This is a genomic window from Kitasatospora sp. NPDC101801 (assembly GCF_044766665.1).
In the GTDB taxonomy this organism is placed as follows: Bacteria; Actinomycetota; Actinomycetes; order Streptomycetales; family Streptomycetaceae; genus Kitasatospora.
In genome coordinates, this window is record NZ_JBIWML010000042.1 from 1 (window position 1) to 57,671 (window position 57,671).

44 protein-coding genes, 2 pseudogenes and 1 riboswitch (1 of these 47 running past the window's edge) are annotated in these 57,671 nt (G+C 72.1%); of the genes and pseudogenes, 9 read left to right on the plus strand and 37 right to left on the minus strand.

Annotated elements, in window-relative coordinates; all coding sequences use genetic code 11:
* Positions 1–102: pseudogene (locus ACIRPK_RS31085) on the plus strand (ATP-binding protein); the annotation flags it as partial.
* 57 nt (positions 103–159) lie between these two features.
* Here ACIRPK_RS31085 and cimA read toward each other — a convergent pair.
* The 4 genes from cimA to ACIRPK_RS31105 all read right to left on the minus strand — a co-directional run bounded on the left by cimA (position 160) and on the right by ACIRPK_RS31105 (position 5,099).
* Entirely contained in the window at positions 160–1,776 is a 1,617-nt protein-coding gene (gene cimA, locus ACIRPK_RS31090; protein WP_403044629.1) for a citramalate synthase, read from the minus strand.
* A 330-nt stretch (positions 1,777–2,106) separates the two neighbouring features.
* Positions 2,107–2,673, minus strand: a complete 567-nt coding sequence (locus ACIRPK_RS31095) for a Uma2 family endonuclease (protein ID WP_403044632.1) — start codon at positions 2,671–2,673, stop codon at positions 2,107–2,109.
* A 94-nt stretch (positions 2,674–2,767) separates the two neighbouring features.
* Positions 2,768–3,880, minus strand: a complete 1,113-nt coding sequence (locus ACIRPK_RS31100) for a branched-chain amino acid aminotransferase (RefSeq protein WP_403044635.1) — start codon at positions 3,878–3,880, stop codon at positions 2,768–2,770.
* Positions 3,881–4,061: 181 nt separating this feature from the next.
* A complete protein-coding gene (locus ACIRPK_RS31105; RefSeq protein ID WP_403044637.1) occupies positions 4,062–5,099 on the minus strand; it encodes a 3-isopropylmalate dehydrogenase in 1,038 nt (345 codons plus the stop codon).
* Positions 5,100–5,289: 190 nt separating this feature from the next.
* Here ACIRPK_RS31105 and ACIRPK_RS31110 point away from each other — a divergent pair, with 190 nt between their 5' ends.
* Together ACIRPK_RS31110 and ACIRPK_RS31115 are read left to right on the plus strand one after the other, a co-directional pair.
* Positions 5,290–7,770 carry a YfhO family protein gene (locus ACIRPK_RS31110; protein ID WP_403044640.1) on the plus strand — a complete coding sequence of 827 codons (2,481 nt, stop codon included), beginning with the start codon at positions 5,290–5,292 and terminating at the stop codon, positions 7,768–7,770.
* Positions 7,771–7,807: 37 nt separating this feature from the next.
* Positions 7,808–8,239 (plus strand): GtrA family protein, encoded by a 432-nt coding sequence (locus ACIRPK_RS31115; RefSeq protein WP_403044642.1) that lies wholly within the window; start codon positions 7,808–7,810, stop codon positions 8,237–8,239.
* Here the strand turns inward: ACIRPK_RS31115 and ACIRPK_RS31120 are convergent.
* The 20 genes and pseudogenes from ACIRPK_RS31120 to ACIRPK_RS31215 form a co-directional block, all read right to left on the minus strand.
* On the minus strand, positions 8,180–11,449 hold the full coding sequence (locus ACIRPK_RS31120) for a S8 family serine peptidase (protein WP_403044644.1): 3,270 nt from the start codon (positions 11,447–11,449) through the stop codon (positions 8,180–8,182). The genes ACIRPK_RS31115 and ACIRPK_RS31120 overlap by 60 nt on opposite strands.
* A 195-nt stretch (positions 11,450–11,644) precedes the next feature.
* Entirely contained in the window at positions 11,645–11,797 is a 153-nt protein-coding gene (locus ACIRPK_RS31125; protein ID WP_403044646.1) for a hypothetical protein, read from the minus strand.
* A 261-nt stretch (positions 11,798–12,058) separates the two neighbouring features.
* Complete coding sequence (gene serA, locus ACIRPK_RS31130) at positions 12,059–13,639, minus strand: phosphoglycerate dehydrogenase (RefSeq protein ID WP_403044648.1); 1,581 nt, start codon at positions 13,637–13,639, stop codon at positions 12,059–12,061.
* A gap of 250 nt (positions 13,640–13,889) precedes the next feature.
* Positions 13,890–14,888 (minus strand): ketol-acid reductoisomerase, encoded by a 999-nt coding sequence (ilvC, locus tag ACIRPK_RS31135; RefSeq protein WP_403044649.1) that lies wholly within the window; start codon positions 14,886–14,888, stop codon positions 13,890–13,892.
* A 127-nt stretch (positions 14,889–15,015) separates the two neighbouring features.
* The gene (gene ilvN / locus ACIRPK_RS31140) at positions 15,016–15,540 is read right to left on the minus strand and encodes an acetolactate synthase small subunit (protein ID WP_403044650.1); all 525 of its coding nucleotides are present in this window, start codon (positions 15,538–15,540) and stop codon (positions 15,016–15,018) included.
* A gap of 80 nt (positions 15,541–15,620) precedes the next feature.
* Complete coding sequence (locus tag ACIRPK_RS31145; protein WP_403044651.1) at positions 15,621–17,471, minus strand: acetolactate synthase large subunit; 1,851 nt, start codon at positions 17,469–17,471, stop codon at positions 15,621–15,623.
* Positions 17,472–17,770: 299 nt separating this feature from the next.
* Complete coding sequence (locus ACIRPK_RS31150; protein WP_403044653.1) at positions 17,771–20,698, minus strand: putative bifunctional diguanylate cyclase/phosphodiesterase; 2,928 nt, start codon at positions 20,696–20,698, stop codon at positions 17,771–17,773.
* Between the two features lie 251 nt (positions 20,699–20,949).
* Positions 20,950–23,982 (minus strand): AAA family ATPase, encoded by a 3,033-nt coding sequence (locus tag ACIRPK_RS31155; protein ID WP_403044654.1) that lies wholly within the window; start codon positions 23,980–23,982, stop codon positions 20,950–20,952.
* A gap of 106 nt (positions 23,983–24,088) precedes the next feature.
* Complete coding sequence (locus tag ACIRPK_RS31160) at positions 24,089–24,283, minus strand: hypothetical protein (protein WP_403044655.1); 195 nt, start codon at positions 24,281–24,283, stop codon at positions 24,089–24,091.
* 193 nt (positions 24,284–24,476) lie between these two features.
* Positions 24,477–25,988, minus strand: a complete 1,512-nt coding sequence (gene gatB / locus ACIRPK_RS31165; protein WP_403044658.1) for an Asp-tRNA(Asn)/Glu-tRNA(Gln) amidotransferase subunit GatB — start codon at positions 25,986–25,988, stop codon at positions 24,477–24,479.
* A gap of 32 nt (positions 25,989–26,020) precedes the next feature.
* On the minus strand, positions 26,021–26,260 hold the full coding sequence (locus ACIRPK_RS31170; RefSeq protein ID WP_403044661.1) for a hypothetical protein: 240 nt from the start codon (positions 26,258–26,260) through the stop codon (positions 26,021–26,023).
* Positions 26,257–27,750 carry an Asp-tRNA(Asn)/Glu-tRNA(Gln) amidotransferase subunit GatA gene (gatA, locus tag ACIRPK_RS31175; protein ID WP_403044664.1) on the minus strand — a complete coding sequence of 498 codons (1,494 nt, stop codon included), beginning with the start codon at positions 27,748–27,750 and terminating at the stop codon, positions 26,257–26,259. Before gatA ends, ACIRPK_RS31170 begins: the two co-directional genes overlap by 4 nt.
* A gap of 5 nt (positions 27,751–27,755) precedes the next feature.
* Entirely contained in the window at positions 27,756–28,052 is a 297-nt protein-coding gene (gene gatC / locus ACIRPK_RS31180) for an Asp-tRNA(Asn)/Glu-tRNA(Gln) amidotransferase subunit GatC (protein WP_403044667.1), read from the minus strand.
* A 253-nt stretch (positions 28,053–28,305) separates the two neighbouring features.
* Positions 28,306–29,865, minus strand: a pseudogene (locus tag ACIRPK_RS31185) (putative bifunctional diguanylate cyclase/phosphodiesterase); the annotation flags it as partial.
* Positions 29,866–30,231: 366 nt separating this feature from the next.
* The gene (gene ligA, locus ACIRPK_RS31190) at positions 30,232–32,520 is read right to left on the minus strand and encodes an NAD-dependent DNA ligase LigA (RefSeq protein WP_403044670.1); all 2,289 of its coding nucleotides are present in this window, start codon (positions 32,518–32,520) and stop codon (positions 30,232–30,234) included.
* Between the two features lie 30 nt (positions 32,521–32,550).
* A complete protein-coding gene (locus ACIRPK_RS31195; RefSeq protein WP_403044671.1) occupies positions 32,551–33,561 on the minus strand; it encodes a methionine synthase in 1,011 nt (336 codons plus the stop codon).
* A gap of 170 nt (positions 33,562–33,731) precedes the next feature.
* Positions 33,732–34,421 carry an SDR family oxidoreductase gene (locus ACIRPK_RS31200; RefSeq protein WP_403044674.1) on the minus strand — a complete coding sequence of 230 codons (690 nt, stop codon included), beginning with the start codon at positions 34,419–34,421 and terminating at the stop codon, positions 33,732–33,734.
* Positions 34,421–34,951 carry a TIGR00730 family Rossman fold protein gene (locus ACIRPK_RS31205; RefSeq protein ID WP_403044675.1) on the minus strand — a complete coding sequence of 177 codons (531 nt, stop codon included), beginning with the start codon at positions 34,949–34,951 and terminating at the stop codon, positions 34,421–34,423. The genes ACIRPK_RS31200 and ACIRPK_RS31205 overlap by 1 nt, the downstream gene beginning before the upstream one ends.
* 44 nt (positions 34,952–34,995) lie before the next feature.
* Positions 34,996–36,132 carry a tRNA 2-thiouridine(34) synthase MnmA gene (gene mnmA, locus ACIRPK_RS31210; protein ID WP_403044677.1) on the minus strand — a complete coding sequence of 379 codons (1,137 nt, stop codon included), beginning with the start codon at positions 36,130–36,132 and terminating at the stop codon, positions 34,996–34,998.
* Between the two features lie 21 nt (positions 36,133–36,153).
* On the minus strand, positions 36,154–37,338 hold the full coding sequence (locus tag ACIRPK_RS31215) for a cysteine desulfurase family protein (protein ID WP_403044680.1): 1,185 nt from the start codon (positions 37,336–37,338) through the stop codon (positions 36,154–36,156).
* 108 nt (positions 37,339–37,446) lie between these two features.
* Between ACIRPK_RS31215 and ACIRPK_RS31220 the strand changes: the two genes are divergently transcribed.
* The gene (locus ACIRPK_RS31220; RefSeq protein WP_403044682.1) at positions 37,447–38,268 is read left to right on the plus strand and encodes an IclR family transcriptional regulator; all 822 of its coding nucleotides are present in this window, start codon (positions 37,447–37,449) and stop codon (positions 38,266–38,268) included.
* Here ACIRPK_RS31220 and ACIRPK_RS31225 read toward each other — a convergent pair.
* From ACIRPK_RS31225 to ACIRPK_RS31265, 9 genes are all read right to left on the minus strand, one after another.
* Positions 38,204–38,863 carry a trimeric intracellular cation channel family protein gene (locus ACIRPK_RS31225; protein ID WP_403044685.1) on the minus strand — a complete coding sequence of 220 codons (660 nt, stop codon included), beginning with the start codon at positions 38,861–38,863 and terminating at the stop codon, positions 38,204–38,206. The two genes, ACIRPK_RS31220 and ACIRPK_RS31225, sit on opposite strands and share 65 nt — an antisense overlap.
* Positions 38,864–38,865: 2 nt before the next feature.
* Positions 38,866–39,729 (minus strand): class I SAM-dependent methyltransferase, encoded by an 864-nt coding sequence (locus ACIRPK_RS31230; RefSeq protein WP_403044688.1) that lies wholly within the window; start codon positions 39,727–39,729, stop codon positions 38,866–38,868.
* A gap of 586 nt (positions 39,730–40,315) precedes the next feature.
* Complete coding sequence (locus ACIRPK_RS31235; RefSeq protein ID WP_403044690.1) at positions 40,316–41,347, minus strand: ABC transporter ATP-binding protein; 1,032 nt, start codon at positions 41,345–41,347, stop codon at positions 40,316–40,318.
* Positions 41,348–41,376: 29 nt separating this feature from the next.
* The gene (locus ACIRPK_RS31240) at positions 41,377–42,456 is read right to left on the minus strand and encodes an ABC transporter ATP-binding protein (protein ID WP_403044693.1); all 1,080 of its coding nucleotides are present in this window, start codon (positions 42,454–42,456) and stop codon (positions 41,377–41,379) included.
* A complete protein-coding gene (locus ACIRPK_RS31245; RefSeq protein WP_403044695.1) occupies positions 42,453–43,451 on the minus strand; it encodes an ABC transporter permease in 999 nt (332 codons plus the stop codon). The genes ACIRPK_RS31240 and ACIRPK_RS31245 overlap by 4 nt, the downstream gene beginning before the upstream one ends.
* A 121-nt stretch (positions 43,452–43,572) precedes the next feature.
* A complete protein-coding gene (locus ACIRPK_RS31250; RefSeq protein ID WP_403044698.1) occupies positions 43,573–45,345 on the minus strand; it encodes an ABC transporter substrate-binding protein in 1,773 nt (590 codons plus the stop codon).
* A gap of 146 nt (positions 45,346–45,491) precedes the next feature.
* Entirely contained in the window at positions 45,492–46,472 is a 981-nt protein-coding gene (locus ACIRPK_RS31255; RefSeq protein ID WP_403044700.1) for an ABC transporter permease, read from the minus strand.
* A 419-nt stretch (positions 46,473–46,891) separates the two neighbouring features.
* Positions 46,892–47,659, minus strand: a complete 768-nt coding sequence (locus tag ACIRPK_RS31260; protein WP_403044703.1) for an enhanced serine sensitivity protein SseB C-terminal domain-containing protein — start codon at positions 47,657–47,659, stop codon at positions 46,892–46,894.
* Positions 47,660–47,773: 114 nt separating this feature from the next.
* Positions 47,774–48,589 carry an enhanced serine sensitivity protein SseB gene (locus ACIRPK_RS31265; protein ID WP_403044706.1) on the minus strand — a complete coding sequence of 272 codons (816 nt, stop codon included), beginning with the start codon at positions 48,587–48,589 and terminating at the stop codon, positions 47,774–47,776.
* Positions 48,590–48,710: 121 nt separating this feature from the next.
* Positions 48,711–48,813, plus strand: a riboswitch (glycine riboswitch).
* A 151-nt stretch (positions 48,814–48,964) separates the two neighbouring features.
* Here ACIRPK_RS31265 and gcvT point away from each other — a divergent pair.
* The 4 genes from gcvT to ACIRPK_RS31285 all read left to right on the plus strand — a co-directional run bounded on the left by gcvT (position 48,965) and on the right by ACIRPK_RS31285 (position 53,493).
* Positions 48,965–50,083 (plus strand): glycine cleavage system aminomethyltransferase GcvT, encoded by a 1,119-nt coding sequence (gene gcvT, locus ACIRPK_RS31270; protein ID WP_403044708.1) that lies wholly within the window; start codon positions 48,965–48,967, stop codon positions 50,081–50,083.
* A gap of 94 nt (positions 50,084–50,177) precedes the next feature.
* Positions 50,178–50,552, plus strand: coding sequence for a glycine cleavage system protein GcvH (gene gcvH / locus ACIRPK_RS31275; protein ID WP_403044711.1), 375 nt, complete (start codon positions 50,178–50,180; stop codon positions 50,550–50,552).
* Positions 50,553–50,692: 140 nt separating this feature from the next.
* Positions 50,693–51,958, plus strand: a complete 1,266-nt coding sequence (gene glyA / locus ACIRPK_RS31280) for a serine hydroxymethyltransferase (RefSeq protein ID WP_403044713.1) — start codon at positions 50,693–50,695, stop codon at positions 51,956–51,958.
* Between the two features lie 167 nt (positions 51,959–52,125).
* The gene (locus tag ACIRPK_RS31285) at positions 52,126–53,493 is read left to right on the plus strand and encodes an L-serine ammonia-lyase (RefSeq protein WP_403044716.1); all 1,368 of its coding nucleotides are present in this window, start codon (positions 52,126–52,128) and stop codon (positions 53,491–53,493) included.
* A 73-nt stretch (positions 53,494–53,566) separates the two neighbouring features.
* Here the strand turns inward: ACIRPK_RS31285 and ACIRPK_RS31290 are convergent, their stop codons facing one another.
* Entirely contained in the window at positions 53,567–54,097 is a 531-nt protein-coding gene (locus ACIRPK_RS31290; RefSeq protein WP_403044719.1) for an NADPH-dependent FMN reductase, read from the minus strand.
* An 88-nt stretch (positions 54,098–54,185) separates the two neighbouring features.
* Here ACIRPK_RS31290 and ACIRPK_RS31295 point away from each other — a divergent pair, with 88 nt between their 5' ends.
* A complete protein-coding gene (locus ACIRPK_RS31295) occupies positions 54,186–55,058 on the plus strand; it encodes an MBL fold metallo-hydrolase (protein ID WP_403044721.1) in 873 nt (290 codons plus the stop codon).
* A gap of 7 nt (positions 55,059–55,065) precedes the next feature.
* Here the strand turns inward: ACIRPK_RS31295 and ACIRPK_RS31300 are convergent, their stop codons facing one another.
* From ACIRPK_RS31300 to ACIRPK_RS31310, 3 genes are all read right to left on the minus strand, one after another.
* Positions 55,066–55,569 carry a DinB family protein gene (locus ACIRPK_RS31300; RefSeq protein ID WP_403044724.1) on the minus strand — a complete coding sequence of 168 codons (504 nt, stop codon included), beginning with the start codon at positions 55,567–55,569 and terminating at the stop codon, positions 55,066–55,068.
* A gap of 348 nt (positions 55,570–55,917) precedes the next feature.
* Entirely contained in the window at positions 55,918–56,388 is a 471-nt protein-coding gene (locus tag ACIRPK_RS31305; RefSeq protein ID WP_403044727.1) for an ATP-binding protein, read from the minus strand.
* Between the two features lie 262 nt (positions 56,389–56,650).
* Positions 56,651–57,671 carry the 3' portion of an Ig-like domain-containing protein gene (locus tag ACIRPK_RS31310; RefSeq protein WP_403044730.1) on the minus strand. 257 nt of this gene lie beyond the right edge of the window, so only the last 1,021 of its 1,278 coding nucleotides appear in the window; its start codon lies beyond the right edge, outside the window; it ends in the stop codon at positions 56,651–56,653.

A 57,671-nucleotide genomic window follows, 5' to 3' on the forward strand; every position in this document is an offset into this window, starting at 1 on the left:
CCCGACACCCCCGTCATCACCCTCGACGCCCGCCGCCGCGACAGCGCCAAAAGCGCCCTCATCACCCTCGTCGAACACGCCCTCCTCGCCCGACTCCGGTGATACCAGAACATCGAAAAGGGCCCGCCGTAGGTACGGCGGGTCCTTTCTGACGGCTGCTCAGTCCGTGTCGGCGGCCGGGTCGAGCCCGGCGCGGATCAGGCCGTAGGTGTAGGCGTCCTCGAGGGCCAGCCAGGAGGCCCCGATCACGTTGTCGGCCACCCCGACCGTGGACCAGGTGGCCACCCCGTCGGTGGACTCGATCAGCACCCGGGTCTTGGAGCTGGTGCCGTGCGCGCCCTCCATGATCCGGACCTTGTAGTCCACCAGCTCCAGCTGGGCCAGCTGCGGGTAGATGTGCTCCAGCGCGCTCCGCAGTGCCTGGTCCAGCGCGTGCACCGGGCCGTTGCCCTCGCCGGTGGCGATCCGGCGCTCGCCCTTGGCCCACAGCTTCACGGTCGCCTCGTTGCCCGGACTCCCGTCCGCCAGCTGCTCGCTGATGGTCCGCCAGGACTCCAGCGTGAAGAACCGCTGCCGACTGCCCCGCACCTCGTCCCGGAGCAGCAGCTCGAACGAGGCGTCGGCCGCCTCGTAGGTGAAGCCGAGGTTCTCCTGCTCCTTGACCTTGGCCACCACCCGGCCGACCAGGTCGCGGTCGGCGGAGAGGTCGTAGCCGAGCTCCTTGCCCTTGAGCTCGATCGAGGCCCGGCCGGCCATGTCGGAGACCAGCATCCGCATGGTGTTGCCGACCCGCTCGGGGTCGATGTGCTGGTACAGGTCCGGGTCGACCTTGATCGCGGAGGCGTGCAGCCCGGCCTTGTGCGCGAAGGCGGAGAAGCCCACGTACGGCTGGTGGGTGGAGGGGGCCAGGTTGACCACCTCGGCGATCGCGTGCGAGATCCGGGTCATCTCGGGCAGCTTCCCGGCGGGCAGCACCCGGCGGTCGTACTTCAGTTCCAGCGCGCCGACCACCGGGAACAGGTTGGCGTTGCCGACCCGCTCGCCGTAGCCGTTCGCGGTGCACTGCACATGGGTGGCCCCGGCGTCCACGGCGGCCAGCGTGTTGGCCACCGCGCAGCCGGTGTCGTCCTGGGCGTGGATGCCGATCCGGGCCCCGGTCTCGGCGATCACGTCGGCGACGATCTCGCGCACCCCGAGCGGGAGCATCCCGCCGTTGGTGTCGCAGAGCACCACCACGTCGGCACCCGCCCGGTGGGCGGTGGCGACCACCGCGAGGGCGTACGCGCGGTTCGCCCGGTAGCCGTCGAAGAAGTGCTCGCAGTCGATGAAGACCCGGCGGTCCTGCGAGCGCAGGTACTCGACGCTGTCCCGGACCATCTCCAGGTTCTCGTCCAGCGTGGTGCGCAGGGCCAGTTCGACGTGCCGGTCGTGCGACTTGGCGACCAGGGTGACCACCGGCGCGCCCGAGGTGACCAGCGCGGCGAGCTGCGGGTCCTCGGCGGCCTTGCCGCCGGCCCGCCGGGTGGCGCCGAAGGCGACCAGCTGGGCGTGCTTGAACTCCAGCTCGGCGGCGGCCCGGGCGAAGAACTCGGTGTCCCGCGGGTTGGCCCCCGGCCAGCCGCCCTCGATGAAGCCGACGCCGAACTCGTCCAGGTGCCGGGCGATGGTCAGCTTGTCGGCCACGCTGAGGTTGATGCCCTCGCGCTGGGCGCCGTCGCGCAGCGTGGTGTCGAAGACGTGGAAGCTGTCGTTGGGTCGGCTACTGGCCTCGGTCATGACCCTGGGTTCTCCGTTCGGGGAGGTACTGCTGCTGTTGCCGGGATACCTGATCCGGCTCCACTGTCCAGCATCCCGCGCGCTCCCGGTGTCCCCGGACCCCCTCGTGAGGGGCCGGTGGCCGGTCCGGGCAAAACAAAAAACCCCTCGCGGATGCGAGAGGTCTGCGCGCGGGTCTGGACGCTGGTGGTCGTCCCGCGAGATGGGTTACTCGGGGACGGTCACTGCGGACCGGCGCGCCTGCTGCTAATAATCAGCGAAAGCGAGGACACCCTCGGAGTCTGGCACACCATCCGCGATGCGGCCCGCCCGTCTCGCGATCCGGGACGGTCAGGTCAGCCGCCCGGTCGCCAGCTCGAACCCGAACGGCTCGGGCAGCGGCAGCGGGTCACCCACCGGCACCCGTGTCGTCGTCCGGTAGTCGCCACGGTGGGGCTCGCTGTGCAGGACGATCTCGTTGCGCTGACGGTCCACCAGGAGGTAGAGCGGGATGGCCGCAGCGGCGTAGCCCTGCCGCTTGGCCTCACGATCCTTCTCCGGTCGCGAGGAAGTGACCTCAAGGACCATGAGAACCCCTGAGGGGATCCACCACGATTCCTGCCCGGTCATCGCGTCGGTCCGAGTGAAGGTGGCGTCCGGGATGTAGCGGCCGTTCGGGACCGTCAATCCCTTTCCCGGGGCGTAGTCGACACCCTCGGGGCACTGTCGGGCGATCTGCCAGACAATCCGGCCAATCGCGGTCTCGTGGTCGCCATCCGGCGGTGGGGTCACGACGATCTCCCCGTCGATGAGCTCGGCCTTGAAACCCTCGGGGGTCTCCAGCGCCAGGAAGGCTTCGAGGAGGTCGTCGTCCGAGTAGTGCCAGGTCTCGGCGAAGTCGTGCGTCGCAGCGCTCATGGCCCCTCCTTCCGGTCCGCAAGGCTCAACGAGCGGGGTGGTTCGAGGTTACCCGTGCCGGGCGTCCCGGTCAGCGGGACGCCCGGACGGGGCGTCAGACGATCTTGTGCAGCCAGCCGTGGGTGTCCTCGGCCTGGCCGCCCTGGAGGGCGAGCAGGGCCTTGCGGAGCTCCATGGTGATCGGTCCGGGCTCGCCGGCGCCGACCGTCCAGTCCGCGCGGGCGGACTTGACCGAGCCGACCGGGGTGATCACGGCGGCGGTGCCGCAGGCGAACACCTCGGTGAGGGTGCCGTCGGCGTTCCCCTGCTTCCACTCGTCGGTGGAGATCTTCCGCTCCTGGACCGCGTAGCCGCGGTCGGCGGCCAGCGAGAGCAGCGAGTCGCGGGTGATGCCGGGCAGCAGCGCGCCGGAGAGCTCGGGGGTGACGATGGTGGCGTCCGCGCCCTCGCCGAAGACGAAGTACAGGTTCATCCCGCCCATCTCCTCGATCCACCGGTGCTCGGCCGCGTCCAGCCAGACCACCTGGTCGCAGCCCTTCTCGGCGGCCTGGGCCTGGGCGACCAGCGAAGCGGCGTAGTTGCCGGCGCACTTGGCGGTGCCGGTGCCGCCGGGCGCGGCCCGGACGTACTCCTCGGAGAGCCAGACCGAGACCGGCTTCACGCCGCCGGGGAAGTACGCACCGGCCGGCGAGGCGATGATCATGAAGAGGTACTCGTTGGCCGGGCGGACGCCCAGGCCGACCTCGGTGGCGAACATGAACGGACGCAGGTAGAGGCTCTGCTCCGGCTCGTTCGGCACCCAGGACTGGTCCTGCCGGACCAGCAGCTCGACCGCCTCGACGAAGGTCTCGGTCGGCAGCTCGGGCATCGCCAGCCGGCGCGCCGACGCCTGGAAGCGCTCGGCGTTGGCGGTCGGGCGGAAGGTGGCGATCGAGCCGTCCGCCTGACGGTAGGCCTTCAGGCCCTCGAAGATCGCCTGACCGTAGTGCAGGGTCATGTTCGCCGGGTCGATCTCCAGCGGGGCGTACGGGGCGAGCTGCGCGTCGTGCCAACCCCGGCCCTCGGTCCACCGGATGGTGACCATGTGGTCGGTGAAGACCCGTCCGAAGCCGGGATTGGCCAGCCGGGCCGCGCGCTCGCCGTCCGCCAGCGGGTGCGCGGAGGGCTTGAGGTCGAACGTGATGGGCGCCTGGGTGGGCGTACTCATGACTGTCTGTCCTTCACCGTGGGGTTGGTCCGGGCCGCCACCCTCGATGAGGAAAGAACGCACGAAGGCACGGCCCACTGTCGATACTCGCATCCAGAGGGCCGTGCCGAACAGCCGGTCGGCTGCTACGTGGGGAAATGCCGGCCCGTCAGCCGGATCCCCGATGCTTGGTTCCGGCCCGTCAGCCGGATACTCGGGCGGCGAGCGCGTCGCCGACCTCGGAGGTGGAACGGGTGCCGGAGCGGGCCAGCAGGTCGGCCGCGACGGCCGCCTCGACCTTGGCGGCCTCCTCGGCGAAGCCGAGGTGGTCCAGCAGCATGGCGACCGACAGCACGGTGGCGGTCGGGTCGGCCTTGCCCTGGCCGGCGATGTCCGGCGCCGAGCCGTGCACCGGCTCGAACATCGACGGGAAGGCGCCGCTCGGGTTGATGTTGCCGGAGGCGGCCAGGCCGATGCCGCCGGTGACGGCCGCGGCCAGGTCGGTGAGGATGTCGCCGAACAGGTTGTCGGTGACGATCACGTCGAAGCGCTCGGGCTGGGTGACGAAGAAGATGGTCGCCGCGTCCACGTGCAGGTAGTCGGTGCTGACCTCGGGGAACTCCCGGCCGACCTCGGCGAAGATCCGCGACCACAGGTGGCCGGCGTGCACCAGCACGTTGTTCTTGTGCACCAGGGTGAGCTTCTTGCGCGGCCGGGCGGCGGCGCGCTTGTACGCGTCCCGGACCACCCGCTCGATGCCGAACGCGGTGTTCAGGCTGACCTCGGTGGCCACCTCGTGCTCGGTGCCGGTGCGCAGCGAGCCGCCGTTGCCGACGTACGGGCCCTCGGTGCCCTCGCGGACCACCACGAAGTCGATCTTGGGGTCGCCGCCGAGCGGGGACTGCACGCCGGGGAGCAGCTTGCCCGGGCGGAGGTTGATGTGGTGGTCGAAGGCGAACCGCAGCTTGAGCAGCAGCCCGCGCTCCAGCACGCCGGACGGCACGCTCGGGTCGCCGATGGCGCCGAGCAGGATCGCGTCCTGGGTCTTCAGCTCCTCCAGCACGGCGTCCGGCAGGGTCTCGCCGGTGCGGTGGTAGAGGCGGGCACCGAGGTCGTACTCGGTGGTCTCCACCTTGACGTCGGCGGGGAGGACGGCGGCGAGCACCTTGAGGCCCTCGGCCACCACTTCCTGGCCGATACCGTCACCGGGGACAACTGCGAGACGAAGGCTGCGAGACATGCACGCGACCCTACTCCGGCGTCCCAGGGGCTGACACCTGATGTCCGCCATTCGGACATCAGGCACCGTTTCGGACACCACTCCGGAGCGGACCGGCGGATCGCCCGGCGAGTGGGTCAGGCTCTCCTGACGGTCCGCCACCTATGCTCGGAAACGGACAATCGGGACAGACCGTCAGGAGCGGCCGCACGTGAGCGAATCCAGCCGCCGGGCCGAGGCGGCGGCGGCCGCGCTCGCGGCCGGGATCTCGATGGGCGCGTACTGCCTGGGGACGGCGCTGCGCGGGAGCCGCCCGTTCGGCGACCGCTCGCGGGCGGCGGGCGACCTGGGCGACCGGTTCGTCCCGTTCCACGCCCACCTGTGGGACCTGATGCACGGCGACACCACCGGTGACCTGCTGTTCAACTGGAACAGCGGGTACGGCGCGCCCTTCCTGCCCGACTTCTTCGGCTACCTGATGAACCCGTTCTCCTGGCTGGTCGGCCTGTTCCCCCGGTCCGCGGTGAACGTCCCGGTCTTCCTGGTCACCCTGTTCGGCATCGGCCTCGGTGCGGCGCTGATGACCCGCTTCCTCGGCCGGCTGCACCCCGGCTCCGGCCTGCTGCGGGCGCTGCTCGCGGTCGGCTACGGACTCTGCGCCTGGGTGCTCGACGACGGCTCGCCCGCCCCGATGTGGATGTGGGGCCTGGTCTCGCTGCCGCTGCTCTGCCTGGTCGGCGACTGGTGCCTGCGCGGCCGGCACCGGGTGCTCGGCAGCCTCGCGGTCGCGGCGGCCTGGGCCGGCAACCTCCCCACCGGCGCGACGGCCACCCTCGGCGCCGGACTGGTCCTGCTGCTCCGGGTGCTGCTGCTGACCGACCGTCCGGTGCTCGCCCGGCTGCGGGTGCTGGTGCGGGCCGCCGGCACGGCCGTGCTCGGGGTGCTGCTGGCCGCTCCCGTCCTGACGGTGGGTCTGAAGGCGGACAAGGCGGCCCAGCCGGCCCCGCCCGGCAGCTACGACGGGCCGCCCGGGCTGACCGACTACCTGGCCCAGCTGCTGCCCGGCGGCCGCCCGGACCACGTCCTGCCGAACGTCTCGGTCGGCCTGCTCGGCCTGCTGCTGGTGGCCGGCCTGCCGTTCAACCGCCGGGTGCCGGTCCGCGAGCGGATCGGCTGGTACGCGCTGCTGCTGCTGGTCGGCGCGAGCTTCGTGTGGGAGCCGACCGTCCTGCTCTGGCACGGTCTGAGCCTCCCGACCGGCACCCCCTACCGGGCCGCCTTCGTGCTGAGCGGGCTGCTGGTGACGGCTGCCTGGGTCTCGCTGGCCCGCCGCCCCGACCTGGTCACGCTGCTCGGCGGCGCCGCGGTGGTGGCGCTGATCGCCCTGCTCGGCCACGGGCAGAGCTCGGTCCGCACCGCGACCTGGGTGCTGCTGTCGGCGGGCGGCGTGCTGGTGCTCGGCGCGCTCCGGCTGTGGGAGCGCGGGACGGCGCGGCGGACGGTCGGCGCGGTGCTGACGCTCGGCGTGCTGGCCGGGGCGGTCCACTCGGCGTACGCCGTCACCCGGCTGCCGTCCGTCCAGCCCCGGGAGACGGTCAGCGCCCGGACGCTGACCGCCCACCGGCTGATCCGGCAGGCGGAGGACTGGCCGCACAGCCGGACCGACCCAGGACCGCACGAGTTCACCGCCAACGACCCGCTGCTGCTCGGCGGCGAGGGCGGGGCGTACGCCGCCGACCGGCTGCCCCGGACCACCGCGGAGCTGCTGCACGACCTGGGCGCGGGCTGGTACGACCAGGGCCGGCAGACCCTCGGCCCGGCCGACCCGGTCGGCCGGGCGCTGTTCGGGGTGACCACCTACCTGGACGAAGGACCGGCCCCGGACGGCTTCACCGTCGGGCACTCCCCCGCCGCCCCGCTGGTCACCCTGCGGCCGGCCGGGCCCGCCCCCGACACCTCCTCGGTCTGGGGCAGGCAGCAGTCGCTGCTCGGCGCCACCGTCTACCGGGTGCCGCAGCTCACCCCGGTCGCGGGCCCCGCCCCGACCTTGCACGGGAGCAGCGGCTGGTCGGTCCCGGCCACCCCGGCCGGCAGTGCCTGGACCACCTTCGAGGGCAGTTGCCTCCCCGGTGAGCAGGTGTTCTTCCACGGCCCGTGGTTCGAGGGCACGGTGCAGGGCCTGGGCACCACGTACCTCAGCCGGGGACGGCAGCCGATGACCGCGATGCCGATCCGGCTGCTCGGCGACGCCCCCGCCGACGGCGTGGTCAGGGTGGCGCTGCGGACCGACGCCGCCGCCCAGGTCCCGGCCCAGCCGGTCGGCTGCCTGGACCGGGCCGCACTCGGCCGGGCCCTGGCCCGGCCGAACGGCGCGACCGCCGTGCACAGCACCGGACACTCCGTCAGCGCCGAACTGTCGCCCGGCTCCACCGGGACGGCGCTGATCTCCGTCCCGGCCGTCACCGGCTGGGAGTGCGCGGTGGACGACGGGCCCGAGCGGCCGGCCGGCTCGGTGCTCGGCATGATCGGCATCCCGCTCGGTGCCGGGGCCGCCCGGCTGAGCTGCGTCTACCGGCCGCCGGGCCTGATGCCGGGGGTCGCGCTGAGCGGGGCGGCGCTGGCGGTGCTGGTCGGTGTCGCGCTGGTCCCGCTGCTGCGCCGGAGGGCCCGGGCCGAGCGGGTTCCCGGTTGAGTACAGTGACCCGACCACTTCGAGATCGGGGCGCCCGGTGCAGGCTCAGCTCTGGCAGCTCGTCAGGTTCGCCCTGGTCGGGCTGGTGAACACCGGCACCTTCTATCTGCTCTACCGGGCGCTGCACCCCTTCCTGCCGTACTTCGCGGCGTTCACGGCGGCCTTCCTGCTCAGCATGGTCGGCTCGTTCTTCCTGCACACCCGCTTCACCTACCGGACCCGGCCGAGCTGGCGGAAGTTCCTGCTCTTCCCGCTGCCGAACCTCGTCAACTACCTGGTGCAGAGCGTCGGTGTGCTTGCCCTGGTGCAGTGGTTCGGGCTGGACTCGCGGATCGCGCCGCTGCCGGCTGCCGCGGTCGCGATCCCGGTCACCTTCCTGCTCTCCCGGCTGGTGCTGACCGGCCGGGCCTCAGCGGAGCCTGACCAGTTGGGCCCGGCGGCCGTCCGGGTTGAAGTGGTGGACCAGTAGCAGCCGGTCCGCCCCGGCCCCGCGCCGCCTGATCTCCAGGACGGTCCCGGGCTGCTCCGGCACCGTGACGGCGGTCGGGCCGCCCGCTCCGGCCCGGACGTCCAGTGCCGGGGCGAGCACGTCGACGGTCAGCGTGGGCCGGTCGCCCTGCAGGCCGATCGAGGAGAGCGCCGCCGCCGGGTCGGGGGTGCCGGGTGCGGCGAACGCGGTCCACAGGCCGTACCGGATCTTCGAGGTGCTCTGCCGGAGGCCCGGCAGCTTGGCCAGCCGGACCGGCAGCACCAGGGTGTCGCTGTCCAGCAGGCCGGTGTCGGTGTCGCCCCACCGGGCGTTCAGGGGCTGGACGTCGAGCTCCTCACCGGTCCTGGCGTCCAGCGTCCTGGCCACCAGCACGTCGCTGCCCTTGCGCCGGTCGGCGGTCACCACCACGTCGGTGACCTGGTCCCCGTCGGTGTCCAGCGAGGCCCGGACGGTGACGCCGCCCGCCGGGGTGGCGGCCGGTGCCCACAGGCTCGCGGCCAGGTAGAGGGTGCCGTTCTCCAGCGGCTCGCCGCCGACCGCCGGGGCGTCACTGGCGGCGCCCACCGCCCGCAGGTTGGCGGCCCGGTCGCCCGGCGCGGTCACGCAGACGCCGGCCGCCTTCTCCTCCTCGCCGGCCCCGGCCGGGCAGTCCGGCCAGCGGGCCGCCTCGCCGCCCAGCGCGAAGGCGCTGACCAGCGCCCCGTGCGCGGTCGGCGCACCGGTGCCGGTGATGCTCAGCAGGGTGGTCCCGGCGGCCCGGGCCTGCGGACCCGCCGTCAGCTCCGAGGCGGCGTGCGGCGCGGCGAACAGCGGCACCCGGAGCGCGGGCGCCCCGGTCTCGGCCGGGGTCAGCAGCAGCCGGCCCGACAGCTCGCCCCGGTAGCTCCTGGCCTTGCCGCCCTGCACCAGGTCGAGGGTCGGATCGGGGGCCCGGTCCAGCTGTCCGGGCACCCGCAGGGTGACGGTCACCCGGGCGGTGCCGCCGGGCGGCACGGTGACCCGGTCCGGCGTCAGCTCGAAGGAGGCGCCGGGGAGTTCGGTGGCCGCCAGGTACCCGGTGCGGTACTCCAGCGGGCGGTCGGCGAAGTTGCGCAGCTCGACCTCCCGGCTCTGCGCGAGCGGCCCGGTGACCGGCACCGGACCGAACGAGAGCCCGACCGCGCCGTCCACCTCGGGCCCGGCCGCGTACGCGACCACCGGGGTGGCCACCGCGAGGTCGACCCTGGCCCGCCCGGCACCGGTCCGCTCGGGCCCGTACACCGGACCCGACCGGTCGTCACCGGCCCAGGTGTCACCGGTGGTGTTCATCAGCGCGGCCTTCAGCTGGGCCACCGTCCAGTCGGGGTGCGCGGCCCGGACCAGCGCGGCCAGCCCGGCCACGTGCGGGGCGGCCATCGAGGTGCCGTCCTCGCGCATCCCGCCGGAGCCCGCGCCCGCCTTGGCGGACCAGATGGTCTCGCCCGGCGCGGCCAGGTCCGGCTTGACCATCCCGGGCAGCCCGACCCCGCGCGAGGTGAAGCTGGTCAGGGTGTCCGTCCGCTGCGGCTGGTCCTGGGCCACCGCGCCGTGCAACGGGTTGCCGGGGGTGGCGAGTTGGACGGTGACCGGGCCGGCCTCGACCGCCCGGAACAGCCGCTCGCCGTCCGCCTTCGCCAGGATCGCCACCGGCACCCGGTCGTTGCCCGCCAGCTCGCCGAGGTGGTCGCCGTCGGCGGCGAACAGCGCGCCGAGCGCGCCGGCCTCGGCCGCGTGGTCGGCCCGGGCCGCCGAGCCGCAGGCCCGGTCCGGGTCCTTGGTCCGCCAGGAGAGCAGGGCGATCCGGTCCTTGAGCCGGGCCGCGTCGGCGGCCGAGAAGGGCGTGCAGCCGTCCGACTGGTCGACCGGCAGCGCGAGCCGCCCCTGCACCTCACGATCCGCCCAGTGCTGGTACTTGGCGCTCCAGTGCGCCGGGACCAGCCCGGCCAGCGGCTCGGGGGCCAGCACCCGCAGGCCGTCCGCGTCGCCGTGCGGGTCGACCGAGGCGGCCACCGTGAGCACCCGGGGCGCGGTGCCCGGGCTGCCGCCGACCGCGTACACGTCGCCCTCGTTGCCCGCCGCCGCGACCACCACGGTGCCCAGCGCGGCCAGCCGGTCGGCGGCGATCGCGTCCGCGTCGTCCGGGCCGCCGAACGGGCTGCCGAGCGAGAGGTTGACCACGTCCAGACGGTCCGTCAGATCACCGTCGCCGTCCGGGTCGGCGGCCAGGTCGAGCGCCTGGGTGAGCTGGTCGGTGGAGCCGTCGCAGCCGAACACCCGGATCGCGAACAGCCGCGCCTCCGGCGCCGCGCCGGGGCCGACCTTGAAGCCGGCCGGGTCCAGGCCGCCGGTGTACGGACCCCGGTAGGTCTGGCCGGCCGCCGTGACGCCGTACCCGGCGGCGGTGCCCGCGACGTGCGTGCCGTGGCCGTTCAGCGCGCAGTCGATCGGGTTGTCGTCCGGCTTCGGGACGCCGCCCTCGGGCGTGGCCGGGTCGTAGGCGTCGCCGACCAGGTCCCGCCCGCCGTACACCTTCTCGGTCGGGTACAGGCCCTTGGGTGCGGGCTTGGCGCCGTCCACGTCCTTGAAGCTCTGCTCGGTGCCCGGCCCGCCGAAGTCGGCGTGGGTGTAGTCGATGCCGGAGTCGATGATGCCGACGCTGACGCCCCGGCCGGTGTTGCCGGCCGGACCGGACCAGACGGCGGGGGCGCCGAGCAGCGGCACGGAGTACCCGTTGACCCGGCTCTTCAGCGCGATCGGGTGCACCGCGCGCACCCCGGGCAGCCGGCCCAGCGCGGGCAGCGCGGCGGCCGGGGCGCTGACCGCCACCCCGGTCAGCAGCGTGCCGGTGCGGTACAGCTCGCGCGCGCCGGGGGCGGATCGCCGTACCGCTCCCGCGAGTTGGTCCACCGCCCGGGTGGCGGCCCGGCGCTGTTCGGCCCCGGCGGCCGAGGCCGCCCGGCGGACCGCGTCCGGTGACCGGCGTTCGCCCCTGGCCTGGTCGGCGGCGCGTTGCCAGGCCGGGGCGGCGGCCTCGGTGTCGAGTTCGAGCAGGACGCTGCGGCGGACGTCAGGACCGCGCTCGGCCGCCGCACCCACGGGTGGTACGGCGGCGAGCGCGAGCGAGCCGGTCAGCAGCGCGATGCCGAAGCGGAGTGCTGAGCTGGTGCGCACGGGGCTGTCTCCCCCGGCAGGGGCTCTGGCGGGTCCGCGCCGTGCGGAGCCCGATCACCCTTCCGGAGGCACCAAATTACGATCATCGCGCCGGGCAGGGCGAGCATCGTCCCTCGTCCGGGGGTGCACTGCACTCCTGTGGGTGACGGATCGTCAGGCGTTCGGCGCAATGCCCGTGACCCGCCGGCGGACGGCTCAGTGGCCGGTGGCGCCACCGTTGTCGCGGCGGTCCAGCGCACGCTGCAGGGCGGCGGCTGCGTCGGGGTGCGGCTCGGCCCGGCGACGGCGGCGGGGGGCCACGGCCTGGGCGGCGGAAGCGGCGGCGTGGCGGTCTGCGATGGGGGGCATACCGAACTCCTTGAGGTCGTACGGGGAGAGGGTTTCGGGTACGCCGGCCAGGGGTCGCCTGCCCGAACTGCGTACGCGCACATCCGGGCCTGGCTCCCTCCAGTGGGAGGGGCGGCTCGCCGGGTGGCTCCTTCACGGTACGACCTGGAACGGGTGCTGTCTGCACGGATAGTTGGATTTCCTAGTATCTGAGACAGGACCCGCCCGGAAGCCGGAAAAGGGCCCGGCCCGCCGGAGCGGACCGGGCCCTCCGACGGGCGATCAGCCCAGGTTGACGGAGCGGGCGAACCGCGCCCCGATCGCGCCGGAGATCTCGGTCAGGACCTCCTGGGACACCTCGCTGTCGACGGTGATCGAGGCCAGCGCCTCGGAGCCGTCCCGGGCCACCTGCATGCCCGCGATGTTGATGCCCGCGTCGCCGAGGATGCGGCCGAGGGTGCCGACCACGCCGGGGCGGTCCTCGTACTTGAAGAACGCCATGTGGTCGGTGAGCGCCACGTCCACGTCGAAGGCGTCCACGCCGACGATCTTCTGGATCTGCTTCGGGCCGGACAGCGTCCCGGAGATGGCGATCTCGCCGCCGGCCGCCAGGGTGCCGCGCACGGTGATCACGTTGCGGTGCTCGGGCGACTCGCTGGAGGTGGTGAGGCGGACCTCGACGCCACGCTCCTGGGCGAACAGCGGGGCGTTGACGTAGGACACCGTCTCCGCCACGACGTCCTCGAACACGCCCTTGAGCGCGGAGAGTTCGAGCACCTTCACGTCGTGCTGGGTGATCTCGCCGCGGACCTCGACGTCGAGCCGGACGGCGACCTCGCCGGCCAGCGCGGTGAAGATCCGGCCGAGCTTCTCGGCCAGCGGCAGGCCAGGGCGGACGTCCTCGGCGATCACGCCGCCCTGGACGTTGACCGCGTCCGGCACCAGCTCGCCCGCGAGGGCGAGGCGGACCGACCTGGCGACCGCGATGCCGGCCTTCTCCTGCGCCTCGTCGGTGGAGGCGCCCAGGTGCGGGGTGGCCACCACGTTGTCGAAGGCGAACAGCGGGGAGTCGGTGCACGGCTCCTTGGCGTAGACGTCCAGGCCGGCGCCGGCCACCCGGCCGTCGCGCAGCGCGGAGGCCAGCGCGGCCTCGTCCACGATGCCGCCGCGGGCCGCGTTGACGATCCGCACGGTCGGCTTGACCTTGTGCAGCGCCTCGTCGCCGATCAGGCCGATCGTCTCGGGGGTCTTCGGAAGGTGCACCGTGATGAAGTCCGAGACCTCGAGCAGCTCCTCCAGCGAGAGCAGCTTGACGCCCATCTGGGCCGCGCGGGCGGCCTGGATGTAGGGGTCGTACGCCACGATCTTCATGCCGAAGGCGGACATCCGCTGGGCGACCAGCACGCCGATCCGGCCCAGGCCGACCACGCCGAGGGTCTTCTCGGAGAGCTCGACGCCGGTGTACTTGTTGCGCTTCCACTCGCCCTGCTTGAGCGCGGCGCTGGCCGGGGCGATGTTGCGGGCCGAGGCGATCAGCAGGCCGCAGGCCAGCTCGGCGGCGGTGACGATGTTCGAGGTCGGCGCGTTGACGACCATCACGCCGGCCTTGGTGGAGGCGGCCACGTCCACGTTGTCCAGGCCGACGCCCGCGCGGGCGACCACCTTGAGCTTCTTCGCGGCGGCCAGCGCCTCCGCGTCCACCTTGGTGGCGGAGCGGATCAGGATGGCGTCCACGTCCGCGATCGCGGTCAGCAGCTCGGTGCGGTCCGCACCGTTGCAGTGCCGGATCTCGAAGTCCGGGCCGAGCGCGTCGACGGTGGCGGGGGACAGCTCTTCGGCGATCAGTACTACGGATTTGCTCACGACAGTGTGTCCTTAACTGTCCGGTTCTCCCCGCGCACGATGGTGGCGTGGAAAGCGGGGGAAGGTGGCATGCCGCGTAGATAGACGCACGACGCTGTGGGCCTGACGCGCACTCGGAAGTGTATCGACGGGCTGGCGGCCGGGCTGCTCCCGTCCGGCGAAATCACCCGGACGGGAGCAGCCTGGTTGTACAAAGGAATTCGTCGCCCGCAGCGCGTCCCGAGCAGGGCGGCGGCGGGCGACGGGCGGGCTACGCCTTCTCGTCGACCCAGCTCATCAGACCGCGGAGCTTCTTGCCCGTGGTCTCCAGCAGGTGGTCGGCGTCGGCGCTCTTGTACTCGTTGTACTTCGGCAGCCCGGCCTTGTACTCGGCGATCCAGGTGTTGGCGAAGGTGCCGTCCTGGATCTCGGCGAGGACCTGCTTCATGGCGGCCTTGGTGTCGGCCGTGATGATGCGCGGGCCGGTCACGTAGTCGCCCCACTCGGCGGTCTCCGAGATGGACCAGCGCATCTTCTCCAGGCCGCCCTCGTACATCAGGTCGACGATGAGCTTCAGCTCGTGCAGGCACTCGAAGTAGGCGATCTCCGGCTGGTAGCCGGCCTCGACCAGGGTCTCGAAACCGGCCTTGACCAGGGCGGCGGTGCCACCGCAGAGGACGGCCTGCTCACCGAACAGGTCGGTCTCGGTCTCCTCGGTGAAGGTGGTCTTGATGACGCCGGCCTTGGTGGCGCCGATGCCCTTGGCGTAGGACAGCGCCAGCTCGAAGGCCTTGCCGGTGGCGTCCTGCTCGACGGCCACGATGGCGGGAACGCCGCGGCCCTCCTGGTACTGACGGCGCACCAGGTGACCCGGGCCCTTGGGGGCGACCATGCAGACGTCGACGTCGGCCGGGGGCTTGATGAAGCCGAAGCGGATGTTCAGGCCGTGGCCGAAGAACAGGGCGTCGCCCGCCTTCAGGTTCGGCGCGATGTCCGCCTCGTAGACGTCGGACTGGATCGGGTCCGGCACCAGGATCATGATGACGTCGGCCTCGGCGGCGGCCTCGGCGGCGGTGACGACCCGCAGGCCCTCCTCCTCGGCCTTGGCACGGGAGGACGAGCCCTCCTTGAGGCCGACCCGGACGTCCACGCCCGAGTCGCGCAGCGACAGCGCGTGGGCGTGGCCCTGGCTGCCGTAGCCGATGACCGCGACCTTGCGGCCCTGGATGATGGACAGGTCAGCGTCGTCTTCGTAGAACAGCTCGGCCACGGGGGCACATCTCCTTGCGTGGTGGTGGTGCCGGTGCGTACCTACCGTACGTGGACCCGGCGATGGTGTGGGGCGGTGCTTCAGGGTGTGAGACGAGGTCAGACCGTGCGCAGCGGTCGGGACACCGTCAGGCGCTGCGGTCGAGGGCCCGGAGCGAGCGGTCGGTGATCGAGCGGGCGCCCCGGCCGATGGCGACCAGGCCGGACTGGACCAGCTCCTTGATGCCGTAGGGCTCCAGCATCCGGAGCATCGCCTCCAGCTTGTCCGAACTGCCGGTGGCCTCGATGGTCACCGCGTCGGGCGAGACGTCGACCGTCTTGGCCCGGAACAGCTGGACGATCTCGACGATCTGCGAGCGCGTCTCGGCGTCGGCCCGGACCTTGACCAGGACCAACTCCCGCTGGATCGCGGCGGTCTGGTCGAGTTCGACGATCTTTATCACGTTGACCAGCTTGTTCAGCTGCTTGGTGACCTGCTCCAGCGGGAGGTCCTCCACGTTGACCACGATGGTCATCCGGGAGATGTCCGGGTGCTCGGTCGGGCCGACGGCCAACGAGTCGATGTTGAAGCCCCGACGGGAGAACAGCGCGGCGATCCGGGCGAGCACGCCGGGCTTGTTCTCGACCAGGACGGAGAGGGTGTGCTTGGACATAGTCATGACTCTCTATCGGTACGAGAGGGGCTCCGGCGAAGCCGGAACGAGCAAGGGTGGCGGTGGGCGACGGGCGGGCGTCAGTCGAGGTCGTCGCCGAAGTCCGGGCGGACGTCCCGGGCGGCGAGGATCTCGTCGTTGCTGGTGCCTGCGGCCACCATCGGCCAGACCATGGCGTCCTGGTGGACGATGAAGTCGATGACCACCGGGCGGTCGTTGATCTCCATCGCCTGCTTGATCACCGCGTCCAGGTCCTCGGGGCGCTCGCAGCGCAGGCCGACGCAGCCCATCGCCTCGGAGAGCAGCACGAAGTCCGGGATGCGGGTGCCCTGGGCCGGGGCGGCGATGCCGTCGTGCTCCGGGCCAGCGTGCAGCACGGTGTTCGAGTAGCGCTGGTTGTAGAACAGGGTCTGCCACTGGCGGACCATGCCCAGCGAACCGTTGTTGATCACCGCGACCTTGATCGGGAGGTTGTTCAGCGCGCAGGTGACCAGTTCCTGATTGGTCATCTGGAAACAGCCGTCGCCGTCGATCGCCCAGACCGCGGTGTCCGGCATGCCCGCCTTGGCGCCCATCGCGGCCGGCACCGCGTAGCCCATGGTGCCCGCGCCGCCGGAGTTCAGCCAGGTGGCCGGCTTCTCGTAGTTGATGAACTGCGAGGCCCACATCTGGTGCTGGCCGACGCCCGCCGCGTAGATCGCGTCCGGGCCGACCAGCTGCCCGATCCGCTCGATCACCTGCTGCGGCGACAACTCGCCGTTCGGGGCGGGCTCGTAGCCCAGCGGGTAGGTGGTCTTCCACTGGTTGAGCTTGACCCACCAGTCCGCGTAGTCCCCCTGGTGGCCGGCGTCGAACTCGGCCTGCACCGCGACGATCAGGTCCGCCAGCACCTCGCGGGCGTCACCGACGATCGGGACGTCGACCGGGCGGTTCTTGCCGATCTCGGCCGGGTCGATGTCCGCGTGCACGACCTTGGCGTACGGGGCGAAGCTGTCCAGCTTGCCGGTCACCCGGTCGTCGAACCGGGCGCCGAGGGTGAACAGCAGGTCCGCCTTCTGCAGCGCGGTGACCGCCGGGACGGAGCCGTGCATGCCCGGCATGCCCAGGTGCTGCGGGTGGCTGTCCGGGAAGACGCCGAGCGCCATCAGGGTGGTGACCACCGGGGCGCCGGTCAGCTCGGCCAGGATCCGCAGCTCGGTGCTGGCCTGCGCCTTGTGCACGCCGCCGCCGACGTAGAGCACCGGGCGCTTGGCGGCGACCAGCATCTTCGCGGCCTCGCGGATCTGCTTGGCGTGCGGCTTGGTCACCGGGCGGTAGCCGGGCAGCGAGGTCTCCACCGGCCAGCGGAAGGTGGTGGTGGCCTGCAGCGCGTCCTTGGCGATGTCGACCAGCACCGGGCCCGGCCGGCCGGTGGCGGCGATGTGGAACGCCTCGGCGATCACCCGGGGGATCTCGGCCGGGTCGGTGACCAGGAAGTTGTGCTTGGTGATCGGCATCGTGATGCCGCAGATGTCCGCCTCCTGGAAGGCGTCGGTGCCGATCGCCTTGGAGGCGACCTGACCGGTGATCGCGACCATCGGCACGGAGTCCATGTACGCGTCGGCGATCGGGGTGACCAGGTTGGTCGCGCCCGGGCCCGAGGTGGCCATGCAGACCCCGACCCGGCCGGTGGCCTGGGCGTAGCCGGTGGCCGCGTGGCCCGCGCCCTGCTCGTGCCTGACCAGGATGTGACGGACCTTCTGCGAGTCCATCAGCGGGTCGTAGGCCGGGAGGATGGCGCCGCCGGGGATGCCGAAGACGGTGTCCGCGCCCACTGCCTCAAGGGAGCGGATGAGCGACTGCGCACCGGTCATCGTCTCCACGACGACGGCGGGCGCAGGAGCGTGGGTGGCCGGGGTGTCCCCGCGGCGGGGGGCGGCGTGCTCGGTCATCTGCCTGTCTCTTCTCGGGTTCTGCCGTCCCCGTCAGGTGAGGGTCCTGGGGTCGGGGGCCGGTCGCCGGTCCTGCCTCCATCGTCCACCCGGACGGTTGGGTACCGGGGCCGATTCGGCTGGGGTCTTGCGGTGTCAGACGGTTCCAGTGCAACAAAAAACCCCTCGTGCCAAGGGCATGCGAGGGGTGGCGCGTCGGTCTCTTCGTGCGGGGGGTGGCCCGCTCAGCCGACGCGCCCGCCAAGTACGAGGATTCGGGTGCGCATGGCACCGACCTTCCTCCCCGGCGGTGGGGCGTGTCAAGCAGGTGGGACGGCCGTCTCGCTATGCGGACCCCCACCCGGACCCCAGGACGGACCGTGGGTCGGTCTGCGTTCGGCCAGGTCGGGGGCGTTCTGATGGTGCACCACCCGGCCGCCGCCGGGCTCCGGGCGGCCACCCGATCGGGCGTCCGCCGCCAGGTAGGCCCGGCGCGCGGAGAGCCCGTTCGCCTGCTTCGGCAACGGGTAGACCCGGCGCAGCAGGGCGCGCCGCAGCCGGTGCTCGTCCAGCGGCTGGGCGAAGGCCAGACCCTGCCCCTGCCGGCACCCCAGCTCCTGCAGGGCGGTCACCTGCCGGGGCTGGTCGACCCCCTCGGCGCCGGTCACCAGCCCGAGGTCGCGGGCCAGCCGGAGGGCGTGCCCGGCCAGCGACCGGGTCAGCCGGGAGTCGGCCACGTCCTGCACCAGACTGCGGTCCAGCTTGAGCGCGTCGAACGGGAGCCGGGCCAGCGCGCCGAGCGATCCGCCGCCCGCGCCGAAGCCCGCCACCGCCGTGGAGACGCCGTGCCGGCGGAGCGCGGCGAGCCGGCGGCCGAGTTCGTCGGCGTGCTCGTCCGGGCCCGTCCTGGCCAGCTCGATCACCAGCAGCTCGGCGGGCAGCCCGCTCTCCCTGAGCACCGCGACCACCGCCTCGTACATACCGGGGGCGCACAGCCGCTGGGCCGACAGCCGGATCGAGACCGGGACCGGCACCAGCCGGGGGCCGACCCGGCGGGCGGCCGCGGTGACCGTCTCCTGGAGCATCCAGCGGGCGAACCTGGTGGCCGCGTCGCCGTGGTCGGCGGTGCGCAGGAACTCGGCCGGGGTGAGCAGCAGCCCCTGCGCCGAACGCCAGCGGGCCTGCGCCTCGACGCCGGTCACGGCACCGGTGGCCAAGTCCACCACCGGCTGGTGCAGCAGGGTGAACGAGCCCTCCTGGACGGCCACCCTGAGCCGCTCCTCCAGCTCCGTCCGGCGGTCCAACTCGGCTCGCATCGCCGGGTGGTAGAGCACCACCCGGCCCTTGCCCTCGGACTTCGCCCGGTACATCGCCAGGTCGGCGTTGCGCATCAGCTCGTCCGCCGCGGCCTGCGCGTCCGCCCCGGGGTCGGGGTCGCAGCCCGCGAAGGCGATGCCGATGCTGGCCGCCACTCCGAGCTCGGCCCCGCCGATCCAGTACGGCTCGGAGAGCGCCGAGCGCAGCCGCTCGGCCAGCTCGTGCACCTGGGCCCGGCCGAGCCGGCCCCGGACCAGGGCGGCGAACTCGTCGCCGCCGAACCTGGCCACGGTGTCCCCGGACCGGACCGCGTGCTGCAGCCGGCGGGCGGCCTGCACCAGCAGCTCGTCGCCGACCTGGTGGCCCGCGCTGTCGTTGACCGCCTTGAAGCCGTCCAGGTCGAGGAAGAGCACCGCCACGGTGGCCTTCTCGGCATCCGGATACCCCCGGTGCCCCTCGGCCGGGCTGAGCGAGGTGCGCAGGCGCTGGGTGAAGAGCGCCCGGTTCGGCAGGTCGGTCAGCGGGTCGTGGAACGCGTTGTGCTGCAACTGCGCCTGCAGTATGACCCGTTCGGTGACGTCGCGGCTGTTCAGGATCAGCCCGTCCCGGTACCGGTTGACCGTCGACTCGACGTGCAGCCACTCGTCGTTGCCGGACCGGACCCGGCACTCCACCCGGGCCGAGGGCTCGGCCCCGCCGTCCCGGCGGACCGGCCGGTCCGCCATCAGCCGCCGGACCTCGCCCAGCACCCGGTCGACGTCCTCGGGGTGCACCAGGTTGAGCAGGTTCCCGCCGACCAGCTCCTCCGGATCGCGGCCGTACACGCCGATCGAGGCGGGGCTGACGTAGGAGAGCAGGCCGCTGCCGCCGGCGATCATGATCACGTCGCTGGAGCCCTGCACCAGGGAGCGGAAGTGCGCCTCCTTGTGGGCGAGTTCCTGGGCCAGCGAGAGGTTGTCGAGGAGTATCACGCCCTGCCGGACGATCAGCGCCAGACCGACCGTGCAGGCCGCGGCCACCACCACCCGGTCCAGCGCGTGGCCGCCGAGCGCGTTGTAGAGGATCCCCGCGGTGCAGACCGCCGCCGCGACGTACGGGGTGAGCGCGCTGAAGGTGGAGGAGACCCGACGGCGCGGGGCACCGCCGACCGAGGGGTGCTCCCGGCTCGGGGCGAACCGGCCGCGGGTGGCCCAGGGCGCCCAGGCCAGCAGCACGCTGCCGGCGAACCAGCCCGCGTCCAGCAGCTCGCCGGAGTGGTAACTGCTGCGCAGCTCGGGCGAGGTGAACAGGGCGTCGCAGACCACGGTGACGGCCAGGCCGACCATCGCGGTGTGCACGGCGGCCCGGTTGCCGTCCCGGCTCCGGAACCGCAGCCCGACCACCAGGCTGACCAGCAGGATGTCCAGCACCGGGTAGGCCAGGTTGAGCGCCATCCGGAGCGGATCCTGCCCCTCCCCCGCCGCGACCCGGCCGAGCGCCAGGCTCCAGCTCAGGGTGAACAGCGAACCGGCGACCAGCCAGCCGTCCAGCAGCAGGCAGAGCCAGCCGGCCGCCGTCCGGGGCCGCTGGGCCAGCACGGTCAGCCCGATGATGGCGAGCGGGGCGAACAGCAGGAAGGCGTACTCGGCGGGCGAACGCTCCGGCAGCGTGGTGCCGAGCACCACCTCGTACCAGCCCCAGGTGCCGTTGCCGACCGCCACCATCAGGGAGGACAGGCCGAACAGCAGCCAGGCCGGCCGGGCCGGGCCACCGGCCGCGCAGGCGTGCAGCAGACAGGACAGTGCGGCCGCCAGGGCCGCCCCGGCCAGGCCGAAGTCGCCCATGAACAGCGCGAGTTCCGGCGACCCCCAGCCGACGGCGGCGCCCAGGGCGTACCCGAGGCAGAGCAGCACCAACAGCAGGCCGGGGAGGCGGCTCGGGTGGAAGTTCACTCGACCTCTCCCCCACGCCTTGCCGGTGTTCCCTCTCGGGACCTTACACCACTTCCGTCACTCAATGACACGCACACTCAACTTAGAGTAATGGGGCTCGGGTGGCGTTGTGCCCCACTCTTGACGGGATCGCCCCGGTTGGCCGCAGCGCACGACGGGGGCGCGCGGGGCTCGGGGCGGCTCGGCCGGGCCCGTCGGAGCAGCCCGGAGCTGCCCCGACAAGCCCGCACCGCAGGGCAGTTGACGCCCGTTCAGGCGCCGAGCAGGTGCAGTCGGTGGGCCAGCGCGGCGGCCTCGCCCCGGCTGCCGACCGAGAGCTTGGCCAGGATGTTGGAGACGTGCACGCTGGCGGTCTTCGGGGAGATGTAGAGCTCCTCGGCGATCTGCCGGTTGGTCCGCCCCTGGGCCAGCCGGTGCAGCACGTCCCGCTCGCGCGGGGTGAGGCCGAACTGGTCGGCGGGCTCGGCAGGTTGGGCCGGACGGGCGGCTGACACCGGTTGGGCGGCCAGCGACAGCCCGGACCTGGCGGTCAGCCGGCCGATGTCCTGGCGCAGGTACCGGCCCGCGGTCGCCAGGGCCTGGACCTCGCGCAGCGGCTCGACCGCCGCCTCCCGGCGGCCGGCCGTCAGCAGCGCCTCGGCCTGCCGGTAGAGCGCCTGCCCGAGCGGGCAGCCGAGACCGGTGTCGCGCAACTGCCGCACCACTGCGGCCCACTGCTCCGGGGTGTCCGTCTCCTCGGCCCGGGCCAGCTCGGCCGCCAGCAGCGCGGCCCAGCCCCGGTGCAGCGCCGTCCGGGGACGCAGCTGGGCCGCCACCTCGGCGACCCGCCGCAGCACCACCGGGCGCCCGAGATCGGCGGCCGCCGAGCCCCGCGAGTCGGCCTCTCCCGCCGCGCCCTCCACCAGCACCGGGAGCAGCCCGTACAGGCAGCCGTCGGAGAGGCCCCGGTCGGTCGGGCGGTCGGCCAGGTGGTCGAGGACCGCGAGCAGTTCGGCCCTGGCCTGCAGCGGCCGGCCGGCCCTGGTCGCGACCCGCATCGCCAGCCGGGCCAGCGGCAGGTCGTGCTGGGCCTGCCGGACCTGCCGCCCGGCCACCCTGGCCCGCTCCAGGTACTCCTCGGCGGCGGCCAGATCCCCCTGGTCCAGCCGGAGTTCGGCTCGCAGCCGGTCCAGGAACGGGTGGTACGCGCGGGCCGTCGGGTCGTCCTCCAGCTCGGCCAGCAGCTGTTCGGCCTCGGCCGGGTGGCCGAGGGCGAGCAGCGACTCGACCAGATTCCCGGTCAGCAGGGCGCCGATGTTGGCGAGCAGCCCGTTCCCCCGGGCGACGGCCAGGCCCTCCCGGGCCAGCGCCTCGGCCTCGGCCGCCCGGCCGAGACCGAGCAGCAGGCTGGAGAGGTTGTTGAGCCCCCGGCAGAGCACGTCCACCGGGCCGGTGCGCCGGCTCCGCTCGACCGCGTCGGTGAGCAGCGCGAGCCCGGCCTCCGGCTCGCCGAAGTAGGCGGACAGGTTGCCCAGGGTCATCCGGGCGTGCTGCTCGACCGCGTCGGCACCGACCTCGCGGGCGATCGCGACGGCCCGCTCGGCCAGCTCCCGGTCGGCCTCGACCGGGTCACCGAGCATCGCGTGCCCTGCGGCCAGCGCGAACACCTCGGCCTGCACCGGCGACGCCGGCAGACCGGCCACCAGCTGCTGGGCCCGCTCGATCTCCTCGTCGCTGCCGCTGCGCCGGAGGTGACCGAGCATCAGCGCGCGCTGCATCCGGAACCAGGCGGCGCGCTCCGGCTCGGCCTCCTCGTCCAGCAGCTTGAAGGCCCGCTTGGCCAGGCTGAGGCCGCGGTCCCGGTCCCCGGCCCGGCGGGCCGCCAGCACCGCCTCCGCCAGTACGTCGACCAGGTGCAGCAGCCGGCAGGCTCCGCCCGCGTGGCCGCACGGCGGGTACGTCCCGGCCCAGTCGGCGGGGCGCAGGTTCTCCGCCCTGACCTCGTCGGAGACCTCGTCCCAGAGCTCCAACGCCCGCTCCAGCATGCCCAGTTGCTCGGCGAAGGCATTCCGCCGCCGGGCCACCCGGGCGGCCTCCAGCGCGGTCGGCAGCGCCCGGCCGGGGTCGTGCGCGTGGTACCAGTAGTTGGCCAGCCGGGCGGGCAGGCCGTTGTTGCAGGCCAGCGAGCCGTCCTGCTCCAGAGCGGTGGCGTACCTGCGGTTGATCCGGTACCGCTCGCCGGGCAGCAGGTCGTCCGAGATCGCCTCGCGCACCAGCGCGTGCCGGAACCGGTACCCCTCGCCGTCGGTGTCCGGGCGCAGCACGTTGACCCCGACGGCATTGCGCAGCGCGTCGATCAGGACGTCCTCGCTCTCGTCCAGCACCGCCTCCAGCAGGGCGTGTTCGACGTACGAGCCGCCCTCGGCGGCGATCCGCAGCATCCGCTGGGTCTGGTCCGGGAGCGCCTCGACCCGGACCAGCAGCAGGTCGCGGAGCGAGTCGGTGAGGCCGGTGTCGCAGCCGTCCCGGTGGGCGCCGGCCAGCTCCTCGACGAAGAACGGATTGCCCTCCGAGCGCCGGTGGATCCGGTCCACCAGCTGCCGGTCGAGGGTGTCGGTGCCGAGGATGCCCGCGAGCTGGGCCGCCACCTCGCCGCGTTCGAACCGGTAGAGCTCCACCCGCTGCACGGTGCGCAGCCGGTCCAGCTCGGCCAGGAACGGGCGCAGCGGGTGCCTGCGGTGCAGGTCGTCGGAGCGGTAGGTGGCGACGATCAGCACCCGGGCCCGGTGCAGGGTGCGGATCAGGTAGGCGAGCAGCTCCCGGGTGGACCGGTCGGACCAGTGCAGGTCCTCGACCACCAGCACGATCGTCCGATCGACGGAGAGCCGCTCGAACAGCCGGGCGGTGTGCTCGAACAGCTGGGCCCGGCTGAACTCGTCGTTGGGCTCGGTGTCGTCGGCGCCGAACTCCGGCAGCAGGCGGGTGAGGTGCCCCTCCATGCCCTGCGCGGCCCGCTCCAGCTCGACCCCCAGGCTGCGGTGCAGCCGGCGCAGCGCGGTGGCCAGCGGTGCGTACGGCAGGCCCTCGGCGCCCACCTCCAGGCAGCCGCCCAGCGTGGTGACCACGCCGGGCCCGCAGGCGGCGGTCAGGAACTCCTCGACCAGCCTGGTCTTGCCCACCCCGGCCTCGCCACCGACCAGCACCGCCTGCGGCTGACCGGCCGCCGCCCGGCGCAGCGCAGCGTTCAGGGTGCCGATCTCGGTGCCGCGTCCGACGAAGACCGGGCTCACCGATATCTGCTCCATGGCGCTGAGCATGCCACAGGCCGCCGACACCGTCCGAGCGGATACCGCGCCGCTCGGACGGGTGGCGGTCGGGCTGTGAGGGTCTGTCAGCATTCGTACCCTCAGCTCAGCCCCGGTGGAGCTGCGGGCGCGGACTCAGGGCCCGTACCCGGCGGTTTTCCAGCGCTCTGCGCAGGCCGCTGCGCAGGCTCGGGCGGTCCTCGCGGGCCACCGCGCCCAGCGCCTCCCGGACCAGCGCGTCGTGCCTGGCCAGCCGCTGCAGCTCCTGCGACCGGGCCTGGATCAGCTCGTACTCGATCATGGTGATGCCCCTCCTCGGCGGACCGTCCCGGCCTCGGTCGGCCGGTCCTTCGTCCTGCTACGAGCTTCCTCCGCTGAGGGGGGTCACCACATCGGGAGCATGCCGCATGTTCCCGGCCGTCAGGTCCTTAGACGAGGACCGCCCGCCCCGTGAGTACGGAGCGGGCGGTCCCGAACGGCCTAGGTACCCCTGCTTACTCGGGGGTGACCCCCAGCTTCTCGAAGATCATGTCCTTGACCTTCGCGGCGTCGGCCTGACCGCGGGTGGTCTTCATGACCGCCCCGACCAGGGCGCCGACGGCGGCGATCTTGCCGTCCCGGATCTTGTCGGCGATCGCGCCGTTCTCGGCGATCGCCTGGTCGACCGCCGCGCCGAGCGCGGAGTCGTCCGAGACCACGGCCAGGCCGCGGGCCTCGACCACCGCGTCCGGCTCGCCCTCACCGGCCAGCACGGCCTCGATGACCTGCCGGGCCAGCTTGTCGTTCAGCTTGCCCTCGGCCACCAGCGCGCAGACCCGGGCCACCTGGGCCGGGGTGATCGGCTGGTCGGTGAGCTCGATGCCGGTCTCGTTGGCCCGGCGGGCCAGCTCGCCCAGCCACCACTTGCGGGCCTGGTCGGCCGGCGCACCGGCCGCGATGGTCTCCAGGATCGGCTCCACCGCACCGGCGTTGAGGATGGACTGCATGTCCTGGTCCGTCACGCCCCACTCGGCCTGCAGCCGGGCCCGGCGGACCCGGGGCAGCTCGGGCAGCCCGGCCCGCAGTTCCTCGACCCAGTCGCGCGCGGGCGCGATCGGGACCAGGTCGGGCTCCGGGAAGTACCGGTAGTCCTCGGCGTTGTCCTTGATCCGGCCGGCCGTGGTGGAGCCGTCCTCCTCGTGGAAGTGCCGGGTCTCCTGGACGATGGTGCCGCCGTCGTCGAGCACCGTGGCGTGCCGGCGGATCTCGAACCGGGCCGCCCGCTCCACGCTGCGCAGCGAGTTGACGTTCTTGGTCTCCGAGCGGGTGCCGAACTTCTCCCGGCCGTGCGGACGCAGCGACAGGTTCACGTCGCAGCGCATCTGGCCCTTGTCCATCCGGGCCTCGGAGACGTCCAGCGCCTTGATCAGCTCACGCAGCTCGGCCACGTACGCCTTCGCCACCTCCGGAGCCCGGTCGCCCGCGCCCTCGATCGGCTTGGTGACGATCTCGATCAGCGGGATGCCGGCCCGGTTGTAGTCCAGCAGCGAGTGCGAGGCGCCGTGGATCCGGCCGGTCGCGCCACCGATGTGCGAGGACTTGCCGGTGTCCTCCTCCATGTGGGCACGCTCGATCTCGACCCGGAAGGTCGAGCCGTCCTCCAACTGCACGTCGAGGTAGCCGTTGAAGGCGATCGGCTCGTCGTACTGCGAGGTCTGGAAGTTCTTCGGCATGTCCGGGTAGAAGTAGTTCTTCCGGGCGAACCGGCACCACTCCGCGATCTCGCAGTTCAGCGCGAGGCCGATCTTGATCGCCGACTCCACACCGATCGCGTTGACCACCGGCAGCGAGCCGGGCAGGCCGAGGCAGGTCGGGCAGGTCTGCGAGTTGGGCTCGGCGCCCAGCTCGGTCGAGCAGCCGCAGAACATCTTGGTCTTGGTACCCAGCTCGACATGGACCTCAAGGCCCATCACCGGGTCGTACGAGGTGAGTGCGTCCTCGTACGAGACCAGGCTAATGACGCTCACAGCGTCCCCTTCAGTTGAGTCTTGGAGGTCCGTCAGCCCAGCAGCACGTCGTCGTCACCGAGCCGCTTGAGCTCACGGACGAGAAGTGCGGTGCCGGTGATCAGCGCGGCGGCGCCGACCAGGGCGTTGATCAGCTTGAGGGTGTCGTTCTCGCCACGGGCCTTCTTGACGTCCTTGACGATCGAGACCGCGCCGAAGGCGCTGGTGCCGATGGACAGCCACAGGCCCGGCTTGGACTTCTTGAACCCCTTGGCCTTCTCGATGCTGCTCACAGTGCCGGTGCCTCCTCCAGCAGGGGGTGTCCCCACTTGTCGTTGAGTGCGGCCTCGACGGCGCCGCCCACGCGGTACAGGCGGTCGTCCGCCATCGCGGGGGCGATGATCTGCAGGCCAACCGGGAGATTGTCCTCCGGCGCGAGGCCGCAGGGCAGCGACATGGCCGCGTTGCCCGCGAGGTTCGACGGGATGGTGCACAGGTCGGCCAGGTACATCGCCATCGGGTCGTCGGCACGCTCGCCGATCGGGAAGGCGGTGGTCGGGGTGGTCGGCGAGATCAGCACGTCGACACCGGCGAAGGCCGCGTCGAAGTCGCGCGAGATCAGGGTGCGGACCTTCTGGGCCGAGCCGTAGTAGGCGTCGTAGTAGCCCGAGGAGAGGGCGTAGGTGCCGAGGATGATCCGGCGCTTGACCTCGGCGCCGAAGCCCGCCTCACGGGTGAGGGCGGTGACGTCCTCGGCCGAGCGGGTGCCGTCGTCGCCGACCCGCAGGCCGTACCGCATCGCGTCGAAGCGGGCCAGGTTGGAGCTGGCCTCGCTGGGCGCGATCAGGTAGTAGGCGGGCAGCGCCAGGGTGAAGGACGGGCAGGAGACCTCGACGATCTCGGCGCCCAGCTCGCGGAGCAGCTCGACGCTCTCGTTGAACCGCTGCATCACGCCGGGCTGGTAGCCCTCGCCGGCGAACTCCTTGACCACACCGATCCGCATGCCGCGGACCTCGCCGCGCTTGGCGGCCTCGACCACGGCCGGGACCGGCGCGTCGATCGAGGTGGAGTCCAGCGGGTCGTGACCGGCGATCGCCTCGTGCAGCAGCGCGGTGTCCAGCACCGTACGGGCGCACGGACCGCCCTGGTCCAGCGAGGAGGAGAACGCGACCAGGCCGTAGCGGGAGACCGAACCGTAGGTCGGCTTCACGCCCACGGTGCCGGTGACGGCGCCGGGCTGACGGATCGAGCCGCCGGTGTCGGTGCCGATCGCCAGCGGGGCCTGGTACGCGGCCAGCGCCGCCGCCGAGCCGCCGCCGGAGCCGCCGGGGATCCGGGAGAGGTCCCACGGGTTGCCGGTCGGCCCGTAGGCCGAGTTCTCGGTGGAGGAGCCCATCGCGAACTCGTCCATGTTGGTCTTGCCCAGGATCACCACGCCCGCGTCCTTCAGACGGGTCGTCAGGGTGGCGTCGTACGGCGGGACCCAGCCTTCGAGGATCTTGGAGCCGCAGGTGGTGGGCACGCCCTTGGTGGTGAAGACGTCCTTCAGCGCGAGCGGCACACCGGCCAGCGGGCCGAGCTGCTCGCCGCGGGCGCGCTTCTCGTCCACCGCGCGGGCGGCGCTCAGCGCACCCTCGGTGTCCACGTGCAGGAAGGCGTTGACCTTCTTGTCGACGGCGTCGATCCGGTCCAGGTGCGCCTGGGCGACATCGACGGCGGAGACCTCGCCGGAGGCGATGGCGGCTGCGGTCTCGGCGGCCGTCCGCTTGATCAGTTCGGTCATGGTGATCAGTCCTCCCCGAGGATCTGCGGCACGCGGAAACGCTGCTCCTCGACGGCGGGGGCGCCGGACAGCGCCTGCTCCGGAGTGAGCGACGGCCGCACCACGTCGGCGCGCATGACGTTGGTCAGCGGCAGCGGGTGGGAGGTCGGCGGGACGTCCTGTCCGGCGACCTCGGAAACGCGGGCGACCGCGCCGATGATCACGTCGAGCTGCTCGGCGAAGTGGTCCAGCTCTTCGGCCTGCAGCTCCAGACGCGACAGCCGGGCGAGGTGGGCGACCTCCTCGCGCGTGATGCCAGGCATGCAGCGATCCTCAAGGTGAGTTCCGGTCGGACCGGGCGCTTGGTGACCTGCCCGGCCTCTTTCTTGGGGCCCATCCTATGGGCAATCGCGAACCCGCCATCGAGCCCCGCAGGGGCTCGGGGAACGGCGACGCCGACCTCGGGGGCGTGATCGCCGCAGGAAACGGTCATGTTCGAGCCTGTTCTGACGTTCAGACACGCTCGAACGTGACCCGCTCCTGTTCAGGTCACGCTCCTGAGGCCGGCGGGGCTGGTTACTGCGGTACCGGCGGCAGGGCCGGCGGGGCGAGCAGCTCGACCGCCGGGGCACCGGTGCGGTGCACCATCAGCCAGGCGGTGGCCTGGTCGGCCGGGAGTGCGGCGGAGACCAGCCAGCCCTGGACCGCGTCCACGCCCATGCTGTGCAGCTGCTCCCAGGTCTCGTCGTCCTCGACGCCCTCGGCGACCACGGTCAGGCCGAGCGAGTGGGCCAGCTCCACCGAGCAGCGGACCACCGCCGCGTCGTGGTCGTCGGCCACCATCCGGGAGACGAAGGACCGGTCGATCTTCAGCTCGCCGACCGGCAGCGAGCGCAGCCGTACCAGCGAGGAGTGCCCGGTCCCGAAGTCGTCCAGCGACATGCCGACCCCGTACCGCCGCAGCTCGGCCAGGGTGTCGGCGGCCAGCCGGGAGTCGTCGAGCAGCAGCCGCTCGGTGATCTCCAGCTGGAGTGCGGCGGCGGGCACCTGATGCCGGGTGAGGTGCCCGGCCACCCGGTCGGCGAAGCCGGGGTTGAGCACGTCCCGGGGCGAGACGTTGACCGCGACCTGGACCTCCAGGCCCTGCGAGCGCCAGATCGCCAGCTGGCCGACCGCCGTCTCCAGCACGTAGTCGGTCAGCCGGGGCATCAGACCGCTGGACTCGGCCAGGCCGATGAACTCGTCCGGCGCCACCCGCCCCTGGCCGGGCCGCTCCCAGCGGAGCAGCGCCTCCAGGCCGACCACCCGCCCGTCGAAGGCGACCTTCGGCTGGTAGTGCAGCTGCACCTCGTTGGTCTCCAGGGCCCGCCGCAGGTCGCCCAGCAGGCCGATCCGGTACGGCGTGTCAAGGTCCCGGGTCTCGTCGTACTGCTCGACCCCGGTCCGGCGGCGCTGGGCGTGCGCCATCGCCACGTCGGCCCGGCGGAGCAGCGCCTCGGCGTCCTGGGCGTGCGCCGGGTAGACGCAGACCCCGGCACTGGCCTCCAGCACCAGCAGCAGCCCGTCGAGGCGGATCGGCGCGGCGAGTTCGGCGATCAGCGCCTTGGCGACCCGCTCCAGGGTGTCGGGACGGCCGACCCCGGGGAGCAGGACGGCGAACTCGTCGCCGCCCATCCGGGCCACCACCGGGCGCAGGCTGTGCTGCACCGGCGGCGGCAGGCTGGAGAACACGTCGTCCGGATCGTCCCGGCCGGGGTTGTGGGTGCCCGAGCGCAGCGCCCGGTGCAGGCGGCGGGCGATGTGCACCAGCAGCCGGTCACCGGCGGTGTGGCCGAGCGCGTCGTTGAGGGACCTGAACCGGTCCAGGTCGAGCAGGATCAGGCCGACGTTCCAGTCCTGGTCGCCGCCGTGCTCGGCGATCGCCTCCTGGGCGGCCAGCAGCAGGGCATGACGGTTCGGCAGATCGGTCAGCGGGTCCGTGAGCTGGTCCCGGGCCCGGTCCCGGGCGATCCGCCAGGCCGCCACCAGCACCGCCACCGGCACCGCGAAGAGCGGCAGCAGCTCGGGCTCGTGCCGGTAGACCAGGACGGCGAGCGGGATCAGCGGTGCCGCACCGGCCAACAGCACGCCGAGCAGCAGGACCGCACCCGCCACCCCCTGCGGCGGGCGTGTGGGCGCGCCGCCGGTCGTACGATCCATAAGACCTGTCCTCCGTCGGGCCCGCCCCGTTCAGGCCGCCTTTCGGTGCGACACCCGGAGAGCCGGCAGGCGCCAGTCATCGGACGGCCCCCAGTGGTACCGGCTGCAACCCCGGTGCCGACCGCCCCTGCTGACACAGTGTCGCTCTAAGGGTAAGCCGGTGTCCGACCGGTAAGGCGGACTTTCGGACAACCCTGGACACGCGGAAGCCGGAACGCCCCCTCGGGATGCCGCACACTGACAGAATGCCCGGTTTCTTTCGGACAGACCCCGCTGACGAGGCATCAGGAAGGTAACGGCGCCTCAGCCCTCGGCCGGGGTCTCCGCGGCCTCCTCGGCCGGGCCGGGCCCGTCCGGTTCGATGCCCAGATGGGCCCGGGCCGCCTCCGGACCGGCCGTCAGCAGGACGGCGAACCCGGCGTCGTCCAGCACCGCGAGCCCGAGCTGTACCGCCTTGTCGTACTTCGACCCGGGGTTGTCACCGGCCACCACGAAGTCGGTCTTCTTCGACACCGACCCGGTCACCTTGGCCCCGCGCGAGGTGAGGGCCTCCTTGGCGCCGTCCCTGGTGTGCCCGGCCAGCGTGCCGGTGACCACCACGGTCAGCCCCTCCAGCGGGCGGGGGCCCTCGTCCTCGGTGCTCTCCTCGACGAACCGGACCCCGGCCTCCCGCCACTTCCGGAGGATCTCCAGGTGCCAGTCCTCCTCGTACCACTCCTTGATCGCCTTGGCGATGATCGGGCCGACCCCCTCGGCGGCGGCCAGCTCCTCCTCGGTCGCCGCGAAGATCCGGTCCAGGTCGCGGAACTCCCTGGCCAGCGCCTGAGCGGCGACCGGGCCGACATGACGGATCGACAGACCGTTCAGAAAACGCCAGAGCGGACGGTCCTTGGCCTTCTCCAGGTTGTCCAGCAGCACGGTGGCGGACTTCTTCGGCTCGCCCTTGAGATTGGCGAAGAAGGGAACCACCTTCTCCTGGCCCGTCCGGTCGTCCAGCTTGGGCATGCCGGTCTTCGGCTCCAGCACCCGGACCTTGATCGGCAGCAGCTGCTCCATGGTCAGGCCGAAGATGTCGCCCTCGTTGGTGACCGGGGGCTCCTTGGGCTCCAGCGGCTGGGTCAGCGCGGTGGCGGCGACGTACCCGAGCCCCTCGACATCCAGCGACTCGCGGCCGCCCAGGTAGGCGATCCGCTCCCGGATCTGGGCCGGGCAGCCCTGCGCGTTCGGGCAGCGCAGGTCGATGTCACCCTCGCTCATCGGGCGCAGCCCGGAGCCGCACTCGGGGCAGTGCGTCGGCATCTCGAACGGCTGCTCGGAGCCGTCCCGCAGGTCCTCGACCGGGCCGAGGATCTCCGGGATCACGTCCCCGGCCTTGCGCAGCACGATGGTGTCGCCGATCAGCACGCCCTTGGCCTTGACCACGTCCTGGTTGTGCAGGGTGGCGTACTGCACCATCGAGCCCGCGACCTTGACCGGCTCGGCCAGCACCGCGTACGGGGTGGCCCGGCCGGTGCGGCCGATGCCGACCTCGATCTTGGCGAGCCGGCCGTTGACCTCCTCCGGCGGGTACTTCCAGGCGATCGCCCAGCGCGGCGACTTGGAGGTGGCACCGAGCCTGCCCTGCAGCGGGATCTCGTCCACCTTGACGACCACGCCGTCGATCTCGTGCTCCACCGAGTGCCGCTGCTCGCCGAACTGCGCGATGAAGGCGCGCACCTCGTCCAGCGTGCCCACCACCCGGTTGTGCCGGGCGGTCGGCAGACCCCAGTCGTGCAGCAGCTGGTAGGCGTGCGACTGGCAGTCGATGTCGAAGCCCTCCCGGGCGCCGATGCCGTGCACCACCATGTGCAGCGGGCGGGAGGCGGTGACCAGCGGGTCCTTCTGGCGGAGCGAACCGGCCGCCGCGTTCCGGGGGTTGGCGAACAGTCTGAGCAGCGCACCGGGGCGCTTGCCCTCGCGCTCGCGCTGCTCGTTGACCGCCTGCCGGCGCTCGTTCTCCGCCGCCAGCGAGGCGTTCAGCTCGGCGAACGCCTCGGTCGGCAGGTAGACCTCGCCGCGGATCTCCACCAGGGCGGGGAGGTGCTCGCCCTTGAGCTGGTGCGGGATCTCCTTGATGGTGCGGACGTTGGCGGTGATGTCCTCGCCGACCCGGCCGGTGCCCCGGGTGGCGGCCTGCACCAGCCGGCCGTGCTCGTAGGTGAGGTTGACGGCCAGGCCGTCCACCTTGAGCTCGCACAGGTAGTGGTACTCGAGGCCGTCCAGCTCGCGGGCCACCCGGTCGGCCCAGGCGGCCAGCTCCTCGTCGTCCATCGCGTTGTCCAGGCTGAGCAGCCGCTCGCGGTGCTCCACCTCGGCGAACTGCTCGGTGGGCGCTCCGCCGACCTTCTGGGTCGGCGAGTCGGGCGTGACCAGCACCGGGTGCTCGGCCTCGATCGCCTCCAACTCCCGCATCAGGCGGTCGAAGTCGGCGTCGGTGACGGTCGGCGCGTCCTGCTCGTAGTACCGGACGCGGTGCCCCTCGACCTCGGCCGCCAGCTCCGCGTGGCGCTTGCGCACCTCCGCCGGAACGTCCTCCCAGCCCTCGACCGCCACCGCGTCCTCCAGATGAAAAATTGGCGGGTGCTACTCCGGGTTGTCGACCAGGCTCTGCGCCGCCCTAGCGCTGAGTGACAGCGCCGTCCGCGCGTACGCGGGCGAAGCCCCCGCCAACCCGCAGGTCGGTGTCACCAGCACCCGGCGGCCCAGCAGCTCCGGGGACAGCCCCAACCTGCGCCACAACGTCCTGACCCCCTGGACACTACCGGCCGGATCCGACATTCCCTGGTCGGTGGAGGGCACCACACCGGCCAGGATCACCGTGCCGGCCTCGACCGCCTCGCCCAGGTCGTCGTCATCACGCTCCGTCAGCAGGCCGAAGTCCAGCGAGATCCCGGCCACCCCGGCCCGGCGCAGCAGCGGGATCGGCACGCCCGGTGCGCAGCTGTGCACCACGACCGGCGCGTCCAGCCCCGAGACCACGCTCCGCAGCACCTCCTCGGCGACCTGCCGGTCCACCGACCGCAGCCGCTGGAAGCCGCTGGCCGTCTTCACGTCACCGGCCAGCACGGCGGGCAGCGAGGGCTCGTCCAGCTGGAGCACCACCTGCGCGCCGGGGATCCGCCGCCGGACGTCCTCCAGGTGCCGGCGCAGTCCCTCGGTGAGCGACTCGGCGATCCCCAGGCAGGCGCCCCGGTCGCGCAACGCCTTCTCGCCGTTGCGCAGTTCGATCGAGGCGGCCAGCGTCCACGGCCCGACCGCCTGCACCTTCAGCGCACCCCGGTACCCCTGGGTGAACTCCTCCAGCGCGTCCAGGTCCTCGCCCAGCCAGGAGTGCGCCCGCTTGGTGTCCCGCCCGGGCCGGTCGGCGAACCGCCAGCCGCTCGGCTCGGTCTGCGCGAACAGCTCGACCAGCAGGCCGGCCCCGCGTCCGATCATGTCCGCCCCGGGCCCCCGGGCGGGCAGCTCGGGCAGCTGCGGCAGGAACTCCAACGCACCGACGACGGTCCGCGCCGCCTCCCGCGCATCCGTACCCGGCAGCGAACCGATCCCGGTCGCCGCACCGACCAACTCGGGGAAACCCACTTGAGTGCTCACCCGGCCGAGCCTATGGCACCGGGTGCACCGCCAGGGGCTCGGGGAACCGCGACGCCGACCCGTGCAGGGTGATCGTCGGGTGGATGGTCAGGCACTTTCGCAGTGACACCTGCCGGCCACGAACCGTCGCCGATCCCCGAGCCCCCGGACCGGAGACCCGAAGCACCTGCCTAGGTGCCAGGACGGACCGTGAGATCGGTGATCTCGGCGTCCCGGGGCAGGTCCAGCGCGGTGAGGATCGCCGTCGCCACCGACTCGGGCGCGATCCAGCGGGCCGGGTCGTACTCCTTGCCCTCCTGCTGGTGCACCTTCAGCTGCATCGCGGTGGCCGTCCGCCCCGGGTAGACCGAGGTGACCCGGACGCCGTACCCGTGCTCCTCGACCCGCAGCGAGTCCGCCAGCGCCCGCAGCCCGAACTTGCTGGCCGCGTACGCCCCCCAGGTGGCGTCGGCCCGCAGGCCGGCCCCGGAGTTGACGAAGACCACGTGGCCCCGGGCCTGCCGGAGCGACGGCAGCAGCAGCCGGGTGAGCTCGGCCGGGGCGACCAGGTTGACGTTCAGCTGCTCCTGCCAGGCCTTGACCGGCAGATCGCCGACCTCGCCGAGCTGGACCACGCCCGCGATGTGCAGGATCGAGTCCAGCTCGATCGGCAGCTCCTGCTGCCCGAGCGCCCAGGACAGCTTCGCCGGGTCGGCCAGGTTGCCGACCAGGGTCCGGCTGCCGGGGAAGCGGGCCCGCAGCTCCGCCCCGCGCCGGGCGTCCCGGGCCACCAGCCAGAGCTGCTCGCCGCGCTCGGCCAGCCGCTCGGCGACGACCGCGCCGATGCCCGAACCGGCTCCGGTGATCAGGTGCGCACCCATCAGTTCTTCTCCTCCAGCAGGGCCAGCGCCTCGGCCGGCTCGGCCGCGAAGCTGATCAGTTCGGCCAGCGGGCGGGGCAGGAAGCCCTCGGCGTCCATCCGGTCCAGCTGGGTGCGCAGACCGCCGTAGAAGCCCTCGGTGTCGAGCACCACCACCGGCTTGTCGTGCAGCGCGTGCTTCTTCAGCTCCAGCACCTCGGTGATCTCGTCCAGCGTCCCCAGCCCGCCGACCAGCACCACCAGCGCGTCCGCCCGGGACAGCAAGTGCGCCTTCCGCTCGGCCAGGTCACGCGTCATCACCAGCTCGTCGGCGCCCTCGTAGGTCTTGTGCGCCAGGAACTCCACCGAGATCCCGACCAGCCGCCCGCCGGCCTCCTTGACCCCGTCGGCCAGCAACCCCATCAGCCCGGCGTGCGAGCCGCCCCAGACCAGGGTGTGGCCACCGGCACCGAGCAGCCGGGCGAACTCGGCCGCGGGGGCGGTGTACTTCTCGTCGAGCGAGTACGCGGAACAGAAAACAGTGATGTTCATAGTGCCCCAGGTCTACCAGGTGGACCTGGGCGCGGCCCATCCGGTCACGCGCTGACCGGGCGCCGTTCGGTGCTCGCGATGGTGGCCGAGCCGAGCACCCGGGTGCCGTCGTAGAGGACCACGGCCTGGCCGGGGGCGATCCCCCGGGCCGGGGTGGCGAGCCGGACGTGCAGCTCGCCGTCGGTCAGCGTGGCGGTGACCGGGACCTCGTCGCCGTGGGCGCGGAGCTGGGCGGTGTAGGAGCCCTCGCCGGCCGGCGCCTCGCCGCACCAGCGCGGGCGGATCGCGGTCAGGCCGAACACGTCGAGACCCTCGGCCGGGCCGACCGTCACGGTGTTGTTCACCGGCGAGATGTCCAGCACGTACCGGGGCTTGCCGTCGGCGGCCGGGGTGCCGATCCGCAGGCCCTTGCGCTGGCCGATGGTGAAGCCGTACGCCCCGTCGTGCTCGCCGAGCTTGCTGCCGTCGGCGTCGACGATGTCGCCGGTGGCGGTGCCGAGGTGCTTGGCCAGGAAGCCCTGGGTGTCACCGTCGGCGATGAAGCAGATGTCGTGGCTGTCCGGCTTCTTGGCGACGGCCAGGCCGCGCTGCTCGGCCTCCACCCGGATCAGGTCCTTGGTGGTGTCACCGAGTGGGAAGAGCGAGTGCGCGAGCTGGTCCGCGTCGAGCACCCCGAGCACGTAGGACTGGTCCTTGGCCATGTCCACCGCGCGGTGCAACTGCCGCTCCCCGGACGGGAGATCGACGATCCGGGCGTAGTGCCCGGTGCACACCGCGTCGAAGCCGAGCGCGATCGCCTTGTCCAGCAGCGCGGCGAACTTGATCTTCTCGTTGCAGCGCAGGCAGGGGTTCGGGGTCCGCCCGGCCGCGTACTCCGCGACGAAGTCGTCGATCACGTCCTCGCGGAACCGCTCGGCCAGGTCCCAGACGTAGAACGGGATGCCGATCACGTCGGCGGCCCGCCGGGCGTCCCGGGAGTCCTCGATGGTGCAGCAGCCCCGGGCGCCGGTCCGGAAGGACTGCGGGTTCGAGGACAGCGCCAGGTGCACGCCGGTCACCTCGTGCCCGGCCGCCACCGCCCGCGCGGCGGCCACCGCCGAGTCGACGCCGCCGGACATCGCCGCGAGCACGCGGAGCCGGCCATTGCCAGGGGACACGGGAGCACCGGGGAAGTCAGTCATGATGCCGTCCAGGGTACGTGTTCAGCGCCGGGCCGCGGCTGCCAGTCCGGCGTTCCGGGCCCGCAGCACGGCGGGGCCGATCGCGGCGGCCAGCGCCGCGACGTCCGCCCGGGTCGAGGTGTGGCCCAGCGAGAACCGGAGGGAGGCCCTGGCCAGCAGCGGGTCGGCGCCCAGCGCCAGCAGGACGTGGCTGGGCTGCGGCACGCCGGCCGAGCAGGCCGAGCCGGTGGAGCACTCGATGCCCTGGGCGTCCAGCAGCATCAGCAGCGCGTCGCCCTCGCAGCCGGGGAAGGAGAAGTGCGCGTTGGCGGGCAGCCGGCCGGCCGCCGCCGGGTCGCCGTTCAGCACCGCGTCCGGGACCACCCGGAGCACCTCGGCGACCAGCTCGTCCCGGAGCGCGGCGACCGCCACGGCGTGCTCGGCCCGGCGGGCGACCGCGAGCTCGGCGGCGGCGGCGAAGCCGGCGGCGGCGGGCACGTCCAACGTCCCGGACCGCACGTCGCGCTCCTGGCCGCCGCCGTGCAGCAGCGGCACCGGGGTGACGCCCCGGCCGAGCAGCAGCGCGCCGACCCCGTACGGACCGCCGACCTTGTGCCCGGTGACGGTCAGCGCGTCGAGGCCGGACTCGGCGAACGAGACCGGCACCTGACCCAGCGCCTGCACCGCGTCGGCGTGCATCGGGATGCCGAACTCCTGCGCCACCGCGACGAGTTCGTGGATCGGCTGGAGGGTGCCGACCTCGTTGTTGGCCCACATCACGGTGATCAGCGCGACCGAGGCCGGATCCCGCTCGACCGCATCCCGGAGCGCCTCGGGGTGCACCCTGCCGTAGCCGTCCACCGGGAGGTACTCGACCCGGGCGCCCTCGTGCTCGGAGAGCCAGTGCACCGCGTCCAGCACCGCGTGGTGCTCGACCGGGCTGCACAGCACCCGGCGGCGGGCCGGGTCGGCGTCCCGCCGGGCCCAGTACAGGCCCTTCACCGCGAGGTTGTCGGACTCGGTGCCGCCGCCGGTCAGCACGATCTCACTGGGCCGGGCGCCGAGCGACCCGGCCAGCGACTCGCGGGACTCCTCCACCACCCGGCGGGCCCGACGGCCGGCCGCGTGCAGCGAGGAGGCATTGCCGACCACCCCGAGGTGCGCGCTCATGGCGGCGATCGCCTCGGGCAGCATCGGAGTGGTGGCCGCGTGGTCGAGATATGGCATAGCGGCACAAGTGTAGGGGCCCGGCCGGTCACGATTTGGCCATTGCACCCTCTGCAACGCGCCGTTAGCCTCCTGGCTCAACTCAACCGGTGAAGGGGGCGGGGCGGAATGTCGCAGACGGTGGACCGGGCGCTGACCATCCTGGCCTCGCTCGGCGACGGTCCGGCCTCGCTGGAGCAGGCCGCCGCCCGGATCGGCGTGCACAAGTCCACCGCCCTCCGACTGCTCCGCACGCTGCAGGAACACGGTCTGGTGGACCGCCAGTCCGACCAGCGCTACCGGCTCGGCGGCCGGCTGTTCTCCCTGGCCCAGCAGGCCCTGGCGGGCATCGACATCCGCCAGGTCGCCGCCCCCTACCTGGCCTCGCTGAACGACCGGTACGGGCACACCGTGCAACTCGCGGTGCTGGACGCCGGCGAGGTGCTCTACCTGGACAAGGTGCAGAGCCGCTACCCCGACCGGCCCGGCACCTGGTCCGACCCGGCCGCCCGGATCGGACAGCGCGTCCCCGCCGTCGCCACCGCGGTCGGCAAGGTGCTGCTGGCGGATCTGCCGGAGGATCAGCTGACCGCCTTCCTGGACCTCCAGGAGTTCCCGGCCAGGACCCGCACCAGCATCCGCAGCGCGGCGGAGTTCCGCACCGAGCTGACCGGCGTGCAGCGCCAGGGCTGGGCGGTGGACCAGGCCGAGTACCAGGAGACGGTGAACTGCATCGCCGCCCCGGTGGTCGGCCCCGAGGGCACCGCGATCGCGGCCTGCTCGCTGTCCGCCCCGGTCGGGGTGGCACCGATCGCCGAGCTCAGCCGGCTGCTGCCCGAGCTGCTCTGCACCGTCGAGGCGATCTCGCTGGCCTACGGCGGTTCCCCTACTCCTCGCTGGTGCGAGAACCGTTGCGGTGCCAAGCACGCGGTGCCCGCCACCCGTACCTGAGCGCCAGCATCCGCAGCACGAACGCGGTCAGCGCCGAGGCCGTCCCGGTCGCGGTGGTGAGCTGTCCGGCGCCGATCAGCACCACCACCATCGCCGAACCGACCAGTGCGGGCACCGCGTAGATCTCCCGGTCCCAGCGCAGCAGCGCGGGCATCTCGTGCGCCAGCACGTCCCGGATCACCCCGCCGCCGGCCGCGGTCAGCATGCCGAGCGCCATCGCGGAGACCGCGCCGAGGCCGTAGTCGTGCGCCTTGGCGGTCCCGGTGACACAGAACAGGCCGAGGCCGAGCGCGTCCAGGGTCTGCACCGCACGGTTGATCCGCTCCACCTCGGGGTGCAGGAAGAACACCACCACGGCGGCCAGCAGCGGGGTGACGAAGTACCCGAGGTTGGTGAAGGCCACCACCGGGGTGGCCCCGATCACCAGGTCGCGCATCACCCCGCCGCCCAGCGCGGTCGCCTCGGCGAGCACACAGATGCCGAAGATGTCCATGTTCTTGCGGACCGCCAGCAGACCGCCGGACAGGGCGAACACGAAGATGCCGACCAGGTCCAGGGTCTGCTGCACATCAGGGGGGAAGAGCTGCGAAGTCACCGTCAATTCTTACCCCGCCGGTCACCCGTACGAGTACCAGCCGCCCCGGTAGGGGCCGCCGGGCCCACCGCCCGGCCCACCGCGAGCAGGGCGGCCACCGGCAGCGCGACCGTCCCGTCCGGCTCGGCCCAGCGGGCCGTCAGCGCGTCGTAGCGGGCCCTGATCCGCCGTACCGTGGCCGGGTCCTGACCCTCGATCAGCGAGGAGGTGAGCACCGTGCCGGTCAGCACCGCCCGCCACCAGTGGTCCGGCCCGACCCGGTGGGTCCAGCCGACCCGGTGCACCTCGACCTCGGCCAGCCCGCCGGTCCGCAGCAGTCCGGCGAACCGCTCGGGGGTCGCGTACGGCCCGAACGGCGCCCGGTCCGGCAGCCCGGCCGGGCGGCTCGCGCCGGTCTCGGCGACCGCCTGGAAGAAGACCCCCTGGGCCTGGTTGACCGTCAGCTCGTCCCAGCAGGAGAGCACCACCCGGCCGCCCGGCCCGACCACCCGGGCCAGGTCCCGCACCGCCGCCACCGGATCCGGCACGTGGTTGATCACGAACGCCCCGACCGCACAGTCGAACTCGTCCGCCCCGAACGGCAGCCCCGGCAACTCGGCCCGCACCACCTCCGGCAGCACCCGCCCCGCCTCGGCCACCATCTCCGGCACCGCATCGGTGGCCACCACCTCGGCCCCGAGCCCGACCGCCGCCAACCCCAACCGGCCCGTCCCGCACCCGACCTCGAGCACCCGGACGCCCTGCGCCACCCCGGCCTCGGCCAGCAACCGCCCGTGCAGCCCGGCCGTCATCGCACCGAAACCACCGTCGTACGTACCACTCCGCCGCGCCCACCCACTGCGCTCGAACTCCGCAAACTCCACCACGTGCCGTCCCTCGATCGACCGTCACCGGCCGTGCCGAGCCACAGCTTCGCAGATGCTCAGCTTTTGGCAGGCGTCTACAGCAGGGGCTCGGGGCCGTGGGGCTCCGCCGCGTGGGCGACGCCGGCTTCTGGGCACGTGGTGCACCACCAGGGGCTCGGGGCTGTGCTGTTGTGCGGCTCCGCCGCGTGGGCGACGCCGGCTTCTGGGCACGTGGTGCACCACCAAGGGCTCGGGGCTGTGCTGTTGTGCGGCTCCGCCGCGTGGCCGACGCCGGCCTTTGGGCACGTGGTGCACCACCAGGGGCTCGGGGAACTGCGACGCCGACCTCGTTCAAGGTGATCGTCACGTAGGTGGTCAGGCACTTTCGCAGTGACCCGCACGCCAGATCTCCTCGCAGTTCCCCGAGCCCCTGGGTAGTCGACCGCTGAGCGCCTGCCAAAAGTGCAGCCCCGAGCCCCTGGGTAGTCGACCGTTGAGCGCCTGCCTATAGCGCAGCCCCGAGCCCCTGGACAGGGCAACCGGACGCCCTGCCAAAGGCGCAGCCCAGAGCCCCTGGGCCGTAGACCGCTGAGCCCTCGCCCGAGAGCTAGACGGCGTTCTCCGGGAAGTGGCACGCCACCTGGTGCCCCGCCTTGGGGGCGGCTAGCGGCGGCTCCTGGCTCGCGCAGATGTCCTGCGCCTTCCAGCAGCGGGTCCGGAACCGGCAGCCGCTGGGCGGGTTGATCGGGGACGGCACGTCACCGGTGAGCCGGATCCGCTCGCGCTGCTGCCTGCGCCGGGTGTCGGGCGTCGGCACGGCCGACATCAGCGCGTTGGTGTACGGGTGCATCGGCGCCGCGTACAGCGAGTCCCGGTCGGCGATCTCCACCACCTTGCCGAGGTACATCACCGCGACCCGGTCGGAGACGTGCCGGACCACCGAGAGGTCGTGCGCGATGATCAGGTAGGTCAGGCCGAGTTCCTTCTGCAGGTCGTCGAGCAGGTTGACCACCTGGGCCTGGATCGACACGTCGAGCGCGGAGACCGGCTCGTCGGCGACGATCATCTTCGGCTTGAGGGCGAGGGCCCGGGCGATCCCGATCCGCTGCCGCTGCCCGCCGGAGAACTCGTGCGGGTAGCGGTTGTAGTGCTCCGGGCTGAGCCCGCAGAGCTCCAGCAGGTCCTGGACGGCGCGCTTGGTGCCGTGCTCGGTGGCGACCTTCTGCAGCTTGAACGGCGCGCCGACGATGGTGCCGACGGTGTGCCGGGGGTTCAGCGAGGAGTACGGGTCCTGGAAGATCATCTGGATGTCCCGGCGGAGCGGCCGCATGGCTGCCACGCCGAGGTGGGTGATGTCCCGGCCCTCGAACTCGACCTTGCCGGCGGTGGGTTCGTCCAGCCGGGTGACCAGCCGGCCCATCGTCGACTTGCCGCAGCCGGACTCGCCCACCACGCCGAGCGTCTCGCCCGGCAGGACCTCGAAGTCGATCCCGTCCACCGCCCGGACCGCGCCGGTCTGACGGCCGAACAGTCCCTTGGTGATCGGGAAGTGCCGGGTCAGCCCGGAGACCCGGAGCAGCGGCTCACGGTCGGAGGCCGGTGCGGCCGAAGGAATCGTCGCCGTCTGACTGTCCGTCATGGGGTCTTCTCCTGAGGGGTGGTACGTGCTCACAGCCGGGGCGCGATCTCATCGGTGAAGATCCGGTGGCGCTCGGCGATCGGCAGGTGACAGGCGGCGTGGTGCCCGGGAGTCGCCTCGGCCAGCGCCGGGACGTCCGTGTCGGACCGGCCGCCGGTGAGCGAGGCGTACGGGCAGCGCGGGTGGAAGGCGCAGCCGGACGGCACGTTGATCAGGCTGGGCGGTGTGCCCTTGACCGGGATCAGCCGCTCCTGGAGCGGCCGGTCCAGGCGCGGCATCGAACCCAGCAGTCCCCAGGTGTAGGGGTGTTCGGGAGCCTCGAAGAGGGTATCGGCCGGGCCGCGCTCGATGCACTTGCCGCCGTACATCACCAGGATGTCGTCGGCCAGCTCGGCCACCACGCCCAGGTCGTGGGTGATGATGATGACCGCGGAGCCGAACTCCTGCTGGAGATCCCGGATCAGGTCCAGGATCTGCGCCTGGACGGTGACGTCCAGTGCGGTGGTGGGCTCGTCGGCGATCAGCAGTGACGGGTCGTTGACCAGCGCCATCGCGATCATCGCGCGCTGCCGCATGCCGCCGGAGAACTCGTGCGGGTAGGAGTCCACCCGCTTGTCCGGCTGCGGGATGCCGACGCGGTCGAGCATCTCGATCGCCCGGGTCCGGGCCTCCTTCTTGGAGGCGCCGGGGTGGTGCGCCCGGTAGCCCTCGACGATCTGCGCGCCGACCGAGTAGTACGGGTGCATCGCGGTCAGCGGGTCCTGGAAGATCATCGCCATCTTCTGGCCCCGCAGCTGCCGCACCCGCTCCGGATCGGCGCCGATCAGCTCCTCGCCGTCCAGCCAGACCTCACCGGAGATCTTGGGCGCACCGCGCTTGGTGCCGGTGCGGTGCAGACCCATGATCGACAGGGAGGTGACGGACTTCCCGGAGCCGGACTCGCCGACGATGCCGAGCGTCTTGCCCTTCTCCAGGCTGAAGTTGAGCCCGTCGACGGACTTGACCAGGCCGTCGTCGGTGGGGAAGTGCACCCGCAGGTCGCGGACGGTGAGGAAGCTCTCCGGAGCCGCGCCACGCTGACCGGGGACGATGGTGGTGTTCTTGCTCATGTCAGCCTCACCCGGGGGTCGACCACGGCGTACATCACGTCAACCAGGAGGTTCGCCAGGATGATGAAGAAGCCGGCGAACAGGGTCACACCCATGATCACCGGAAGGTCGCTGGAAGCGATCGAGGCGACCGCCTCGTGTCCGAGCCCCTTGAAGTTGAAGGTGGTCTCGGTGAGCACCGCGCCACCGATCAGACCGCCGAGGTCCATGCCGAACACGGTGAGGATCGGGGTCAGGGTGGAGCGCATGGCGTGCTTGCCGATCACCTTGCGCTCGCTCAGGCCCTTGGCCCGCGCGGTCCGGATGTAGTCCTCGCCGAGCACGTCCAGCAGGGTGGCCCGGGTGAGCCGGGCGTACGTCGCGGCGTACAGGAAGGCCAGGGTGATCCAGGGCAGCACCAGGTTCTGCGCCCAGGCGACCGGGTCGGTGCCCAACTCGACGTAGTCGTGCGGGAACCAGCCGAGCTGGAAGACGAAGATCGCGCTGGCCAGCATGCCGGTGAAGTAGATCGGCAGCGAGACCCCGGCCAGGGCGGTGGTCATGGTGATCCGGTCCAGCAGGGTGCGGCGCTTGAGCGCCGAGACCACGCCGGTCGCGGTACCGAAGACCAGCCAGAGCACCGAGGCACCGGCGGCGAGCGAGGCGGTGACCCCGAGCCGGTCCAGCAGCAGCGGCCAGACCTCCTGCTCGGTCTTGAAGGAGTACCCGAAGCACGGCGCGGCACAGTGGTTGACCGACACGCCGGTGCTGTAGTCGCGCCCGATGAGCAGGCCCTTCAGGAACAGGTAGAACTGCTCGATGATCGGCTTGTCGAGGCCCATCTTGTGCCGGGCACCCTCGACCGCGACCTTGTCGGCGATCTTGCCGACGTAGAGCAGCGCCGGGTCGGTACCGGTGAGCTTCGGCACCATGAAGAAGATGCCGAAGGTGACCGCGGAGACCACCAGCAGCATGGCGACGACATTGACGAGCCGTCGGATGAAATACACGAGCATTGCGGTCGACCCCGCCGGGCGCCGGCCGGACCCCCTGTAGGGGTTCCGACCGGCGCCGGCGGAGCCTTCACCTGCCCTTCGGACTAGCTGAGCGAACTACGGAAGCGGGAACAGGGCTGGGTCACTTGCCGTCGGAGACACCCAGGGCCTGGAAGTCCACCTCGCCGAAGGCGTCGTTGATGAAGACGTTGGTCAGACGCGGGTTGCGGTAGTTCAGCGCCTTGTCGGCGACGACCGGCAGCCAGACCGCGGTGTCCACGACCTTGTGGTTGATCTTCTTGTAGATCTCGGCGGCCTTCGCCGGGTCCTTCTCGGCCGCGGCCTGGTCGAACCAGGCGTTGACCTCCGGGTCGTTGGTCTCCGGGTAGTTGCTGTTACCGGTCTTGGTGATGAACCGGCCGTCCATCAGCGGCTGCATGTAGCCGGCGCCGTCGGGGTAGTCCGCACCCCAGCCGGCCACGAGCAGGCCGTAGCCCTTGGTGTGGACGGTGTCGGGCGAACCCGCGACCGAGGCCAGCAGCTTGCCGTCGTACTGCTCGACGTTGACCGTGACGTTGATGGCCTTCAGGGCGGTCTGCAGCGCGACGGCCGTGTTGACCTCCTTGGCCTTGTTGCCACGGACGGCGATGGTGGTGGTGAAGCCGTCCGGCTTGTTGCACTCCTTGAGCTCGGCCTTGGCCTTCTCGAGGTCCGGCTTGCCCTTGGTCAGGCCGAACGGGTCGTAGTCGTCCGAGCCGAGGATGTTCGGGGGCAGCATCGAGCCGAACAGCGAACCGGCCGAGTTGCCGCCACGGGCGGTCTGCAGCGCGGTGGTGTCCGCCGCGTACAGCACGGCCTTGCGGCAGTGGATGTTGTCGAACGGCGCGACCGCCGGGACCAGCGAGATGAAGCGGATGAAGCCGTTGTACGGGTTGTCCGTGTTGGCCTTCAGCGCCGGGTCGGTGAGGACCTTGGCCTGGGCGGCCTGCGAGAGACCGGTCTGGGCCCAGTCGAGGTCGGCGGTGCCGTCCAGCTGGCGGGCGTCCATGTCGTCGGCGTTGGTGGTGATCGTCAGCTTGACGACGTCCGGCAGCGCCTTGCGGAACGAGTCGGTGGCCGGGTCCCAGTTCTCGTTGCGGACCAGCTCGTAACCCTTGCCCGGCTCGGCGGACTTGAACTTGTACGGGCCCGAGGAGACCGGCTTGTCACCGTACTTGGCACCGGTGTCCAGCTTCTGCGGCACCGGCGAGGCGGAGCCCATCGCCAGCAGGTACGGGAAGGAGGAGTCCGGCTTGGCCAGGTGGAAGATGATCGTGGTGTCGTCCGGGGTCTCCACCGTCTTCAGACCCAGCTTGTTCGGGTCCGTGTCGGTGTAGGGGCCCTTGTAGTCCTGGCCCTGGTCCAGCGAGTTGATCAGGTAGGTCGGACCACCCGCGACGACGTCCTGCGCGAAGATGCGCTCGATGCCGTACTTGATGTCCTTGGTGGTGATCGGCGAGCCGTCCTCGAACTTCAGGCCGCTCTTCAGCTTGAAGGTGTAGGTCTTGCCGTCGGCGGCGATCTCCGGCTGCGCGGCGGCGAGGTCCGGAACGAGCTTCAGGCCCTCCTTGCCCGGCTTGCCGTCGAAGGCCAGCAGCGTACGGGCGTAGAAGCGCTCGTAGTTCCACACCGAGGCGTAGTAGGCACGGCCCGGGTCCAGGGAGTCGACGTCCGTGCTGGACCACAGGTTGAGCGTGCCGCCCTTCTTGTCGGAGGGGTTGTGCACCTTGTCGACGGCGGCGTTGAAGCCACCCTTCGAGGCGGAGTTGCTGGCGCCGTCGCCGGCGCCGCCGCCCTTCGAGCCGCCGCAGGCGGAGACGGTGAGGGCCAGCGTGGCCACCAGGGCGGCGGCGGCGAGCGTCCTGTTACGCGTCATGGGTACGGATCCTCCTGATGATGTGCGGGCCTGAGCGGTCCGCCGGGGGGTTCTGGTCCCCCAAGTGGGTGGCCGCAGGGTGGACCGGCCGTCGATGGGGGTCGGACGGCCATGCGGGATCGAGCAGTTGGAACTCGCCTCGGGGCTCAGTTGCCCTTGGGGTCGAGCGCGTCACGCAGGCCGTCGCCGAACAGGTTGAAGGCGAGGACGGTGACGAAGATCGCCAGGCCGGGGACCACCATGTAGGTCGGGTCGACCTGGTAGATCCTGGTGGCCTCGGAGAGCATCTGGCCCCACGAGGGGGTCGGCGGCTTGACGCCCGCGCCCAGGAAACTCAGTGCGGCTTCGCTGAGGATGTTGGTCGGGATGATCAGGGTCGCGTAGACCAGGATCGGTGCCACCAGGTTGGGCAGCAGCTCCCGGAGCAGGATGTGCACCCGGCCGGCCCCGAGGCTGCGGGCCGCGTCGACGAACTCCCGTTCGCGCAGCGACAGCGCCTGGCCTCTGACGATGCGTCCGATGTAGGGCCAGCCGAAGAAGCCGATCACCAGCACCAGGATCGCCATCCGGACCCCGCTGCCCTCGAGCCCCAGCAGGGAGTTGGGCATCACCGAGACCAGCGCGATGCTGAACAGCAGCTGCGGGAAGGCGAGCAGGACGTCCATCACCCGGCTGATCGCGGCATCGACCCAGCCGCCGAAGTACCCGGCCGTGACGCCCATCAGCACGCCGATGACCACCGAGACGGCGGCCGCGAGCAGCGCCACGGTCAGCGAGATGCGCGCGCCGTAGACGATCCGGCTGAACACGTCGCGACCGAAGGTCGGGTCCACGCCGAACAGGAAGTCGCCACTCATACCGCCGAACGGGCCCTTGGGCAGGCCGAGGTCGGGGTTGATCTGGTCCGGGTGCGGCTCGTCGACCGGGTGACCGAGCAGTGCGGTGAGCACCGGCGCGAAGACCGCGGCCAGGATCAGCAGCAGCACCACGACGCCACCGGCCAGCGCGACCTTGTCGCGCCTGAGCCGGTCCCAGGCGATCCGGCCCGGCGAACGGCCCTCGATCCGCTTGGCCGGTAGCGCAGTTGGCGGCGGAGCTTCGGTGGTGCTCTCAGTGGAAGTGCTCATGTCTCAGTTCGTTCCCCTCGCCGACGGTGGCCGGCCCACGGTCCGGGCGCGCTCGGACGACGGGCCCGGTGGGGCCCGGGCCCGAGGCTGGTCCGGTTTCGCGTACTGGTGCGGTGGTGGTGCTGGTGCGTCGGTGCGGTGCTGCCGGCCGCAGATGCGGCGGTGTACGAAGAATGCTGAAAAGCAAGGGATTTGCAGGACCGGGTCGGCCGAACCCTTGAACCGCGTTGGGCAGACTCTCTGGCATCCGGGTTGCGCTACGCCAGACCTGACAACCGAAGGATGCCCAACTGTGATCTGTCCGCATGCACTTGTGATCTTGCCGAATAACGCTCTTCACACAGCTGTTACATGCCTGTCAAGATGCGTGCGGAGGAACAACCGGGACGTACCCCAACGACCGGCCCGGAGCAGGGACTTCACTGCCAGGGTTGATGCGGCCAATACCCCTGGACCGGGTGGGGGCGGGCCTCCCGGTCGAAGAACGGCCGGGCGAAGGCGCGCATCCACAGCGCCACCGGGTCCCAGTCGTCGGCCAGCACCACGGTGGAGACCGGCAGGCCGGCCGGGGTCTGCGGCACCGCGCGCTGCACCAGCGCCCTCGCCGCCTCGACGGCGGGCGGCGAGGTGTCGTACAGGTCGAGACCGATCGCCAGGTAGGGCTCGCCCAGGGCAGGCCGCACCCAGGCCTGCCGGAGCGCCCTGACCGGGCGCACCTCGGCCGCCTCGCGCTGCAGCTGGGCGTAGAACAGCGGTGCCTGCACCACCGGCTCGGTCAGCTGGAGCGGGCCGGCCGGCAGCCGCTCCAGACCGGCGGCGACCCGCCGCAGGTCGGCCCAGGGCACCCCGACCCCGCCACCGGGCACGTGCGGGTTGAGCCACAGGCCCCAGCGGGTCCGGTACAGCGCGTTGGCGATCTCCGGGCCGGAGATCACCTCGTGACTGCGGGCCCAGCCGCTCGCGGCCAGCTGCTCGGGCGAGGTGACGGCGGGGGCGTAGCCGTGCCCGCCGAGCTCCATGTTTCCGTACTGGGCGTCCGGGCTCCCCGGGGTGCCGTGCCACAGCAGCATCCAGACCCGGCCCTCGGCCAGCGCGTACAACAGCCGCTCGTAGGCGTCGAAACGGTCGGGTGCGACCTCGCCGAGGGCGCGCTCGATCGCGCCGTCTGCCGCCGCTCCCGCGCTCATGCCTCGCTCCGCCCGTTTCCGCCCGTCCCGCCTGGGCTCCGAGCGAAGCCTATTGGCCCGCCCCGACAGCCGTCATACCGCCGCCCCGTACCGGTGGGTCGCCGCCCGGCCCGGTCAGGCTCGGCCCGGGACCGCCCCGGACCTGACGTAGAAGGGACGTACCCGGGTGAGCATCCACTCCACCACCGGATCGGCCACCAGATCCAGCAGCACCAGGTGGACGCCCCACGGCGGCGGGGTGGTTCCGAGCGCCCGGCCGAGTGCCTCGTTCACCTGACCCGGATCGGCCGGCCAGCCGGCGTCCAGCTGCACCCCGATGAACAGCACCGGCGCGTCCCGCTCCACCCCGGCCAGCGCCCGACGGGCCGTCAGCACCCCGGGCAGCTCGGCGAGTTCGGTGATCGCCGCACCCAGGAAGGCGTACGGCTCCTCGGCCGGCTCGGGCTCCCGGAGCGCCACCCTGGCCCCGTCCGGCTGCTGTTCCCAGCGCTCGCCCTGCGGGCCCCGGCGCAGCTCGCCGACCCCCTCCGGCGGCACCGGGATGCCCACCGGCGCCTCCGGGTTGACCGCGATGCCGACCCCGAGCGGCAGGCCCCGGGCGAACTCCCAGGCCGGGGCGATCGCGAACGGCAGGCCCGGGGCGTGCTGCAGGAAGGTCTCCTGCGAGGAGAACACCGGCACGTACGGCGAGCCGGCCAGTTCGATCGTGGGCAGGTCGAGACCGCTGCCCTGCGGGTCGGCGCCGGCCGGCAGCGGGATCCAGACCTGACTGCGCGCCAGCACCTCGATCACCCGGGGCGTCGCCCCCGGATCGCCGAGCGCGGCGGTCAGCACCTGCTCCAACTCGTTGACCGGCCAGCTGCCGCCGGGCGGCGCGGTGCCCGGCTCGGCCCATGCCTGCGCCCCTGTGTCGCCCGCCGGGTACCCCATCGCCGCCGCTACCGCCCCTCTAGGTCTCTGCTGCCAAGCAGCGTAGCGGTCGGGGCCCCCTCCCCCCGGGGCACCGACTCGTGCCATGATGACCCCGCTGTACAACTTCACACTGGCCGCTCGAACCCGCGCGGGAGAGTCCGGACTGCCCTCGTGGCACAGGCCGGCGCCGAAGGAGCAAGTCCTCCCCGGAATCTCTCAGGCACCCCTACCGCCCGGGCGAGGCAGATCTGGAAAGTGGACACGGCCGCGCCGTGCGCCCACCCACGGTGCAAGCCGCCATCCTTGGATGTGCGGTGAAGCTCTCAGGTTGTGACGACAGACGGGGAGACTCCACCCCTGCATGCCCGTTTGCTGCCAAGGAGTCCAGTCACCATGTCCCCTCGCCTCACCGCGCTCGACGCCCTGCACCGGTCGCTCGGCGCGACCATGACCGACTTCGCCGGCTGGGACATGCCCCTCCGCTACGGCAGCGAGCGCGAGGAGCACCTCGCCGTCCGCACCAAGGCCGGCCTGTTCGACCTCTCGCACATGGGCGAGATCACCGTGACCGGCCCGCAGGCCGGTGAGCTGCTGGACCACGCGCTGGTCGGTTTCATCTCCGCGCTCGGCGTGCTGCGGGCCCGCTACACCATGATCTGCCGCGAGGACGGCGGCATCCTGGACGACCTGATCGTCTACCGCACCGGTGAGACCGAGTACCTGGTGGTCGCCAACGCCTCGAACGCCCAGGTGGTGCTGGACGCGCTGACCGAGCGCGCGGCCGGCTTCGACGCGGTGGTCCGGGACGACCGGGACGCCTACGCGCTGATCGCGGTCCAGGGCCCGGAGGCGAACGGCATCCTGGCCTCGGTCACCGACGCCGACCTGCCCGGCCTCAAGTACTACGCACTGCTGCCCGCCACCGTCGCGGACCGCGAGGTCTGGCTGGCCCGGACCGGCTACACCGGCGAGGACGGCTTCGAGGTCTTCTGTGCCCCGGCCGACGCCGAGCACCTGTGGAACGCGCTGACCGAGGCCGGCACCCCGGTCGGCCTGGTCCCGGCCGGCCTGTCCTGCCGCGACACCCTCCGGCTGGAGGCCGGCATGCCGCTCTACGGGCACGAGCTCTCCACCGACCTGACCCCGTTCGACGCCGGTCTGGGCCGGGTGGTCCGCTTCGACAAGACCACCAACAACGGCGAGTTCGTCGGCCGCAAGGCGCTGGAGGCCGCCGCCGCGCAGGCCGAGGCCAACCCCCCGCGCAAGCTGGTCGGCCTGGTCTCCGAGGGCAAGCGCGTCCCGCGCGCCGAGTACGCCGTCGTCAGCCCGGACGGCACCCCGATCGGGCGGATCACCTCGGGTGCCCCGTCCCCCACGCTCGGCAAGCCGATCGCCATCGCGTACGTGGACGCGGCGCACGCCGCCCCCGGCACCGCGGTCGCCGTCGACGTGCGTGGCAAGCACGAGCCGGTCGAGGTCGTTGCGCTGCCGTTCTACAAGCGCGCCCGCTGAGACCCTTTCAGTTCCGCCCCTTCCGAGTTCCGGGCCCCGGTCCGCTCAGCGGACGGCTTCGCCCTACCCTCTTGCGATCCTGGAGAATGACGCCATGAGCAACCCCACGCACCTGCAGTACACCGAGGAGCACGAGTGGCTGACCGCCGCCGAGGACGGTGTCTCGACCGTGGGCATCACCGCCCACGCGGCCGACGCCCTCGGCGACATCGTCTACGTCCAGCTTCCCGAGGTCGGTGACACCGTCACCGCCGGTGAGACCTGTGGCGAGCTCGAGTCGACCAAGTCGGTCAGCGACCTGTACTCCCCCGCCACCGGCGAGATCGTCGAGATCAACCAGGCCGTCATCGACGACCCGGCCTCGGTCAACAGCGACCCGTTCGGCGACGCCTGGCTCTTCAAGGTCAAGGTCGAGGCGACCGACAAGCTGCTCAGCGCCGACGAGTACTCCGCCTTCATCGGCGGCTGACCACCGGTTGACGGGGAGTCGGCCGCAGCGCGGCGGCCGGCCCCTCCCTGGTCCACTGCCCTTACCGCCCACCCGTCGCCCGCCGCCACCCTGCCAGGGAACGCGCTGCGCGCGGCTGTGTTGAATGGGAAGACCCTGACATGACGGTTCTCAACCAGTCCCTGCACGCGCTCGACCCCGAGATCGCCGCCGCGGTCGACGCCGAGCTGCACCGCCAGCAGACCACCCTCGAGATGATCGCCTCCGAGAACTTCGCGCCCGTCGCGGTGATGGAGGCCCAGGGCTCGGTCCTCACCAACAAGTACGCCGAGGGCTACCCCGGCAGGCGCTACTACGGCGGCTGCGAGCACGTCGACGTGGCCGAGCAGATCGCCATCGACCGGGTGAAGGAGCTGTTCGGGGCCGAGTACGCCAACGTGCAGCCGCACTCCGGCGCCTCCGCCAACCAGGCCGCGCTGTTCGCGATCGCCCAGCCCGGTGACACCATCCTGGGCCTGGACCTGGCGCACGGCGGCCACCTGACCCACGGCATGCGGCTGAACTTCTCCGGCAAGCAGTTCAACGTGGTCGCGTACCACGTCGACTCGGCCGGCCTGGTCGACATGGCCGAGGTCGAGCGCCTCGCCAAGGAGCACCGCCCCAAGGTGATCATCGCGGGCTGGTCCGCCTACCCGCGCCAGCTGGACTTCGCCGAGTTCCGCCGGATCGCCGACGAGGTCGAGGCCTACCTGTGGGTCGACATGGCCCACTTCGCGGGCCTGGTCGCCGCCGGGCTGCACCCGAACCCGGTCGAGTACGCGGACGTGGTCACCTCCACCACGCACAAGACCCTCGGCGGCCCCCGCGGCGGCATCATCCTGGCGAAGCAGGAGTTCGCCAAGAAGCTGAACTCCTCGGTCTTCCCCGGTTTCCAGGGCGGTCCGCTGGAGCACGTGATCGCGGCCAAGGCGGTCTCCTTCAAGGTCGCCGCCTCGGACGACTTCAAGGAGCGCCAGCAGCGCACCCTGGAGGGCGCGAAGCTGCTCGCCGAGCGCCTGCTCCAGGACGACGCGACCGCCGCCGGCGTCTCGGTTCTCTCCGGTGGCACCGACGTGCACCTGGTCCTGGTCGACCTGCGCAACAGCCAGCTCGACGGCCAGCAGGCCGAGGACCGGCTGCACGAGGTCGGCATCACGGTGAACCGCAACGCGGTCCCGAACGACCCGCGCCCGCCGATGGTCACCTCCGGCCTGCGGATCGGCACCCCGGCGCTGGCCACCCGCGGCTTCCGGACCGAGGACTTCCGCGAGGTCGCCGACATCATCGCCGAGGCCCTGCTGCCCAGCTACGACGAGGCCAAGGCCGAGTCGCTGAAGGCCCGGGTCACCGCGCTCGCCGTGAAGTACCCGCTCTACCCCGAGCTGTAGCCGGCTCTTCGCCGGGAGGTGTGACAGGCGACACCCGCCACACCTCCCGGCGCCCCGGGGCACCGCGCACACTGGACAGTGAGGCGGTGCCCCGTCCCATGCTCAGCGCGAGTCCGTCCCCAAGACGGGCCGTCACCCTCCACGAGACCAGACAAGGACGTCACCCCGTGGCCATCAGCGTCTTCGACCTCTTCTCCATCGGCATCGGCCCCTCCAGCTCGCACACCGTCGGCCCGATGCGCGCCGCCCGGATGTTCGCCCGCCGCCTGAAGTCCGAGAGCGTGCTGGCCCAGACGGTCGGCATCCGGGCCGAGCTGTTCGGCTCGCTCGGCGCCACCGGCCACGGCCACGGCACCCCGAAGGCCGTCCTGCTCGGTCTGGAGGGCAACTCCCCCCGCACCGTCGACGTCGACCAGGCCGACGTGGACGTGGAGCGGATCAGGGCGGAGAAGCGGCTGCACCTGCTCGGGGTGCAGGACATCGCCTTCGACCCCGACACCCAGCTCATCCTGCACCGCCGCAAGTCGCTGCCGTACCACGCCAACGGCATGACGCTCTGGGCCTTCGACGCCGACGGCGCCGAGCTGCTGTCGAAGACCTACTACTCCGTCGGCGGCGGCTTCGTGGTCGACGAGGACGCGATCGGCGCCGACCGGGTGGTGCCCGACGACACCGCGCTGCGCTACCCGTTCCGGACCGGCGAGGAGCTGCTCCGGCTCACCCGGGAGACCGGCCTGTCCATCTCCGGCCTGATGCTGGAGAACGAGAAGGCCTGGCGCAGCGAGGCCGAGATCCGGACCGGGCTGCTGGAGATCTGGCAGGTCATGCAGGAGTGCGTGACGGCCGGCATGAGCCGCGAGGGCATCCTGCCGGGCGGCCTGAAGGTCCGTCGCCGGGCCGCCTCCGGCGCCCGCGCGATGCGGGCCGAGGGCATCAGCCCGGCCAACGCGATGGAGTGGGTGACCCTCTACGCGATGGCCGTCAACGAGGAGAACGCCTCCGGCCGGCGGGTGGTCACCGCCCCGACCAACGGCGCGGCCGGGATCATCCCCGCCGTCCTGCACTACTTCACCAACTTCATCCCCGGCGCCGACGACGACGGCATCGTCCGCTTCCTGCTCGCCGCCGGGGCGATCGGCATGCTCTTCAAGGAGAACGCCTCCATCTCCGGCGCCGAGGTCGGCTGCCAGGGCGAGGTCGGCTCGGCCTGCTCGATGGCGGCCGGCGGCCTCGCCGAGGTCCTCGGCGGCAGCCCCGAGCAGGTGGAGAACGCCGCCGAGATCGGCATCGAGCACAACCTCGGCCTGACCTGCGACCCGGTCGGCGGCCTGGTCCAGATCCCCTGCATCGAGCGCAACGGCATGGCCTCCGTGAAGGCCGTCACCGCCGCCCGGATGGCGCTGCGCGGCGACGGGCGGCACCACGTCTCGCTCGACAAGGCGATCAAGACCATGAAGGAGACCGGCGCCGACATGAAGGTCAAGTACAAGGAGACCTCGCGCGGCGGCCTCGCGGTCAACGTCATCGAGTGCTGAGCCCGCGACCCGGGCCGGCCGAACGGGCTCCCCGGGCACCCAGCGGTCGACGTCAGCGAGTGCTGACGGCGGCTCAGGCCGCCAGCAGGGCGCGGACCACCTCGGCGATCCGGTCGCGGGCGGCCGGGTCGGTGATCAGGCCGTCGGCACCGCGGGCGTCCGGCGGGACGGGGATGGTGGCGCAGGCCGGTTCGGCGACGGCCGCGCCGGTGTAGCCGAGCACCGAGGCGAGGGTGGCGGCGGCGCCGGTGCCCCGGCCGGGGGCGGCGGCGGTGATCCAGGCGGCGGGCTTGTCGCTGATCTCGACGCCGCCCACCGTCCAGTCCAGCAGGTTCTTGAACGAGCCCGGCAGGGTGCCGGCGTACTCGGGTGCGGAGATCAGCAGGGCGTCGGCCGCCGCGATCAGAGCCCGCAGTTCCGCCACCGCAGCCGGCAGCGGGTCGGTGTCGTGGTCCGGGTTGAAGTGCGGCAGCTCGGCCAGCCCCTGGTAGAACGTGGTGGTCACGCCCTCGGGGGCCAGTGCGGCGGCGGTCCGCAGCACCGCCTCGTTGGAGGACCCGGACCGCAGGCTTCCGCTCAGCAACAGCACATGGCGCGTCGTCATGCGGACACGCTACCGGCCAGTCCCTGCCCGGCAGTTGGCGCTCGCTAAAGCAGAGGCCGACGCCGGGCCCGGCTTGGTAGGTTGCCACATGATCTCCGACACCGCCGCCATCGACTTCGCGCCGATCGCCCCGCTGCCGATCGACGTGCGCTGGATCCACGGTTCCGTCTCGGCGAAGCACAACACCGACCCCGACATCCAGGTGCACCACTACGACGAACACACCGTGATCCTGCGGCAGAACATGGCGGTCAACCACGAGGCGCCGTTCCTGTTCCTGCTGTTCGGCAACGAGCGCGCGGTGCTGATCGACACCGGGGCGACCGCCGAGGCCGAGTACTTCCCGCTCCGCCGGGTGGTCGACGAGCTGGTCGGGCAGTGGCTGGCGAAGCACCCGCGCCCCGGCTACGGGCTGGTGGTCCTGCACACCCACGGCCACGGCGACCACGTCGCGGGTGACGCCCAGTTCGCCGACCGGCCGGACACCGTGCTGGTGGACCGGGCCCTCGACACCGTCCGGGAGTTCCTCGGCCTCGGCCCGGACCTGGACGTCCCGGCCGAGCTCGACCTGGGCGGGCGGGTGCTGGACTGCCTCGGCAGCCCCGGCCACCACGCGGCCGCGGTCAGCTACTACGACCGGTACACCGGACTGCTGCTCACCGGCGACACGGTCTACCCGGGGCGGCTCTACATCGCCGACTGGGACGCGTACGTCGCCACCGTCGACCGGCTGATCGCCTTCGCCGACACCCACCCGGTCGGCCACGTGCTCGGCTGCCACATCGAGATGACCGACCAGCCGGGCGTGGACTACCCGTTCCAGGCCGTCCACCAGCCCGCCGAACCACCACTGGAGATGACGACCGGTCAGCTCCGGGAGATCCGGGCCGCGCTCGACCAGGTGGCCGCCCGCCCGGGGCAGCACCCGTTCGACGACTTCGTCGTCCACTACAACGGCTGACGCGCCGTCACGCTCCGGTGCTGCCGTCCGCGAGTTCGCGCAGCAGGTCGAGGTGGCCGTTGTGCCGGGCGGTCTCCTCGATCAGGTGCAGGACGATCCAGCGCAGGTTGATCTGCTGCCCGTCCCGGACGGTCCGCTGCGCCACCGCGTCCAGGTCGGTGCCGGCCACCAGCTCGCGATAGCGGTCGGTCAACTGCCGGTAGTCGTCGAGCAGTTCGACCAGCGGCAGGTCCACCGCGATCCGCATCTCGCGGTCCGGGTCCTCGTCGGTCCACGGCCCCTCGTCCTCCCCGCCGAGGAAGACCACGTCGAACCAGTAGTACTCGACCCAGCGCAGGTGGCTGATCAGCCCGGCCAGGGTCATCAGCGGCGAGCCGGGCAGCGGGGCCTTCCGGGCGTCCTCCTGGGCGAGGTCCTCGCACTTGGCGAGCGCGGTGGCGCGGGTGTAGTCGAGGAAGGTGGCGAGCGAGGTGCGCTCGTCGAGGACGGTGGGCATGTCGGTGCGTGTCATGCCCGGGATCATGGCTGGTCCGGGGCGGCCTGTCGACCGGAATTCGGCCCGCTGCGCCGGGGCCCGGCTGGATAATCAAAGGCCGGAGTGGGAATCCATACGATTAGTCCAGGTGAAGTAGGTTACAAACCTTTCAATCGATTTTGCCCACATCGTGAGACCGTGCGATAGTCGAGTCATCGAGAGCTACGGCCACCCCCGACCCGGTTCGGCCGTCTGCACCGCGTGGCACGCACCCCCATGGCTTGCGCGGTGACCTGCAGGGGCCCCCACGCCGCATCACGGCGACCGGGGGCCCCGCACTGTTTTCCGGGCCACCCGCGTTCAGGTTTCCGGGGCCACCCGCGCTCAGGACGGGGCGCGCTCGCGGACCTTGAGCTCGAACCAGACGCCCTTGCCGCGCGGCAGCAGATCCGCGCCCCAGCGCTCCGAGATGGTACTGATCAGCAGCATGCCGTAGCCGGTCTCGTTGCCCGGCTCGGCGACGATCAGGCAGGGCAGCGCACGGGAGGAGTCCCGGACCTCGACCCGGAGCCAGCCGGGGCGGCGGGTGAGCCGGAGGCCGACGGTGCGACCGCCGGTGTGCCGGACGGCGTTCGCCATCAGCTCGCCGGTGAGGAGTTCGCCGGCTTCGAGTAACTGGTGCATCCGCCAGCCCTGGAGCACCGAGAGCACCATCCGCCGGGCCACGCCGACGAGTTCGGGACGGGACGGCAGGAAGACCTCCTGCTCGGCCGCCACCTGCTCGCAGAGCCGGCCGAAGCACTCGCGCTCGACCTCCTGCGGGCTGAGTCGTTCCAGAGTCTCCAGGGCGAGCACCCCACCTTCCGACGGGTCGTCAGTGGCCGGACCGGCCCCTGGAAGTGATGCCCACTCTGCCTCGCCCCATCCCGCCATGGGCCAATCATTGCGGAACGCAAGCGGCCGCGTACGGACAATGAACAAACGATCACTATTCGAATGGCATATGCCAAGAGCATCCCGAACGCGGCCCGAACAAGGGCTCGCACAACAGCTCGGCCCGGGCGCCATAAGGGCACCCGGGCCGAACAGTTGAGCAGGGATCAGCTCCCGGCGGGGTCTACCAGGAGGCCCAGGGCAGCGTCCAGCCGCTCAGGCCGTTGTCCGGCGAGACGGTCTTGCCCTTGGAGTTCTGGATCTTCACCACGTCGCCGACGATCGAGTCCGCGAAGTACTTCCCGGCGGTCGAGGCGTCGTCGCCGCCCTTGGTGTCCGCCATCGAGACGCAGCCGTGGCTGGCGTTGTACTTGCCGAAGGCGTTCCCCCAGTAGTTGCCGTGCACGTAGGTGCCGGAGGAGGTCAGCCGCATCGCGTGCGGGACGTCCGAGATGTCGTACTCGGAGCCCTGGATGTTGGAGACGGTGGCGGAGTTCATCCGGGTCACCTTCTCCTTGCTGGAGATGACCATGGTGCCGTTCCAGGACGGGTTCTGGTCGTCGCCCGCGGTGATCGGGATGGTCTTGGCCACGCCGTCCCGGGTGACCGTCATCTGGTGGGTGCCCGCGTCCGCGACGCTGATCTGCGAGCGGCCGATGGTGAACGGCTCGTCCCGGTCCACGTCGCCGTAGACGCCGGGCGACACCTCGACGTTCTTCAGGCGGTACTTGATGGTGACCTTGGTGCCGGACTTCCAGTAGGTCTCCGGCCGGAAGTCCAGCCGCTGGGTGCCGAACCAGTGCCCCTTCACCACGGTGTGGTTGCTGTCCTCGAAGGTGATGCCCTTGAGCACCGCCTCCTTGTTCTTGACCGGCTTGCCGAAGTTGACCGAGACGATCATGCCGACGCCGTACGTGCCGTTGTCGGTGATGTTGTCGTTCACCGAGGCGGTCTTCGCCGGGGTGAGCGTGGTGAAGCTGCTGGTCGAGGCAGCCACCAGGCCCTCGGCGTCGGTGGCCTGGGCGCTCACCTTGTAGACCATCCCGACCGTGAGCGGCGCGCTGGGCTTCCAGCTCAGGCCGTCGGCGGTGATCGCACCGGCGACCGGCTTGCCGTTCTTGTCGGTCACCTCGACGGTGGTCAGCTTGCCGCCGGCCACCGCGACGTTCAGGGCGTCGTTGGGGTTGACGTCCTCGGCGCCGTCC

What these genes read in the sequence shown, in the direction of transcription:
- cimA (WP_403044629.1), bottom strand. Translation starts at nt 1,776, where the DNA reads ATGACCGAGGCCAGTAGCCGACCCAACGACAGCTTCCACGTCTTCGAC.
- ACIRPK_RS31095 (WP_403044632.1), bottom strand. Translation starts at nt 2,673, where the DNA reads ATGAGCGCTGCGACGCACGACTTCGCCGAGACCTGGCACTACTCGGAC.
- ACIRPK_RS31100 (WP_403044635.1), bottom strand. Translation starts at nt 3,880, where the DNA reads ATGAGTACGCCCACCCAGGCGCCCATCACGTTCGACCTCAAGCCCTCC.
- ACIRPK_RS31105 (WP_403044637.1), bottom strand. Translation starts at nt 5,099, where the DNA reads ATGTCTCGCAGCCTTCGTCTCGCAGTTGTCCCCGGTGACGGTATCGGC.
- ACIRPK_RS31125 (WP_403044646.1), bottom strand. Translation starts at nt 11,797, where the DNA reads ATGCCCCCCATCGCAGACCGCCACGCCGCCGCTTCCGCCGCCCAGGCC.
- ilvN (WP_403044650.1), bottom strand. Translation starts at nt 15,540, where the DNA reads ATGTCCAAGCACACCCTCTCCGTCCTGGTCGAGAACAAGCCCGGCGTG.
- ACIRPK_RS31145 (WP_403044651.1), bottom strand. Translation starts at nt 17,471, where the DNA reads ATGACCGAGCACGCCGCCCCCCGCCGCGGGGACACCCCGGCCACCCAC.
- ACIRPK_RS31155 (WP_403044654.1), bottom strand. Translation starts at nt 23,982, where the DNA reads ATGGAGCAGATATCGGTGAGCCCGGTCTTCGTCGGACGCGGCACCGAG.
- ACIRPK_RS31160 (WP_403044655.1), bottom strand. Translation starts at nt 24,283, where the DNA reads ATGATCGAGTACGAGCTGATCCAGGCCCGGTCGCAGGAGCTGCAGCGG.
- gatA (WP_403044664.1), bottom strand. Translation starts at nt 27,750, where the DNA reads ATGACCGAACTGATCAAGCGGACGGCCGCCGAGACCGCAGCCGCCATC.
- gatC (WP_403044667.1), bottom strand. Translation starts at nt 28,052, where the DNA reads ATGCCTGGCATCACGCGCGAGGAGGTCGCCCACCTCGCCCGGCTGTCG.
- ACIRPK_RS31200 (WP_403044674.1), bottom strand. Translation starts at nt 34,421, where the DNA reads ATGGGTGCGCACCTGATCACCGGAGCCGGTTCGGGCATCGGCGCGGTC.
- ACIRPK_RS31205 (WP_403044675.1), bottom strand. Translation starts at nt 34,951, where the DNA reads ATGAACATCACTGTTTTCTGTTCCGCGTACTCGCTCGACGAGAAGTAC.
- mnmA (WP_403044677.1), bottom strand. Translation starts at nt 36,132, where the DNA reads ATGACTGACTTCCCCGGTGCTCCCGTGTCCCCTGGCAATGGCCGGCTC.
- ACIRPK_RS31215 (WP_403044680.1), bottom strand. Translation starts at nt 37,338, where the DNA reads ATGCCATATCTCGACCACGCGGCCACCACTCCGATGCTGCCCGAGGCG.
- ACIRPK_RS31220 (WP_403044682.1), top strand. Translation starts at nt 37,447, where the DNA reads ATGTCGCAGACGGTGGACCGGGCGCTGACCATCCTGGCCTCGCTCGGC.
- ACIRPK_RS31235 (WP_403044690.1), bottom strand. Translation starts at nt 41,347, where the DNA reads ATGACGGACAGTCAGACGGCGACGATTCCTTCGGCCGCACCGGCCTCC.
- ACIRPK_RS31240 (WP_403044693.1), bottom strand. Translation starts at nt 42,456, where the DNA reads ATGAGCAAGAACACCACCATCGTCCCCGGTCAGCGTGGCGCGGCTCCG.
- ACIRPK_RS31245 (WP_403044695.1), bottom strand. Translation starts at nt 43,451, where the DNA reads ATGCTCGTGTATTTCATCCGACGGCTCGTCAATGTCGTCGCCATGCTG.
- ACIRPK_RS31250 (WP_403044698.1), bottom strand. Translation starts at nt 45,345, where the DNA reads ATGACGCGTAACAGGACGCTCGCCGCCGCCGCCCTGGTGGCCACGCTG.
- ACIRPK_RS31255 (WP_403044700.1), bottom strand. Translation starts at nt 46,472, where the DNA reads ATGAGCACTTCCACTGAGAGCACCACCGAAGCTCCGCCGCCAACTGCG.
- ACIRPK_RS31260 (WP_403044703.1), bottom strand. Translation starts at nt 47,659, where the DNA reads ATGAGCGCGGGAGCGGCGGCAGACGGCGCGATCGAGCGCGCCCTCGGC.
- ACIRPK_RS31265 (WP_403044706.1), bottom strand. Translation starts at nt 48,589, where the DNA reads ATGGGGTACCCGGCGGGCGACACAGGGGCGCAGGCATGGGCCGAGCCG.
- gcvT (WP_403044708.1), top strand. Translation starts at nt 48,965, where the DNA reads ATGTCCCCTCGCCTCACCGCGCTCGACGCCCTGCACCGGTCGCTCGGC.
- gcvH (WP_403044711.1), top strand. Translation starts at nt 50,178, where the DNA reads ATGAGCAACCCCACGCACCTGCAGTACACCGAGGAGCACGAGTGGCTG.
- glyA (WP_403044713.1), top strand. Translation starts at nt 50,693, where the DNA reads ATGACGGTTCTCAACCAGTCCCTGCACGCGCTCGACCCCGAGATCGCC.
- ACIRPK_RS31290 (WP_403044719.1), bottom strand. Translation starts at nt 54,097, where the DNA reads ATGACGACGCGCCATGTGCTGTTGCTGAGCGGAAGCCTGCGGTCCGGG.
- ACIRPK_RS31295 (WP_403044721.1), top strand. Translation starts at nt 54,186, where the DNA reads ATGATCTCCGACACCGCCGCCATCGACTTCGCGCCGATCGCCCCGCTG.
- ACIRPK_RS31300 (WP_403044724.1), bottom strand. Translation starts at nt 55,569, where the DNA reads ATGACACGCACCGACATGCCCACCGTCCTCGACGAGCGCACCTCGCTC.